Annotated in this window: 54 protein-coding genes (2 of these 54 only partly in view); 26 read left to right on the plus strand and 28 right to left on the minus strand. The window is 41.5% G+C overall.

From position 1 onward, the window contains the following. Both rsuA and IRQ78_RS09070 read left to right on the plus strand, forming a co-directional pair. Positions 1 to 101, plus strand: partial view of a 16S rRNA pseudouridine(516) synthase RsuA gene (rsuA, locus tag IRQ78_RS09065; RefSeq protein ID WP_187489807.1) — the end only. 598 nt of this gene lie to the left of the window's left edge; only the last 101 of its 699 coding nucleotides appear in the window; the start codon falls outside the window, past its left edge; its stop codon occupies positions 99 to 101. A gap of 154 nt (positions 102 to 255) precedes the next feature. Beyond that, complete coding sequence (locus IRQ78_RS09070) at positions 256 to 1,830, plus strand: methyl-accepting chemotaxis protein (RefSeq protein WP_138601746.1); 1,575 nt, start codon at positions 256 to 258, stop codon at positions 1,828 to 1,830. A 61-nt stretch (positions 1,831 to 1,891) separates the two neighbouring features. Here IRQ78_RS09070 and IRQ78_RS09075 read toward each other — a convergent pair whose 3' ends face one another. Beyond that, positions 1,892 to 2,674 (minus strand): YggN family protein, encoded by a 783-nt coding sequence (locus tag IRQ78_RS09075; protein WP_194441840.1) that lies wholly within the window; start codon positions 2,672 to 2,674, stop codon positions 1,892 to 1,894. Positions 2,675 to 2,779: 105 nt separating this feature from the next. After that, positions 2,780 to 5,209 (minus strand): zinc-dependent metalloprotease, encoded by a 2,430-nt coding sequence (locus tag IRQ78_RS09080; protein WP_194441841.1) that lies wholly within the window; start codon positions 5,207 to 5,209, stop codon positions 2,780 to 2,782. 160 nt (positions 5,210 to 5,369) lie between these two features. Here IRQ78_RS09080 and IRQ78_RS09085 point away from each other — a divergent pair, with 160 nt between their 5' ends. Further along, complete coding sequence (locus IRQ78_RS09085) at positions 5,370 to 6,338, plus strand: class 1 fructose-bisphosphatase (RefSeq protein WP_138619101.1); 969 nt, start codon at positions 5,370 to 5,372, stop codon at positions 6,336 to 6,338. Between the two features lie 146 nt (positions 6,339 to 6,484). Here the strand turns inward: IRQ78_RS09085 and IRQ78_RS09090 are convergent, their stop codons facing one another. The 5 genes from IRQ78_RS09090 to rplU all read right to left on the minus strand — a co-directional run bounded on the left by IRQ78_RS09090 (position 6,485) and on the right by rplU (position 9,403). Next, a complete protein-coding gene (locus IRQ78_RS09090; RefSeq protein ID WP_054551017.1) occupies positions 6,485 to 6,862 on the minus strand; it encodes a DUF3718 domain-containing protein in 378 nt (125 codons plus the stop codon). A gap of 79 nt (positions 6,863 to 6,941) precedes the next feature. Beyond that, entirely contained in the window at positions 6,942 to 7,421 is a 480-nt protein-coding gene (folA, locus tag IRQ78_RS09095) for a type 3 dihydrofolate reductase (protein ID WP_082389164.1), read from the minus strand. Between the two features lie 79 nt (positions 7,422 to 7,500). Then, positions 7,501 to 8,655, minus strand: coding sequence for an Obg family GTPase CgtA (cgtA, locus tag IRQ78_RS09100; protein WP_054551016.1), 1,155 nt, complete (start codon positions 8,653 to 8,655; stop codon positions 7,501 to 7,503). A 162-nt stretch (positions 8,656 to 8,817) separates the two neighbouring features. Then, a complete protein-coding gene (rpmA, locus tag IRQ78_RS09105) occupies positions 8,818 to 9,075 on the minus strand; it encodes a 50S ribosomal protein L27 (RefSeq protein ID WP_054551015.1) in 258 nt (85 codons plus the stop codon). 16 nt (positions 9,076 to 9,091) lie between these two features. Then, positions 9,092 to 9,403: a 50S ribosomal protein L21 gene (gene rplU / locus IRQ78_RS09110; protein WP_036965957.1), complete on the minus strand. Its 312-nt coding sequence runs from the start codon at positions 9,401 to 9,403 to the stop codon at positions 9,092 to 9,094. A 410-nt stretch (positions 9,404 to 9,813) separates the two neighbouring features. Here rplU and ispB point away from each other — a divergent pair, with 410 nt between their 5' ends. Continuing rightward, a complete protein-coding gene (gene ispB / locus IRQ78_RS09115) occupies positions 9,814 to 10,785 on the plus strand; it encodes an octaprenyl diphosphate synthase (protein WP_194441842.1) in 972 nt (323 codons plus the stop codon). Between the two features lie 90 nt (positions 10,786 to 10,875). Here ispB and mdh read toward each other — a convergent pair whose 3' ends face one another. Further along, positions 10,876 to 11,811 carry a malate dehydrogenase gene (mdh, locus tag IRQ78_RS09120; protein ID WP_054551013.1) on the minus strand — a complete coding sequence of 312 codons (936 nt, stop codon included), beginning with the start codon at positions 11,809 to 11,811 and terminating at the stop codon, positions 10,876 to 10,878. Between the two features lie 225 nt (positions 11,812 to 12,036). Here mdh and argR point away from each other — a divergent pair, with 225 nt between their 5' ends. Further along, on the plus strand, positions 12,037 to 12,504 hold the full coding sequence (gene argR, locus IRQ78_RS09125) for a transcriptional regulator ArgR (RefSeq protein WP_054551012.1): 468 nt from the start codon (positions 12,037 to 12,039) through the stop codon (positions 12,502 to 12,504). Here argR and IRQ78_RS09130 read toward each other — a convergent pair. The 5 genes from IRQ78_RS09130 to IRQ78_RS09150 form a co-directional block, all read right to left on the minus strand. After that, on the minus strand, positions 12,501 to 13,400 hold the full coding sequence (locus IRQ78_RS09130) for a Dyp-type peroxidase (protein ID WP_166340490.1): 900 nt from the start codon (positions 13,398 to 13,400) through the stop codon (positions 12,501 to 12,503). The two genes, argR and IRQ78_RS09130, sit on opposite strands and share 4 nt — an antisense overlap. 61 nt (positions 13,401 to 13,461) lie before the next feature. Beyond that, complete coding sequence (locus IRQ78_RS09135; protein ID WP_166340488.1) at positions 13,462 to 14,505, minus strand: ABC transporter ATP-binding protein; 1,044 nt, start codon at positions 14,503 to 14,505, stop codon at positions 13,462 to 13,464. Beyond that, a complete protein-coding gene (locus IRQ78_RS09140; RefSeq protein WP_054551009.1) occupies positions 14,502 to 16,136 on the minus strand; it encodes an ABC transporter permease in 1,635 nt (544 codons plus the stop codon). The genes IRQ78_RS09135 and IRQ78_RS09140 overlap by 4 nt, the downstream gene beginning before the upstream one ends. Positions 16,137 to 16,213: 77 nt before the next feature. Then, positions 16,214 to 17,218 (minus strand): Fe(3+) ABC transporter substrate-binding protein, encoded by a 1,005-nt coding sequence (locus IRQ78_RS09145; protein WP_138601729.1) that lies wholly within the window; start codon positions 17,216 to 17,218, stop codon positions 16,214 to 16,216. A gap of 956 nt (positions 17,219 to 18,174) precedes the next feature. Continuing rightward, positions 18,175 to 18,834, minus strand: a complete 660-nt coding sequence (locus tag IRQ78_RS09150; protein ID WP_054551007.1) for a tRNA-uridine aminocarboxypropyltransferase — start codon at positions 18,832 to 18,834, stop codon at positions 18,175 to 18,177. 479 nt (positions 18,835 to 19,313) lie between these two features. On the opposite strand from IRQ78_RS09150, the gene rluA reads away from it, so the two are divergent. Both rluA and IRQ78_RS09160 read left to right on the plus strand, forming a co-directional pair. Beyond that, positions 19,314 to 19,967, plus strand: a complete 654-nt coding sequence (gene rluA, locus IRQ78_RS09155) for a bifunctional tRNA pseudouridine(32) synthase/23S rRNA pseudouridine(746) synthase RluA (protein ID WP_082389154.1) — start codon at positions 19,314 to 19,316, stop codon at positions 19,965 to 19,967. Positions 19,968 to 20,047: 80 nt separating this feature from the next. Further along, the gene (locus IRQ78_RS09160; RefSeq protein ID WP_194441843.1) at positions 20,048 to 20,983 is read left to right on the plus strand and encodes a DUF3530 family protein; all 936 of its coding nucleotides are present in this window, start codon (positions 20,048 to 20,050) and stop codon (positions 20,981 to 20,983) included. Here IRQ78_RS09160 and djlA read toward each other — a convergent pair. Genes djlA through IRQ78_RS09175 form a run of 3 tightly spaced genes read right to left on the minus strand, consistent with a single transcriptional unit; the run spans position 20,966 to position 23,516 of the window. After that, on the minus strand, positions 20,966 to 21,838 hold the full coding sequence (gene djlA, locus IRQ78_RS09165; protein WP_194441844.1) for a co-chaperone DjlA: 873 nt from the start codon (positions 21,836 to 21,838) through the stop codon (positions 20,966 to 20,968). The genes IRQ78_RS09160 and djlA overlap by 18 nt on opposite strands. 23 nt (positions 21,839 to 21,861) lie before the next feature. Next, complete coding sequence (gene murU / locus IRQ78_RS09170; RefSeq protein ID WP_194441845.1) at positions 21,862 to 22,518, minus strand: N-acetylmuramate alpha-1-phosphate uridylyltransferase MurU; 657 nt, start codon at positions 22,516 to 22,518, stop codon at positions 21,862 to 21,864. Continuing rightward, entirely contained in the window at positions 22,515 to 23,516 is a 1,002-nt protein-coding gene (locus IRQ78_RS09175) for an aminoglycoside phosphotransferase family protein (RefSeq protein WP_138619082.1), read from the minus strand. Before IRQ78_RS09175 ends, murU begins: the two co-directional genes overlap by 4 nt. A gap of 103 nt (positions 23,517 to 23,619) precedes the next feature. Here IRQ78_RS09175 and lptD point away from each other — a divergent pair, with 103 nt between their 5' ends. From lptD to IRQ78_RS09210, 7 genes are all read left to right on the plus strand, one after another. After that, the gene (lptD, locus tag IRQ78_RS09180; RefSeq protein ID WP_194441846.1) at positions 23,620 to 25,866 is read left to right on the plus strand and encodes an LPS assembly protein LptD; all 2,247 of its coding nucleotides are present in this window, start codon (positions 23,620 to 23,622) and stop codon (positions 25,864 to 25,866) included. A 36-nt stretch (positions 25,867 to 25,902) separates the two neighbouring features. Beyond that, positions 25,903 to 27,195, plus strand: a complete 1,293-nt coding sequence (surA, locus tag IRQ78_RS09185; protein WP_138601738.1) for a peptidylprolyl isomerase SurA — start codon at positions 25,903 to 25,905, stop codon at positions 27,193 to 27,195. 5 nt (positions 27,196 to 27,200) lie between these two features. Then, on the plus strand, positions 27,201 to 28,193 hold the full coding sequence (gene pdxA, locus IRQ78_RS09190) for a 4-hydroxythreonine-4-phosphate dehydrogenase PdxA (RefSeq protein ID WP_054550998.1): 993 nt from the start codon (positions 27,201 to 27,203) through the stop codon (positions 28,191 to 28,193). Then, complete coding sequence (gene rsmA / locus IRQ78_RS09195; RefSeq protein WP_054550997.1) at positions 28,190 to 28,996, plus strand: 16S rRNA (adenine(1518)-N(6)/adenine(1519)-N(6))-dimethyltransferase RsmA; 807 nt, start codon at positions 28,190 to 28,192, stop codon at positions 28,994 to 28,996. The genes pdxA and rsmA overlap by 4 nt, the downstream gene beginning before the upstream one ends. Beyond that, the gene (gene apaG / locus IRQ78_RS09200; RefSeq protein WP_054550996.1) at positions 28,980 to 29,369 is read left to right on the plus strand and encodes a Co2+/Mg2+ efflux protein ApaG; all 390 of its coding nucleotides are present in this window, start codon (positions 28,980 to 28,982) and stop codon (positions 29,367 to 29,369) included. Before rsmA ends, apaG begins: the two co-directional genes overlap by 17 nt. 6 nt (positions 29,370 to 29,375) lie before the next feature. Beyond that, the gene (locus tag IRQ78_RS09205; protein WP_054550995.1) at positions 29,376 to 30,191 is read left to right on the plus strand and encodes a symmetrical bis(5'-nucleosyl)-tetraphosphatase; all 816 of its coding nucleotides are present in this window, start codon (positions 29,376 to 29,378) and stop codon (positions 30,189 to 30,191) included. A gap of 141 nt (positions 30,192 to 30,332) precedes the next feature. Then, complete coding sequence (locus IRQ78_RS09210) at positions 30,333 to 32,348, plus strand: methyl-accepting chemotaxis protein (protein ID WP_194441847.1); 2,016 nt, start codon at positions 30,333 to 30,335, stop codon at positions 32,346 to 32,348. A gap of 190 nt (positions 32,349 to 32,538) precedes the next feature. Here IRQ78_RS09210 and lpdA read toward each other — a convergent pair whose 3' ends face one another. The 6 genes from lpdA to ampD all read right to left on the minus strand — a co-directional run bounded on the left by lpdA (position 32,539) and on the right by ampD (position 41,355). Then, positions 32,539 to 33,963, minus strand: coding sequence for a dihydrolipoyl dehydrogenase (lpdA, locus tag IRQ78_RS09215; RefSeq protein WP_194441848.1), 1,425 nt, complete (start codon positions 33,961 to 33,963; stop codon positions 32,539 to 32,541). 188 nt (positions 33,964 to 34,151) lie between these two features. Beyond that, positions 34,152 to 36,050, minus strand: coding sequence for a pyruvate dehydrogenase complex dihydrolipoyllysine-residue acetyltransferase (gene aceF, locus IRQ78_RS09220; protein ID WP_194441849.1), 1,899 nt, complete (start codon positions 36,048 to 36,050; stop codon positions 34,152 to 34,154). A gap of 9 nt (positions 36,051 to 36,059) precedes the next feature. Beyond that, complete coding sequence (aceE, locus tag IRQ78_RS09225; protein ID WP_166340477.1) at positions 36,060 to 38,726, minus strand: pyruvate dehydrogenase (acetyl-transferring), homodimeric type; 2,667 nt, start codon at positions 38,724 to 38,726, stop codon at positions 36,060 to 36,062. Between the two features lie 85 nt (positions 38,727 to 38,811). Further along, a complete protein-coding gene (gene pdhR, locus IRQ78_RS09230; RefSeq protein ID WP_036965924.1) occupies positions 38,812 to 39,561 on the minus strand; it encodes a pyruvate dehydrogenase complex transcriptional repressor PdhR in 750 nt (249 codons plus the stop codon). Positions 39,562 to 39,939: 378 nt separating this feature from the next. Then, a complete protein-coding gene (gene ampE, locus IRQ78_RS09235) occupies positions 39,940 to 40,791 on the minus strand; it encodes a beta-lactamase regulator AmpE (protein WP_194441850.1) in 852 nt (283 codons plus the stop codon). A 21-nt stretch (positions 40,792 to 40,812) separates the two neighbouring features. Next, positions 40,813 to 41,355, minus strand: a complete 543-nt coding sequence (gene ampD, locus IRQ78_RS09240; RefSeq protein WP_194441851.1) for a 1,6-anhydro-N-acetylmuramyl-L-alanine amidase AmpD — start codon at positions 41,353 to 41,355, stop codon at positions 40,813 to 40,815. A 187-nt stretch (positions 41,356 to 41,542) separates the two neighbouring features. Here ampD and nadC point away from each other — a divergent pair, with 187 nt between their 5' ends. The 7 genes from nadC (at position 41,543) to yacG (ending at position 48,418) form a co-directional block, all read left to right on the plus strand. Continuing rightward, positions 41,543 to 42,391 (plus strand): carboxylating nicotinate-nucleotide diphosphorylase, encoded by an 849-nt coding sequence (nadC, locus tag IRQ78_RS09245; protein WP_194441852.1) that lies wholly within the window; start codon positions 41,543 to 41,545, stop codon positions 42,389 to 42,391. A gap of 492 nt (positions 42,392 to 42,883) precedes the next feature. Continuing rightward, positions 42,884 to 43,330 (plus strand): pilin, encoded by a 447-nt coding sequence (locus tag IRQ78_RS09250; RefSeq protein WP_194441853.1) that lies wholly within the window; start codon positions 42,884 to 42,886, stop codon positions 43,328 to 43,330. A gap of 58 nt (positions 43,331 to 43,388) precedes the next feature. Next, positions 43,389 to 44,618, plus strand: coding sequence for a type II secretion system F family protein (locus tag IRQ78_RS09255; protein WP_194441854.1), 1,230 nt, complete (start codon positions 43,389 to 43,391; stop codon positions 44,616 to 44,618). Between the two features lie 122 nt (positions 44,619 to 44,740). Next, positions 44,741 to 45,637, plus strand: coding sequence for a prepilin peptidase (locus IRQ78_RS09260; RefSeq protein WP_194441855.1), 897 nt, complete (start codon positions 44,741 to 44,743; stop codon positions 45,635 to 45,637). Between the two features lie 2 nt (positions 45,638 to 45,639). After that, complete coding sequence (gene coaE / locus IRQ78_RS09265) at positions 45,640 to 46,236, plus strand: dephospho-CoA kinase (protein ID WP_138619058.1); 597 nt, start codon at positions 45,640 to 45,642, stop codon at positions 46,234 to 46,236. A 198-nt stretch (positions 46,237 to 46,434) separates the two neighbouring features. Continuing rightward, positions 46,435 to 48,111 carry a type IV-A pilus assembly ATPase PilB gene (pilB, locus tag IRQ78_RS09270; protein WP_138619056.1) on the plus strand — a complete coding sequence of 559 codons (1,677 nt, stop codon included), beginning with the start codon at positions 46,435 to 46,437 and terminating at the stop codon, positions 48,109 to 48,111. A 73-nt stretch (positions 48,112 to 48,184) separates the two neighbouring features. Then, positions 48,185 to 48,418, plus strand: coding sequence for a DNA gyrase inhibitor YacG (gene yacG / locus IRQ78_RS09275; protein ID WP_054550981.1), 234 nt, complete (start codon positions 48,185 to 48,187; stop codon positions 48,416 to 48,418). A 60-nt stretch (positions 48,419 to 48,478) separates the two neighbouring features. Here the strand turns inward: yacG and IRQ78_RS09280 are convergent, their stop codons facing one another. Further along, on the minus strand, positions 48,479 to 49,006 hold the full coding sequence (locus tag IRQ78_RS09280) for a Spy/CpxP family protein refolding chaperone (protein ID WP_166340462.1): 528 nt from the start codon (positions 49,004 to 49,006) through the stop codon (positions 48,479 to 48,481). 171 nt (positions 49,007 to 49,177) lie between these two features. Between IRQ78_RS09280 and IRQ78_RS09285 the strand changes: the two genes are divergently transcribed. From IRQ78_RS09285 to IRQ78_RS09295, 3 genes are read left to right on the plus strand one after another with little or no spacing between them, the layout of a single operon-like run. After that, positions 49,178 to 49,867: a response regulator gene (locus IRQ78_RS09285; protein WP_194441856.1), complete on the plus strand. Its 690-nt coding sequence runs from the start codon at positions 49,178 to 49,180 to the stop codon at positions 49,865 to 49,867. Between the two features lies 1 nt (position 49,868). Further along, positions 49,869 to 51,254, plus strand: a complete 1,386-nt coding sequence (locus tag IRQ78_RS09290; protein ID WP_194441857.1) for an ATP-binding protein — start codon at positions 49,869 to 49,871, stop codon at positions 51,252 to 51,254. Beyond that, entirely contained in the window at positions 51,255 to 52,196 is a 942-nt protein-coding gene (locus IRQ78_RS09295; RefSeq protein ID WP_054550978.1) for an alpha/beta fold hydrolase, read from the plus strand. It abuts the gene before it with no gap. On the opposite strand, the gene IRQ78_RS09300 is transcribed toward IRQ78_RS09295, so the two are convergent. Next, positions 52,175 to 53,083, minus strand: a complete 909-nt coding sequence (locus tag IRQ78_RS09300) for a cation diffusion facilitator family transporter (protein ID WP_138602166.1) — start codon at positions 53,081 to 53,083, stop codon at positions 52,175 to 52,177. The two genes, IRQ78_RS09295 and IRQ78_RS09300, sit on opposite strands and share 22 nt — an antisense overlap. A 101-nt stretch (positions 53,084 to 53,184) precedes the next feature. Here IRQ78_RS09300 and trmL point away from each other — a divergent pair, with 101 nt between their 5' ends. After that, the gene (trmL, locus tag IRQ78_RS09305) at positions 53,185 to 53,649 is read left to right on the plus strand and encodes a tRNA (uridine(34)/cytosine(34)/5-carboxymethylaminomethyluridine(34)-2'-O)-methyltransferase TrmL (RefSeq protein WP_054550977.1); all 465 of its coding nucleotides are present in this window, start codon (positions 53,185 to 53,187) and stop codon (positions 53,647 to 53,649) included. A 102-nt stretch (positions 53,650 to 53,751) separates the two neighbouring features. Next, on the plus strand, positions 53,752 to 55,638 hold the full coding sequence (locus IRQ78_RS09310; RefSeq protein ID WP_194441859.1) for a putative bifunctional diguanylate cyclase/phosphodiesterase: 1,887 nt from the start codon (positions 53,752 to 53,754) through the stop codon (positions 55,636 to 55,638). 74 nt (positions 55,639 to 55,712) lie between these two features. Here IRQ78_RS09310 and gpsA read toward each other — a convergent pair whose 3' ends face one another. The 4 genes in view from gpsA to IRQ78_RS09330 are tightly spaced (at most 41 nt apart) and all read right to left on the minus strand, a layout consistent with a single transcriptional unit that may run on beyond the window. Beyond that, complete coding sequence (gpsA, locus tag IRQ78_RS09315; protein ID WP_055022087.1) at positions 55,713 to 56,720, minus strand: NAD(P)H-dependent glycerol-3-phosphate dehydrogenase; 1,008 nt, start codon at positions 56,718 to 56,720, stop codon at positions 55,713 to 55,715. Between the two features lie 3 nt (positions 56,721 to 56,723). Continuing rightward, complete coding sequence (gene secB, locus IRQ78_RS09320) at positions 56,724 to 57,209, minus strand: protein-export chaperone SecB (RefSeq protein ID WP_054550974.1); 486 nt, start codon at positions 57,207 to 57,209, stop codon at positions 56,724 to 56,726. 41 nt (positions 57,210 to 57,250) lie between these two features. Further along, positions 57,251 to 57,508 (minus strand): glutaredoxin 3, encoded by a 258-nt coding sequence (gene grxC, locus IRQ78_RS09325; RefSeq protein WP_054550973.1) that lies wholly within the window; start codon positions 57,506 to 57,508, stop codon positions 57,251 to 57,253. 30 nt (positions 57,509 to 57,538) lie between these two features. After that, a protein-coding gene (locus IRQ78_RS09330; protein ID WP_054551326.1) for a rhodanese-like domain-containing protein crosses the window boundary here: on the minus strand, positions 57,539 to 57,671 show its 3' end. Its footprint extends 299 nt past the window's final position; the window shows 133 of its 432 coding nt (coding positions 300-432); its start codon lies off the right edge, out of view; the stop codon is at positions 57,539 to 57,541.

Raw genomic sequence — 57,671 nt, forward strand, 5'->3', positions numbered from 1 at the left:
TTGTTGAATTACATCGTGAAAAAATAGCAGACATCACCCTTGATGAAAACCTTGCAAGCGGTGAATATCGTGCCCTGACAGAAGCCGAACTGAAGCTCTAAATAGGTACTTGAGTAAAAATCATGATAACGCTGTCATTTTTCCTTAATAAAACCAGACAAACGTGGTAGAAGTTAACAGGGGAAATAATAAAGGAGGCTGACTGTGTTATCAGGATTAGCTTTAAAAACAAAAATCACCTTATTTGCTATCGCTATGTTTATTGCGTTATCGGCGATAGCATTACTTGGCTTACAATCTTTACGCCATGCCAGCGAAAGCGACAACATCGCGCGTATCAACCAGCTCATGAAGAGCACCACCAATATTGTTGAGCAATTTGAGTTGATGGTTAAAAGCAATCAACTCGAAGAAGCACAAGCAAAGAAACTCGCTATTCAGGTACTTCGAGAAAATAAATACCACGACTCAGAATATGTGTATGTCGTCGACAACAACTTAGATTTTGTCGCCACTCCGCACGACCCAGAACTACACGGCACCAGCTTTAACGATTTTAAAGATGCCAGCGGCAACAGTATCGGCCGTATGGTCGAAAATCTCGTGGGTAACACGACCAATAAAATCATCACCTATCACTGGGATTCAGTGCGAGATGGTGAAACCGTTGATTTAACCTCTGTAGTACAAAAAACACCGCTGTTTGGCTGGTATGTAGGTACAGGCATTAGCGCCAAAGAAGTTGATGAACGTTATTGGAATACTGCAAAGTGGCTGCTGGGCTTATCTATGCTTATTGCCATTGCGCTGACCTTTGCCATTGCTCGCTTTGGCTCATCACTCACCAATGCCTTAGGCGGCGAAATTGATGAAGTAATTGGTATTGTTAAGAATGTCTCTCGTGGCAACTTAAACTCACATATTCGCCAAGATACCCCACCTGAAAGCATTATTGCAGCCATGCATTATATGCAGCAAGGGTTACGCGGCGTTGTTGGTGGCATTAAAGGGGTTACAGATAGCTTAAAAAATCAAAGTGTCGATAACGAATATCGCTCTGTTGAGCTCGACAAACTCACTCGTAGCCTAAACGAAGAAACTCAAATGGTAGCTTCAGCTATTACCGAGTTAACAGCCTCAGCACAAACTGTTGTAGAACATGCTGAGCAAGCCGCTTACTCAGTGCAAGAAGCTGAGCAACAAGGTCAAAGTGCCAGCCACTTAACCAGCGAGGCTGCTGATACCATCGCGCTTTTAGAGCAGCAAATTGACAGCGCTGGTAATAATATTCAAGTGCTTGATGATGAAGTAAATAACATCGCAAATGTGCTGAGTGTTATTCAAGGTATTGCCGAACAAACTAACTTACTTGCGCTTAATGCGGCAATAGAAGCTGCCCGTGCAGGTGAGCAAGGACGAGGTTTTGCTGTGGTTGCTGATGAAGTTCGTGGGCTTGCCCAACGCACACAGACCAGCACTGAAGAAATCCGCAATATGATTGGCAAACTACAAGCTGCAACCCAAGATGCCAAGTCATCTGTTTCGCTCAGTATGAGTACCAGTGAACAAACCGTAGAAAAATCGACTAAAGCCAATGAAGAACTAAAACGCGTTGCCAGCTCACTCAGCGCAATCGCGCAAATGAGCCATCAGATAGCTATTGCTGCAAAAGAGCAGCTTGATGCTGGTGAAGACACCGCCAAGCGCATCGTAACTATCTCAGACACGGCTTCACAAACGGCTAATGTATCTAATCAGGCTCATACAGCAACCGATTTGATCAAAGGCCTTACTAGCGATTTAGAAACTGAAACCGCTAAGTTTAGCTAATTCAAACAAGTAAAAACGAAAAAGCCCAGCAACTGCTGGGCTTTTTCGTTTTAAGTTCGTATTAAGACTTTATTTGTACCAAATCAAAATCGGCCATCCCCGGCACCATTTGTTGTAATCGTGACTCAGTGACATCTAATGAGTTCAAACACTCACAGTATTCTGAGGCTTTCATCTCTAATTGCTCTGCTTTCTTTTGTAGTGATTTATCAATTTCTTTTGAGATGATGTCCATACGCTGCCCCATATCATTGATACGGTCTTCGATGTTACCTTCGCGCGATTTAAAGGCATCACCTAGCGAAACTAAAATAGCGCCAAGTGAACCGTGAACTGCAGAGTGAATTTTTTGGCTGATTTCTTTGGTAAAAAAGTCATCGATTTTCGACAGCGACTGCGGAGCAATAAAGAAAAAATCATCGCCACGCTTAAATTTATCCATTAGTGCACGCTCAACATATTGCAGTTGAGTTTTTAGCACTTCAGGCTCTTTGTCTGACATGCCCTCAACAACTTGCTCGATAGCACTTAAGCCAAGGTTTACACCATCGGTCGCCAGGTCAACAAGTTCAGGGACGGTTTGCCTGATACCGCGGCTGAACTGCTCTACAACTTGGCTTTCTTCTGGGCTTAAATCAACCCAATAACCACGTATAAACAATTGGTTATCGTTGTTGATTTGTACGCGAGTTTGACCTTTATCAACAATACGAATGACATCATCAGTGATGATCAAGCCATGGCTTAGCTCTACATCGCATTGTTTTTTTTCTAGGGTTGCGTAACTGGAAAAGCTAGAGAATGTAATGGCCGCTGCTAACAACGAGCGAAAAAAGAACGCCATATACACCTCAAAAAGACAAAAAAGGAAGGCCGCTAGATTAGCAAATATCCAATTTTATGCAAGTAAAACGCCTAGCTATGCTAGGCGTCTTAAAAGAAAGGTGAGTTAAATTGGCGAACCCGGTGGCATTGGCAACACTTTAAAGTTTGCAGGCCATTCACCGCTTTCTAAAAAGTGACTGATTTGCTCGCTTAAATATTGCTTAAATGCACTGTTGCCAACGGATACACTGCCTAGCATTGATTCTTGCTGGTAACTCTTTGCAAGTTTAGCTAAGTAGTAACGAAGCTGTGCTTGTACTTCGGGTGCCACCTCATTGCTTGCCACTAAATCGGCAAACTGTTTTGCAGTTAAAAGCTGTACACGTTGGCTAATTTTACCTGCCATCCCTGAAGCAATTTTTTGCTCAAAAACTTGCTGATAAGTTTGTGCTAATAACGCATCTAAACCATAAAATGCATCGCTTCGTGCTTGCTGCTGTGCTAAACGGTTAATGCGTTGGCTATTAAAAAGTAGGCTCAAGCTATGTGCTGCAGCAACTTCAGGCAGCGCCATCGCATCAAGCGTTAGTCCTGTGCGACCAACAATACTTTCGCGTGATTTAGATTCACCATACGCTTTTGGTGGAATAAGCGCTAATACCGACTCAGGCAAAACAAGGTTCTCAGCTTTTAATGTCGCAAGTACGGCATCCACTGCCGCTTGTTGTGTTTGCTTTGCCACAACCTGCGCCCCTTTTGGTTGTGAACCATCACGAACTTCGTATTCGTAATTTACACCGGCAATTAATTTAACCGCCGCTTCAACTTGATAGCGGTGGAACAAATAAAGTGGCACCAGCATTTCTTCTAGTTGTGATAAAGCTGTGCCCGTTTTGATGTTTTCGATACCAAAGCTCGTCAGCGCTTGTTTACGAACATCTAGTACCCGCATAAGCTCATCACTCGGTGAACTGCCGTTATCCCATAAATGCCCAGTTGGGTGAGCGCCCCCTTGAGCGCGGGCATCACTGTCTGAGATAAACTCCAACCCTTTGCTTTTGTTCTCGGCTAAAATAGCAGCCAATTGCTGTGCTTCATCTTGATTAGTGAAATCGCTATAACCATATTTAATAACTTGGGTATCCCACACGCCCATGCCAGCAGCATAGCCTCGGCTTACATCTAATTTACCTTGCTCATCAAAGCTCAGTAGTGGGTGTGGATAATCCATTACAGAGGCTCTGTCTGCCACTGACGCTGCAAAGTTATGCGAAATACCTAAAGTATGTCCAACTTCATGTGCGCTTAATTGACGAATACGATCAAGTGCCATGGCTTGTAAGCGCTTAGCCATTTCATTGCCTTCAAAATAGGGAGCTGCTAATGCTTCTGCAATTAAGATATCTTGACGAACACGCAGTGAACCCAGTGTCACATGGCCTTTGATAATTTCGCCAGTTCGAGGGTCAATCACTGAACTGCCATACGACCAACCACGGGTTGCACGGTGCACCCATTGAATTACGTTGTAGCGAATATCCATAGGGTCGGCATCATCAGGGAGCACTTTAACGATAAATGCGTTCTTATAACCTGCTGCATTAAAGGCATCATTCCACCATTTAGCACCATCAAGTAACGCTGTTTTAACTGGCTCTGGTACGCCCGGATCTAAGTAATAAACAATCGGTTCAACGGGCTCGCTGATTGGCAGGCTCGGATCTTTTTTTGCTAAACGATGACGCGGGATGTAACGCACATACATAGACTCACCCAGCGCTGCCGCATAATCTTTGTGTTCAATGCTCCAAAAACCTGCTTGAGGGTGGAACTTGCGCGGGGTGTAGTTATCATCAGGTAATTCAATTAATGAGTGATGCATATGTACTGTCAGCGCATAAGGGTCTGCGCTCACTTGGCGTACATACTTTCCTGGGTTATTACCATGAAAAGTAAGCACGGCTTCTAATTCTGTATTTTTTTCAAACGCTTTTGAACGTGCTAAATATACCGCACTGCGGTTGCTATCTAGATTAAAACTTCCCTGCCCGGTTGCCGATAAACGACGGCTTACACCATGAACATCGCTTAATAAATAAGGGGTGTAATCCACAAGTACCGCAGTATCTGACTGAGCTACAACACTAAAACCCGCTAAAATACTCGATGCGAACGCCTCTTTAATACTTTGTTGTTCCGCAAGGTTATTAGTATTAGCGCGGTAATAAGTATTGATGGCTCTTAGCATTACCTTATCGCCAAAACGCTCAAATTGAACTAAGTGAGTATCGCCTAACTGACCGCGATCTAAGCCAATATCATTTGAACCAACACCGTAAGGTAGGCTTTGTTGTAGTAAAAATTGTTGCTCGAATTTATCCACCTCAAGATACAATTTGCCGTTTTCTGTGTCGTAGTAAAATGAAAAATAGCCTGAAAAATGAGTCATTTTTTCAGTAAAATCATTTATAGACTTAATTGCTGCGTGTGCTTGAGTTATCATAGTAAGTAGCACAGCTAAGAGCAGATATCGTAGTAATGGTATTTTTTGCATAATCTTATCTTTGTTATTCGCGTTTTAAATACTGTATAGGTATTAAGCAGTATAAAGTACCGTTTATAAAAATCAGCTATTTAAGACGAAATTCAGCGCTTGCTAAGACATTCTCTCTCACACTAAAAATGTCTGGCTACAACGTTATCAGGAAAATAGAATGCGTAGACTCCCACCGGTATTGTTAGAAGATGGTTGCCCTCGTGAACTGATCTCATTGATCAGAACGGTACTTGCGGCATGTAAAGAAATTTCATTTCGTGTTGGTCAAGGCGCCCTATCTGGCGTATTAGGCTCAACCCTAGACGAAAACATTCAGGGTGAAACTCAGAAAAAACTCGATGTTCTAACTAATCAACTTTTAAAAGATATTTTATTAGAATCGGGCTACGTAAAAGCCATTGCCTCTGAAGAAGAAGACTTCACCGTTGCGGGTAATCCAGATGCCAACTACATTGTTGCATTCGACCCACTTGATGGCTCATCAAATACTGATATCAACTCACTCGTTGGTACGATTTTCTCAATTATGGCGGCGCCTGAAGGTTCAGATCCAGCTGATCCTAGTATTTTTATGCAACCGGGTAAAAACCAAGTTGCAGCGGGTTATGTATTATATGGCCCATCAACCGTGCTGGCGTTAACAACCGGCAAGGGCACACGCTTTTTCACCTTAGATAAAACGCACGGTACCTTCTTATTAACACAAGATTTTGCAAGCGTACCTGAAGAGACCAGCGAATTTGCTATCAATGCTTCAAACCAACGCCATTGGCAACCGGCGATGCAAAATTACATCAATGACTTAATTGCTGGTGACACAGGCCCACGTGGTCGTAACTTCAACATGCGCTGGATTGCTGCAATGGTGGGTGATGTGCACCGTGTATTATGTCGTGGTGGTATTTTTACTTACCCAACCGACACGAAAGATCCAAATAAACCTAACAAATTACGTTTATTATACGAAGCAAATCCAATGGCAATGTTAATCGAACAAGCTGGCGGCATAGCTTCTACAGGCACTGAGCGCATCATGGACATTCAACCTGACGCTATTCACCAACGTGTGGCGGTGATCTTAGGTTCGAAGAACGAAGTAGAAACCTGCTTAAGCTACCATAAATAACAAGCAGTAAATGCCTCAAACTGGAAGGCTTCAACTTTAGAAGCTTCCAGTTTTTAATAAACGAGAGATTCTCAACAAGTTACTTACCTTACAGGCACAAAAAAACCGCAACGAGTGCGGTTTCTTAAATTCTTTTGGCGCTTAAATTAAAGGCCTGCGCGGTCTTTAATAACAGCGATTAGTGGTGAACCACCGTGACCGTTCGACTCAGCCCAAGCAATATCAGCACCATCTTCTAAAGAGCTTTTTGATAAGTTCTTAACAATATACTCACCAGTATCTGCCGCGCCGCTTTCGATTGCATGACGAAGCATGTTATTGCCATTGCATTTCACAGCATCAAAAATGTTACGAATTTTCACACGTGAGCTTTTAAGCTTACTACGCAAACGGTTTTTATCATCAGCTGCGATATATTCACAGATAGAAACCGCTAATTGATCATCAGCTTTTGCTGGTGCTGTATACGCAACTGACGCTGATACAACAGCCGCTGCAAGTAACATATTTGGTAACTTCATCATATTTTGCCCTTATGTAATACTTTTTTCTTACCAAGATTGTGTAATATTGTACCAACTAATTAATTTTACCGCAATAATGTTACGAATTTTTGTACAGGGTTACAAAAGTATACGAGTGAGGGTTTTTGTTATCAGGCTGATGCTTTTCTTGCTCGGCAACTGTCCAATTAGCAACACTTTCGTAATCTGGGAACTGCGTATCACCTTCCACTTCAAGGTCGATAAAAGTTAAGTATAGACGATCTGCTTGAGACAGGAATTGTTCGTATATATTTCCGCCACCTATAATCATTACTTCTTCAACATCAGCAACCAATTCCAGCGCAGCCTCTGGTGAAGTAACCACCTCAATACCTTCAGCTGTGTAATCAGCATTACGCGTGATAATAATATTTTGACGACCCGGTAAAGGCCGACCTATTGATTCAAATGTTTTACGGCCCATGATCACAGGCTTTGCCATGGTTACTTTTTTAAAGTGTTGCAGATCGGCGGGTAAATGCCATGGCATTTGGTTGTCTTGGCCAATTACTCGGTTATTTGCCATCGCAGCAATCATTGAAATTTTCACACTAAACCTTAATACTTTTTTCTTATTAATAAAAAAGGAGCGCATGGCTCCTTTTCAGTTTTAAAATTTATCGTTGGTAGATAACTTCTACGTCGTAGTCATCATCATCCCAGTCGTCATCCCAATCATCATCATCTTGAGAGGTCGCTTTCTGATGATAAGTATCCCACTTAAATTCAACTTCTTCTTTCTCTTCTTCAGCGAATTTCTCTTTCGGCATACTATCAAGTAGCGCCATAATGTCATGACACAATGCTTGAGTATTTTGTTTATTCGCAGCAGAAATACGGTAAACATTAACCTCTTCACCTAGCTCTTCGGCAATTTCATTACACAGGGCTTCAGCTTCATCTTCTGGTAATAGGTCAATTTTGTTAAATACTAACCAACGCGGCTTTTCAGCAAGTTTAGGGCTGTATTGGTGTAGCTCATTAATAATCGCAAAGGCATTATCAACCGGGTTTGTACCATCTACAGGCATAACATCAATGATATGCAGTAATACACGACAACGCTCCAAATGCTTTAAGAAGCGAATACCAAGGCCTGCGCCATCTGAAGCGCCTTCGATTAGACCTGGGATATCAGCAATTACAAATGACTTATTCGCATCTGGGCGTACTACACCAAGATTAGGAATAAGCGTCGTAAACGGGTAATCTGCCACTTTTGGTTTAGCTGCAGAAACACTGCGGATAAACGTTGATTTACCAGCATTTGGTAAACCAAGTAAGCCAACATCTGCAAGTAGCATTAGCTCTAGACGTAAGCTGCGAACTTCACCAGGTGTACCTAGTGTTTTTTGACGTGGAGCGCGGTTTGTACTTGATTTAAAACGTGCATTCCCCAAGCCATGGAAACCACCTTTTGCAACAACAACCTTTTGACCATGCTTGGTCAAATCACCTAATGACTCTTCAGTATCAACATCAATGATACGTGTACCAACAGGCACTTTAAGCGTTAAATCAGCGCCTTTTTTACCAGTCATGTTACGGCTTTGACCATTTGTGCCGCGCTCTGCTTTATGAAAACGCTCAAATTGGTAATCAATTAACGTATTTAAGTTTTCATCGGCTTGTAGATAAACGCTGCCGCCATCGCCGCCGTCGCCGCCATCAGGACCGCCATCTGGTACATATTTTTCACGTCGGAAAGATACGACACCGCTGCCGCCATCACCCGCGTCACAACGAATTTCTACTTCATCTACAAACTTCATGATTACTCACTTTAAGATTGGCTTGTTAATAACTCTATTATATACCTAAGTGCCCTATTCAGCACCCAATGCCAAGGCGCTTAGGTATATATTTATACGCACTATTATGTGCCTTAAAACAAAAAACCCCGCAAAGGCGGGGTTTTTCAAATATCGAGATGATTACTCAGCTACGATATTTACGTATTTACGGTTTAAAGGACCTTTCTGTTCGAATTGAACTTTACCATCTGCTTTTGCGAAGATAGTGTGGTCTTTACCGATACCTACGTTTGCGCCAGCGTGGAAACGAGTACCACGTTGACGAACAATGATGCTACCCGCTAGAACTGATTCGCCACCAAAACGCTTAACACCTAGGCGTTTGCTTTCTGAATCGCGACCGTTACGAGTACTACCAGCTGCTTTTTTATGTGCCATTTCTCAGTACCTCTAATTAAGCGCTAATGCCAGTGATTTTAACTTCAGTGAACCATTGACGATGGCCCATTTGCTTACGAGAATGCTTACGACGTCTAAATTTAACAATCTTAACTTTCTCACCGCGACCGTGTGAAACAACCTCAGCTGTTACTTTACCACCGTTTACGAACGGTACACCGATCTCGATTTTCTCACCATCAGCAACTAAAAGTACTGAATCAAATTCAACTGCTGCACCAGTTTCAACGTCTAATTTCTCAAGACGAATTGTTTGACCTTCAGTCACACGGTGCTGTTTACCACCACTTTGGAAAACCGCGTACATAATTAACTCCGTCTGTGCGCCCTCAAATCGACGCAACTAAAATATTCTTCAATAGGGCGCGAAGTTTACGCTAATGTGCAAAAACTAGCAAGCCTCTTTTTCGATAAAATGAATAAAAAATAGCTGCATTGAGAGCAATTCAATATTTTTCCCTATTCTATCCTAAAAACACCACATGCCAAGCGGTTTTTACGATCTCATGACAATTAAATTACGCTAATAATACGCACCTTTAAAATTCAAAAAGCTGATCACTTATTAATCAAGCTTATAAATTTATCTTGGCAAAATTGATCTCAAATAAAAAACTTTACAGTGTTTTTTTACTGAATCATCACAAAATATCGAGCAAGCGCTTTTTTTGTTGTACAATCAGCCCCGTATACCCATAAATATTGGCTCGGAGATCAATGGATATAAAAGCTATCCAGACGTTAATCGAAAATGAAATGGATGACGTCAATCAACTTATACATGCCCAAATGCGCTCAGATGTCGCATTGGTTAACCAACTCGGTTTATACATAGTAAACAGTGGAGGTAAACGCGTTCGTCCTATGTTGGCCATTTTAGCGGCAAAAGCACTTGGTTATGAGGGCAAAGACCATATTACGCTTGCCACTATCATCGAATTTATTCATACCGCCACTTTATTGCATGACGACGTTGTCGACGAGTCACATTTGCGCCGTGGTACGCCTACAGCCAACGCAGAGTTTGGTAATGCAGCTAGCGTTTTGGTCGGTGACTTTATCTATACACGTTCATTTCAGCTTATGGTTGGCCTAGGTAAAATGCCAATCATGCAAATTTTAGCGGATGCAACCAATGTCATCGCTGAAGGTGAAGTATTACAGCTAATGAACTGTAATGACCCTGACACCACAGAACAAAGCTATATGCAGGTTATTTACAGCAAAACGGCAAAATTGTTCGAAGCTGCAACCGGCCTTGCTGCAATTATTACCGAGCAAGACAAACAAACCCTTGAAGCATTAAACTTATACGGAATGCATCTTGGCACTGCATTCCAATTAGTGGATGATGTACTTGATTACAACGCTGATGCCGAGCAACTTGGTAAAAACATTGGCGATGATTTAGCTGAAGGTAAACCTACCCTACCGCTTATCTACGCAATGCAAAAAGGCACACCAGAGCAAGTTAAGCTAGTACGTGAAGCAATTGAGCTTGGTAATGGTATGGACCATTTAGAAAGCATTCTAGCGGCATTAGCTGACACTAAAGCCCTTGAGTTTGCAATGCAAAGAGCTGAGCAAGAAGCTGACAAAGCAATTGCTTGTATTGCGTTCTTACCAGATACACCGTACAAACAAGCCTTAGAGAGTTTGGCCCGTATCGCCGTTGCCCGCGATCACTAAACACTATTTATTCGAGCCATTAAAAAAGCCTGCATTTGCAGGCTTTTTTGTTTTCGGCGATTTAAAAAATCGCCTATCATCTGTCGGGAATTAACCGTTGATGAAATCAACACCTTCTTGGATGTCTTTGTTAAGTGTAGCTAGCATGTCGTTTTTAGCTTGCTCTTCGAATGCACTTAACTCACCGTAAGAAAGGATTTCTTCAACGCCGTTTTTACCTAGACGAACTGGGTGTGCGAAGTATGCTGCGTCACCGTTTTCAACTGCAACGTATGCGTAATCAACTACTTCTTCACCTTGTAAGCCTTTAACTAAAGACATACAGAAGCGTGCTGCTGCAGCACCCATAGAAAGAGTCGCTGAACCGCCACCCGCTTTAGCGTTAACAACTTCAGTACCTGCGTTTTGGATACGTGGAGTTAATGCCGCAACTTCTTCGTCAGTGAAAGTAACACCTTCAACTTGAGATAGAAGAGGAAGGATTGTCGTACCTGAGTGACCGCCGATCACTGGAACTTTAACGTCAGTTGCGCTTAAACCTTTAAGTTCAGCAACAAATGCTTCTGAACGGATCACGTCAAGCGTTGTGATACCGAATACACGGCCTGCATCGTAAGTACCCGCTTTTTTGAATACTTCAGCAACGATTGGCACAGTGCCGTTTACTGGGTTAGTGATGATACCTACTAACGCTTTAGGACAGTTTTTAACGATGCCTTCAGCTAATGTTTTGATGATACCTGCGTTTACGTTGAAAAGGTCCGCACGGTCCATGCCTGGCTTACGTGGCATACCCGCTGGGATAAGAACGATATCACAACCAGCTAATGCTGCGTCTAAGCTGTCAGCACCAAAACCTTCAACTTTAACGTCTGTTGGGATGTGAGAAAGATCAACCGCTACACCAGGAACAACAGGGGCAACATCGTATAACGATAATTCAGAACCTGCAGGTAAACTTGTTTTTAATAATAAAGACAATGCTTGGCCGATACCGCCAGCTGCGCCTAAAACAGCAACTTTCATTGGAATTCTCCGTAATTTGAGGTAGGAAATATTTGTGGCCCTAAAGATAATGAAATTAGCGACTAAAAACAAATTTATCCTGCTTATTTCGCGTATAATTTCGACCATAGTTGTAAACTTGGCTGTAAAGACACTGCATTTTGGACGACTTTGTAAACTAATACTGCATAAATATGCAGAGTTGTGTAGAATTACCCTACATTTTATGAATAAAGAAACGGCAACATGCAACCACAAGACAAACAAGAAGCACTGATCAAAGCGTTTAAAGCGCTATTAAAAGAAGAAAACTTCGGTTCACAAGGTGAGATTGTCGAAGCATTAAAAGAGCAAGGCTTTGATAATATTAGTCAAAGTAAAGTATCTCGCATGTTAAGCAAATTTGGTGCGGTACGTACTCGTAATGCAAAACAAGAAATGGTTTATTGCTTACCGGCTGAAATGGGTGTGCCAACAGCGAAAAGCCCACTGCGTCAGCTTGTTATTGATATTATGCATAACGAAATGATGATCATTATTCGCACCAGTCCAGGCGCAGCACAATTAATTGCTCGTTTACTTGATTCACTCGGTAAAGCAGATGGCGTACTAGGCACTATTGCAGGCGACGACACTATTTTTATCGCCCCTGCGAAGATTTCTGAAATCGATGTGACGCTTGATCGCGTACGCACTTTATTCGATACCGTTTAAAGCTGCTTTAAGAAGTTTACTGACGGGGCGAAAAACGCAGATCCCATATCGGCTTGAGTAAAATCGAGCCAATGATCATAGCAATCGCCCTGCCCCAAGCGACTCTTTAATACCTGCTCAAACGCATCCCCTTGCGCCGCACACGAAACCATTAAAATTCCCTGCTTATGCACATCACCAAATGGCATGCTTTGGTTTAGCAAGAGAGGCTGGCCATGCTCATCTTTTAATTCACTACGAACCGCATGACTGGTTTCTACAGCAGGCACAATCAAGGTGTTATCTAGACGCGTGCGCCCCATGATTTGCTCTTGCTCTGATAACGATAAGTGCTGCCAGACACTCAAATCATGCACAAAGCGCTGAACATGAATATAGCTGCCTTGGTCTTCAAAGTGACCCGGTTTGTCGATAAGTGCTGTACTACGCTTTTGACGGCCATGAGGTGTATCGCCTGCATAAATAAAGCCGTTAAAATCACGTCCATCTAAAAACCGAAAATTACGGACCTGCTCCACCAGCTCAACATCCGGTGTTAATAATTTTAGGATTTGCAGGGCAAATAGATGGTTTACATCTTCACGGTCTGAGCGAATTTGTACAAACAAATCAAATGGCTGGGCACTCATCACATGCTCACTGTGAGTTACATTCGGAAAGCTTTGCAATTGACTAGGAATAAACTCGGGCAAGATATGCGGCCAATACTGAGCACCAAGGGCAACCACGCACGATAGCATGGCTTCTGAGAACTGATCAGCAAACTCATCTTGAATGACGCTAACGCGTTTTAGTTTTTTACGTAATGACTCATCGTGGCCATCGTAAACATTAAAAAACAGGTGCAAACCATGTAAGTTTGCTTCAGCACAAATCCCAGATTGCGCTTGCGCCATAGTGAATCCTTAGCTTCTCGTTATTTGCACAAAGCCAAGGATTCAAGATTGTTATTTATTACTAATCATGAAAAAAATTGACTGTGTGCGGCATTATTTTTATTTTTACAGGTTGCTCAACAGCTAACACGCGGTCTTGCTCTGCAGCAACTTCACACTCTTGCCCTGCAATATTAATTCGATATACATAACGCGTACCGATAAAGCGCCTGTGCAAAATAGTTAAACTGTTTGCGTCACTGTGCGCAGCTTCACACAACTGAATATGGTGCGGTCTTATATACACTTGACCTTGCTGACAATCTGCATTGTTCGGTGTCAATGAGTGAACCACACCAAACGCCGTTTCGTATTCAGTTGGCGTTAATACTTTTGCCGTTAAGTATATGCCCGTACCAAGAAACTCTGCAACCACCTTTGAGTTAGGTTGGCTAAATAACTGCTCAGGAGAGCCTTGTTGGGCTATTTTTCCACCATGCATAACGGCAAGCGTGTCAGCAAATGCGAAAGCTTCTTCCTTCGAATGGGTAACAAATACCGCAGAAACCTGCTGAGCTTTAATAATTCGGCGTATATCTGCAATAAGCTCAAAACGCACTTGTGTATCAATATTCGAAAATGGCTCATCAAGTAATAATAAACTTGGTTTGTAAGCAAGTGCACGGGCTATTGCCACACGTTGCTGCTGTCCACCAGAAAGCTGATGAGGGTATCGCTGTGCACAACCATCGAGTTTAACAAGGCTAAGCATTTCATCTACACGCTCTCGCTTTTGCGCTTTGCTCATATTGCTAAGACCAAACGCAATGTTGTCGCTTACCGTTAAATGAGGAAACAGCGCATAGTCTTGGAACATCATGCCAATATTACGTTTTTCCGGTGCAACAAACAGCCCACTATCGTTGACCACTTTTGAATCAATACTCATATAGCCTTGATCAGGCTGTAAAATCCCGGCAATTGCCTTTAAGGTGGTGGTTTTGCCGCAGCCACTTGCGCCAAGCAAACAGACGATTTCATCTTGTTCAACATTGAGGTTTAGTTCACTCAACACCTGAGTCGCATTGTACTGATAAGCTAAGTCTTTAATTATCAAATGACTCATGAGTGATTTTGCTCCATCGAACGATTAACGAAATACAAAGGGATTAACCCAACTAACACGATAAACAAGGCTGAAATTGACGCAAGCTCCAATTGCTCATCACTAACATATTGAAAAACATGAGTTGCTAGGGTTTCAAAATTAAAAGGTCTGAGTAATAGAGCTGCAGGTAACTCTTTCATGCACTCAATAAACACTAACAAACCAGCTGTTAAAATACCGCGTTTTAATAGCGGTAAATGTACTCGCCAAAGGGTTTGCATGGGCCCTTTGCCCATTGATTGGCTGGCCATATCTAACGATGGGCTAATACGTAAAAAACTGCTTTCAAGCGCGCCATGCGCAATCGCATAAAAACGTACAACATAAGCAAAAATCATCGCAAATAAAGTACCGCTTAAAAGTAACCCTGGTGATAAACCAAAAGGCTCAAGCCAATTATTTAATGCATCATCTAGCTGAGTTAATGGGAGCAATACAGCAATCGCTAATACAGTACCAGGTAAGGCATAGCCAGTACTTGCTAAACGCCCAGGGATCAAGGGGTAAGCTTGCTTCGCAATGCGTTGATAAAACAATACCAATAAGCTCAATAGGATAGTTGCAATGCTCACCACTACAGCCACTTTAAAGCTTTGCCAAGCGTAATTAAAGAATGCCCCATTCCATGCTTCATCTGCATAGACAATGGCATATTTAACTAATACCCCAACCGGCAGAATAAAAGCCAATACCAGCACAACGGTGCAAGCCAAGCTTGCAGCCCATGCCGCACCGCCTTTTAAGCGATACAAAGTTGCGCTGTTTACGCTTGACTGACGTTCATACACAGCTTGATTGCGACGACTAAAGCGCTCAACCATGATGGTTAAAAACAAAATCAGTAACATAATGCCTGAGATTTTCGCCGCTGCGGTTAATGAGTAATAGCCAAGCCATGTATCATAAACAGCGGTAGTGAGCGTACTTACAGCAAAGTAATTGACGGTAGCAAAATCAGCCATGGCCTCCATACTGATTAATGTAACCCCTGCCACAATCGCCCCACGACCAAGAGGCAAACTAACGCGTAAAAAACTTTGTAATGGTGATAGCCCCATTAGTTGACTAGCTTGCACTAGTTTAAAAGACTGCTCTCTGAGTGCCGTTTTAAAAATTAGGTATAAGTAAGGATAGAGTACCAAGGCAATCATAAAAATAGCCCCAGTCAATGTACGAATATCAAAAAACCAGTAATCGTCTGGTGATTGCCAACCAAACCAGTCTCTGAGTGCGATCTGTACAGGCCCTGCATAATCAAGTAAGTCGGTATACACGTAGGCGATAAGATAAGTTGGCATTGCTAAAGGCAGCATTAACGCCCATTCAAATTGCTTACGCCCAGGAAAGTCACAATATGCAGTTAACCAAGCTAACGGCAATGCAATTACACAGCTTAACAGCCCTACCCCTGCAATGAGTATGAGAGTATTACGGGTATAATCCCACAGCACGGTATCGAAAAGGTGCTGAAATACATCTGAATCTCCTTGTAGAGATTCAAATAATAAAAAGCCTAATGGCGTAACAAGCAACAGGCCAATCAGCCAGGCTATAAGCTGCCAACGCGACAGCGAAAACTTCACATGCATAAGTGGATTAATACCAGATAAAATAAAAGCTGTTAAAAAACAGCTTTTATAAAAATGTGTTACGAGAAATATCCTCGTTATAAATCAAACTTTACTTCATCAATCAGCTTCAGTGCCACAGGGCGATATTTGCTGATCTCATCAAGAGGTAGACTATCTTCTTTAAACTCACCCCATGATGCAACCATCTCTGATAATGCAACCCCTTGCTTTACAGGGTATTCCATATTAACGGAAGCATACATATTTTGCGCCTTATTGTCGGTCATATACTCAACCAGTTTCAAGGCATTTTCAGGGTTTTTAGCATAACGGGTCATAACAACGCCCGATACATTGATATGAGAACCACGGTTCGTTTGGTTAGGGAAGTTAATATAAACCGCTTCAGCCCATGATTTTTGCTGCTCATCTTGCATCATTTTGCCAAAATAATAGCTGTTGCCTAACGCCAGATCGCATAAACCTTCTTTTACGGCTTTGACTTGCGCTCTGTCATTACCTTGCGGTTTACGTGCTAAATTGGCTTTTACGCCCTCAAGCCATTGCTTAGTTTTTGCTTCGCCATGGTGAGCAACCATAGAAGCAACTAAACCTAAATTGTATGGATGTTTACCAGAGCGAGTGCAGATCTTACCTTTGTATTTTGGGTCCGCTAAATCTTCGTATGTTAACTCACCAAGCGCACCAACGCGCTCTTTTGCAGAGTAAACATTACGTACACGTTTAGTAAGTGCTATCCATTGACCGTCGGCATCGCGAAAAGTGCTTGGCACATTCGCATTAACTACATCACTATTAATTGATTGCGTTAAGCCTAAATCTTCTAATTGAATCAGCGCACTAAAATTTGAAGTTAATACTAAATCAGCCTTACTGTGTTTACCTTCGCGCTTAACACGCTCAATCAGCCCTTTTTTTGCAAATACCACATTAGTTTTAATGCCTGTTTGCTTAGTGAAATCATCCAAAATAGGCTGAATTAAGAATGGTTGACGAAACGAGTAAATATTTACTACATCTGCAGCAAATGTAGGCGCGCTTAATAATGCGCTAAGTAATACTAAGGCTGTTTTCTTCATTTTATAGCACCTAAATAGTAACAATTATCAAAATATTTTACCTAGAGTTAGGGCAAAGTGCACCCGTTTAAACTTATATTTCAATCAACATAGCTGCCATTTAGGAATTTGCATGTAAGACATATCTCACCCGCATGGCAGTTATTGAGTAAAAAGCACCAGCAAACACTGCATAAAAAAACCTAACCAACTGAAATTTAATGAAATATATTAAATGACAATAAAATAACCAGCAGATTAAGTAAGATTTTGACCTACTCAGCTTTGCCTATTTCTCTATAATTACTTACATCAACTAAGCAAGAAGCTTAATGAGTAGATGGATAAGGAAGCATTACTCATAATACCGCGGAATAAGGTTCATTAGGAGAATAAGGAATCAAGGACAGGCTCAGGAAGAGTAACGCAATGGAGTGACAACCTACGGACAGCATCAGGATGATGTGGAATGGCATAACAACAGGATGTTGTTATACAGGAAGTTCAAAAAGTGGAATAAAGGACAGGCCGTTAGGGCATCGCAACGGATTTGCAAAGAAAGGGATAGTGTCGGGATGGCACGTAAGGGAATGGTAAAGTGATTACCAGCAAGGATGTAAAGGACTAACAAGGAAACAAGGCGGGATTGCCTTATATTACACAGAACCAATAAGTAAAGTGTAATCGCATGGATTGGCAAAGTTTAGGGAGTTGATTAGATTCAATTGCAGGATGCAAAAAATTAAGAAGATTCCGCAAGCGCGACTAGAGATAGTACGCGCTTTTCTTTTGCCTAAAATTTAGTAAAGAGTTATACCAATTCGCTTAATTAAGTAGTCTATTTTGAGGCAATAAAACCTCGTCGATAACAAGGCAAAAATTTCGTTATTTAGTTGTTCTAAATCAGTAATTTTTAACGCAGGTAGCGACAGGTTTAATCCCTCAAAATGATTAAGTATTATTGCGGATTGGTACTATTACTCCGGTCGCCCCTTATTTCGCTTACCAAGCAGGTAAGCATCTCTAAACTTAATAAAATGTTGCTCAAGCTTTTGAGTTGCATCTTCTTCACCAGCAAGAGCAAGAACCATAATAGCCACCTCAGCAGTACCTAGTTGATGCTCATGCGGGGCAACACGCAATCGATAATCCGAAAGCTTTTCAGGTGTAATTGAAAGCACAGGAAAATTATCTAGATAAGGGCTTTTACGGATCATTTTCTTAGCTTCGCGCCAAGTACCATCTAAAAAGATAAACAATGGACGTTTACCTTCAACAGGGGTTACTTCGGTGATCACCCGCTCTTCGTCGTCTACATCGCTAGCAGGAAAAATAACCATTGGCTGATACTGGGGATCTGCCAATAAGCTTAATAAGGCTTCATCTGGATTTGTTCTATCCCATTTAAAGGCATGGTTATCTGGCACGATTTCAGCAATTAAACGGCCAGTATTTGACGGCTTAAAACTCTCATTATGGTACATAAGTAAACAAACCGCGGCATCACACTTTGCCTGTTCAACACCATCACAAATACAATAGTGTTCGGCTAATAAACATCGCTCACAACGCGTTAACTTTGCTCCTCGCGCTTTAAATTCACGACGAGACTCAGTCATTTGCTGAGCACGAAGCATTAACACGGAATTATTTGAGATAGTAGCCACTGTATTTACCAGATAATTAAACGGCGCGTATTGTAGCTAAAAATAAGGGGAATAGATATCTGCAAGCCCAAAGAGCAAGCTATTTCTAAAAAATGAAGAGAAGTAGTGTTATAAAAAATGCAACAAGGGTTAGCTTCCAAAAAACGGCTATTAAATCGCTATTTTTATTACGTAAATCATCTCTGTGGGACTTCTTTAAAAACACGACCTGTAAATCTGATAAGCCTTTACAGTGCGGGCACTCTGGCTCAAGATAATTTACTTCTAAGCCACATCGTGAACAAGGCTTACTGCGAATTAAACCAAGGCGAAACATTCACTTGTCCTTTTATTTAAACTCCATAGCTGAATTTACTGTATCTTAGCTGCTACTCGAAAACCAGCTCTGGCATTGTGTATGCGCTCATACTCCTTTAAAATAGCGCACTTGCATATCATCGAGGCTGGCTGTGTTACTCAATTATAATCCCCCAATGACACCTTATTTAAGTATTGTTTATCAAGACGATGACTTACTTATTGTGAATAAACCAAGTGGTTTACTTACTGTGCCGGGAAAAGACCCAAAACACGCCGACTGCCTTATTGCTCGCATTAATCGCGTTTTCCCAACGGCAAAAATTGTTCACCGCCTTGATATGGCGACCTCTGGCATTATTTGTTTAGCTATGCATAAAGAAGCGCATCGTAATTTAAGCATTCAGTTTCAAGATAGAAAAACCGCGAAACGCTACATTGCTCGTGTATTTGGTAAGCTTGAGCAAGAAACTGGTTCTGTAGATTTACCACTTATTTGTGATTGGCCGAACCGCCCAAAGCAAATGGTTGATCACGACAATGGCAAACCGTCATTAACCCATTTTAAAGTACTTGAGCATGAACAGAATGCAACTCGTGTCGAGCTGACCCCTATTACTGGGCGTTCTCACCAACTACGTGTGCACATGCTGTCATTAGGTCACCCTATTTTAGGCGATAAGTTGTATGCTCACCCCGAGGCATTCGCCATGTCTCCCCGCTTACAACTGCATGCCGAAATGCTTACCTTAGCTCACCCTGCAAGCGGTGAAACACTGATTTTTGAAGCCGCTCCTGAGTTTTAAGACAATTCGCTAAATATTTAATAAAGACTGCCGATAGTTAATTAATCACTGATTTAATTAAAGACTCAGGTAATATCGGCATGAATTTAAAACCCGCACATCGCTTAGCTTACGCAGCCTGTTTTGCGTTGATGGGCAATGTGAATGCTGCCGATTTTATTAAACCCACCCCTTGGTCAAGCTTGGTCACTAACGATATTCAACGCTTTTTACCAAGTGATGAAGTACGTACTCTGCTTGCCGGTGAAGATGAGTTCATTAGTTTATACCGTCAATCGATGGCAGCCAGTCAACGCGGAATTGTGCTCATTATTCCTGATTGGCAGCATCTACCCACTAATAATGCTGGTATTAACTTTTTGCGCAAGCAGTTAAACGAAATTGGCTATGCCACCCTTGCCATGACCATGCCTGACATTGATTGGCACCCTGCTGATATGGCAACGCCCGAGTCACCTGAAAGCTCTGAAGCTGAGTCAACAACACAAAGTAGTCAACAAGGCGATGAGCAATCAACTCCTGCTCCACCAGCCGAAACGCAACAAGCGCCGCATTTTGTTACGGGTGAACCTAATATTAGTGAAGCCGTGCTTGATGATTACAAATTAAAGCTAATTGCCAGATTCAATGCCTTGTATAACAGTGCAATGGATGAAGGCGGCAATATTATTGTGGTAGCACAAGGTGCCAGTGCGGGGCTATTGATTGAGCATTATGCTAGCTTTCCAAATAACGAACTAAACGCTTTTATTAGCCTAGGTAGTTATTTACCTAACAGTGTTCGTAACCAGCATCTCAATGCGACGCTTTCGACTATCAGCCCACCGTTACTGGATATTTTTTATAGTGAAGGTAACCCTGACACGCTGCAAAGTGTTAAAGACAGAAAACGTTGGGTAAGAAAACACGCAAAATATGACTACCGACAAAGAGAGTTATTTGGTGTGCCTTCAGAGCCTGAGCAGCACCAGCGGCTGCTCAAAGAAGTCGACGGATTTTTACGCCGCCTTTTTTAAATACTCATAAGCCGCTTGAATATCTTGGCTTTTCTTTACCGCAACTTCCATCATATGTTTTGGTAAACCTTGCGATACCAGCTTATCGGGATGGTGCTGAGCCATGAGCTTTCGATAAGCAACTTTAATATCTCTCGCAGAAGCATCATTGTTTAAGCCTAAAAGAGCAAACGCTTGGGCACGATTCATACCGTTATTAGGTGGCACACTGTGCCCTCTTTGTTCACTATGACTGCTGCGACTTTGCTGACTTTGTTGACGTTGTTGTTCATAAAAACGCTGTTGTTGCTGACGAAATGCAAATTCGGCTTGGTAGCGTTTTAATAAAATTGCAAACTGAGTACGTGAAATACCTAACTGCTTGCTCACCTCTTGCAGTAGCTGCTTTTCTTGCTCTGCAAGGTGGCCATCAGAAAAGGCCATTTGAATTTGTATTTCGAGGAACAGTTGCAATAAATCATGGCGTCGAGCAAAGCGCTCTTTAAAGTCATGAACGGTTTCTTTTAATGAAAAATCGCTTTCTTTACCACTACGAAAGGCATCTTGTGCTTCTCTGCGCTCATCGCCTGAGAGTCCCATTTCGTCCATAAACAAACTTGCAGCACGAATATGCGTTTCACTAACGCGACCATTCGATTTGGCGATATGCCCCATCACCGCAAAACAGCTAGAAAAGAAAAGTGCTTGGCGCTCGTTAATATCATCGCCTTTAAACAAACCAGAAAAACCACCTGCTTTATCAAAGTCTTGTTTTAAGCTGCGATCGAACATATGGCCTAGGTATAGGCCGAGTAAGGCTCCTATAAATTTGCCAAACATAAAGCCAAAACAAAAACCGAGTACTTTTCCCCACATAATTTGGCAAACCTCTGTTGTTTTTACAAAGCGAAACGCTGATTGATTTCGTCGAGTCTGGCTGGTGTGCCAATGTCATCCCACTGACCTAAATATAGTTCAGTCGAAACCTGGTACTCACTGAGCCTTTCTCGCAAAATAGGCCCAAGCGGACGAATACCAGTACTGAGACCTTTAAAGAAATCAGCATGATAACGACTTATACCGGAAAAAGTATACTTTTGACTATCAGGACTTAGATGACTCAGTGCAAAATCACCATCAGGATTATGCGCAGGATTTTCAACAAGGACAATATGCGCCTCTCCTGCTTGCAGGTGTAACTGCATCAACGAAGTCACATCGTAATCAGTAAACACATCACCATTGATGACAATAAATTGCTCGCCCAATAACGGCAATGCTTGAATGATCCCCCCAGCGGTTTCTAGCCCCCCAGCTTGTTCTTGGCTATAAGTGATCGTTACACCAAACTGCGAACCATTACCGAAATACTCGATTATTTTGTCACCCTGCCAGGCAAGGTTAATAACAATATCGGTAACCCCGGCTTGACGTAAGTTATTAATATGATGCTCTAATAGTGGCTTGCCGTTAATCTTTAGCATCGGCTTTGGTTGCGTTTCGGTTAGCGGCATCATGCGTTTACCACGCCCAGCCGCTAGGATCATTGCTTTCATTTGGACTCTTTCGTTAAACGCTGCTTAGTCTGTGGAATAATTATCTGCTCTATCCACTGACCAAGGGCTGTTAACTCTGGGTATTCTTTACTGACATTACTGATGTATGTAAGGGTTGGCAGTACATTATTCAAATAGCCAGACTTTCCGTCACGTAATTTTAAGCGGCAAAATATGCCCGCAGCTTTTAAATGACGCTGCACGCCGGTTAAGTCAAACCAACGTTTAAACATCGCAAACGAAGTGTCTTGCAATAGCTGCTGCTCGCTAAATTCGTCATAAGCGTAATGTAAAAGGTAGTCGAGCTCTTGTTCTGGTAGCTTGAAATAGCAATCTCTTAATAATGAAACAAGGTCATAACACACCGGCCCTTGTACGGCATCTTGATAATCGATGATTGCCCATTGCTGCCCTGTGCGCATAATATTACGACTATGGAAGTCTCGGTGAACCGTAACAATTGGTTGCTCAAGGGCATTATTAATTAATAACTCACAGGCTTGTTGCCACATTTTCTGCTCATCAGCAGAGAGTTGCTCACCAATAAAGTTATCGACTAACCAATCTCTAAAAATGCTTAGCTCAAACTGTAAAAACTCGCCATCAAATACTTTCATATATTGGGCAGGCGGGATTTGCGCCCACTGTGCACTTAACTTTATTAGATGTTTGTAGTGTAAAGTGCGGTCTTCGTCGCCCAGTAAATCAGCCAAATGAGTATTGCCTAAATCACTCAGCAAGAAGAAGCCTTGTTTTTCATCAGCCTGAAGAATTTTTGGTAATTTAAAGCCATGCTGAGAAAATACTTTGTTGAGTTCTATATAAGGTGTGTTATCTAGTTTGTCTGGATCTGAGTCCATGACAATATAGCTTTGTTCACCTGTATTTACGCGGAAATAACGGCGAAAACTCGCATCCCCAGTGATGGCGGCTAATTGATATTCATCCTCTTTAAAGTGAGGATTTAAAAACTGCTGTAAACTTTTATAACGATTCATTTAGTAAGATATCTATTTTTCACTAAGTCAATTACTGTATTTGCCATTGTTTTCCTTTATTATGTCTAGCTTATATCCAACCAAAGAGCATTAAGGTCATTAAATGAGCAAAACCTGGGGCATAATGATGCTAAGCGTACTTAGCGCACCATCGTTCGCCGAAACTGAACTGGCACACAATTTTTGTGGCACTTCAATGCAAACCAGAGCTTGGCAACCGCTCCCTGGCCTTGAACTTAATACGATCGATATCAAATCCGATGATATTGAACTATTGGGTACCCAAAGCGCAGAATTTACCGGTAATGTAGATATTAACACCCTAACGATGAATTTGTCCGCACAAAGTGCACTGATTGACAAACAACGTGGGTTACTTAATGCAACCGGTCCTATCGTTTATCGCGATAAAGTAAGCCAAATTAATAGCTCTGGACTCAATGCAGATTTAAACAATTCTGAATTGAGCTTGCTAGGCGCAGACTATAAGTTTACTGATCAACTTGGTCATGGCGGCGCAGAAAAACTAACAGTTAATGAGTCTGGCCTAAACCTGATGAACGCAAGCTTTACTACCTGTCCGGGTGAAACACCTGTGTGGGCCATCGAAGCTGACGAAATCGACTTATCAAGAGAAGAAGGTTGGGGCGAAACACATAATACTGTGCTTAGAGTGTTTGATACCCCAGTACTTTATGTTCCTTATTTTACTTTCCCATTAGATGACCGTCGTAAGTCAGGTTTACTAACACCTAACTTCTCGAGCTCAGGCCGCTATGGTATCGAAACCATTACTCCTTATTACTGGAATATTGCACCAAATTACGACGCGACTATAACACCGCGCTATATGTCTAAACGCGGTTTACAAATGATTGGGGAATTTCGTTACTTAACTGAGCAAAATAATGGCTTAGTTGCTGTTGAGTACCTAGACAAAGATGACGAAGAGCCAAATGTAGACTCTCGTTACCTGTTCCACTGGCAACAGCAAAGTTATTTAGGTGAAAACTGGCGTGCTAATATCGACATAACAAACGTCAGTGATGATAACTACTTAACCGATTTAAACTCTGGTTATGCGACTCGCACCGATACTCAGTTGTACCGCACCGGTTCTCTAACCCACTTAGGTGACACTTGGCGAACCAATATCAAGTTGCAAAGTTTTGAAGTACTTGGTGATCACCGTGAATCATATGCGGCGCTGCCACAAATTAGTTTTTCGCAAACTGATGCATATGATTTTTATGGCATTGATTTAACCCTTGATGGTGAGCTCAGTTATTTCACTAATGATGAAGCTGTAATTGATGAAGCAAGCCGTGTTCATATAGAGCCTAAAGCAAGTTTTGGTTATCAAGAATACGCATGGTCATTTTTATCTGAGTTCAGCGTATTACATACTGAATACAACCAACATGGTGACTTAGCTGGTACCGAGTTTGATGAAAATGTCACTCGAACCCTACCTAAAGTGCGTTTATACAGCCAATTAAATTTTGAGCGTGATACTGCATTTTTCTTTAAAGATGGTATTCAAACTCTTGAACCACAAATTCAGTACTTATATACGCCAAATAAAGACCAATCAAATATTGGTCTTTACGATACAGCAAAATTACAAGACGATTTCTTTGGCTTATTTAGAGATCGCCGTTTTTCAAGTATCGACCGAATAGCAACTGCAAACCAATTTACGTTAGGTGCAACAACACGCTTATTTAGTAGTGAAAATGAAGAAGTATTTAACTTCAGTGCCGGACAAATTTTTTATTTAAGTAATGATGCCAAGCCTACATCACAAGGTATCGACTCCGACACTAACTACAATGCCTTGTTTGCAGCGCAAACCATGTTACATTGGCACCGTCGTTGGTATTTATCAGGTGGTATCCAGTACGACACTGATGGTAAAGAAATTATTCAGTCAAATATCACCTTAGATTATAAAGGTGACGATAAACAGCTCGTGCAATTGAACCATCGCTATGCAAATGATGTCTCAGGCAATACAATCGAGCAAGTTGGTCTATTTACCAGCATTCCGCTATCAGAAGATTGGCAGTTTGTTGGCAGCTACCACCGTGATTTAGAGAGCGGTCGTAGTATTGAGGTTTTCAGCGGTCTTCAGTATGAATCATGCTGTTGGGCGTTTCAAATCACAGGCCGTCGTCAAATCGAAACTGATTTGAACCAGGCGATTGGTCAAGAGCAAGCAACCTTTGACACAAGTATTGGTTTCAATATTGTGTTAAAAGGGCTTGGAAGCAAAAGCCGTTATGATGCACAAAAATTATTACAACAAGGTATTTTTGGCTATCGTAGACCGTATTTTCTTAATAACTAGTACCGCAGTACTATTAGCAAGAGTATTAGAAAAAGTATGAATTTAAAAAAATTATTTGCATCAGCATTATTAACAGTTGGCCTATGCCAAAGCGTTTTCGCAAAACCAGTTGAAATTGACAAAGTGGTGGGCGTTGTTAACCAAGGTGTTATCTTACAAAGTGAAGTAGACACCATTGTTAATCGCGTAAAGACTCAGGCTGCAGAGCAAGGTCAAGAATTACCTTCTGATGATACACTGCGAATTCAAGCCATTGAGCGTTTAGTTAGCCAAGAACTAATGATGCAACTTGCTGAGCGTATGGGTCTTGAGATTTCAGACTCGCAATTAGACCAAACTTTAGAAAATATGGCGCGTGAGCAAGGTGGCAGTATTGCTGACTTACGTAGGACAATTGAAGCGGCTGGAGACAGCTACCCTGCATATCGCGAAGAAATCCGTAAAGAGATCACCACGCAACAAGTAACTCGCATGAACGTGGATCGCCGTATTTATATCAGTACGCAAGAAATTGATAACCTGTTAAAAATCATGGAAACACAAGGTAAAAATGCCGAAGAATATGACATTGGCCATATCTTGATTGATATTCCTAGTGATGCTACTGCGGATGAAATTGCGAGCGCTAAAACGCGAGCTGAGAAAGTTATTGAGTTTTTAAAAGAAGGCAAAGAGTTCAAGCGTATTGCTATTTCATCTTCAAGCGGCTCAAAGGCACTTGAGGGTGGTCAGCTTGGTTGGATGAGCATCAACGAAATGCCATCGCTATTCGCAGAAGCTGTAAAAGGTCATAAAAAAGATGACATTGTTGGTCCGCTTCGTTCAGGTGCTGGTTTCCACATCATCAAAGTGCAAGATGTTCGTGGTCGTCAAGTTGTTGAAACAACAGAAGTTCGTTCACGCCATATCTTAGTTAAACCATCAATTATTTTAAGCGAAGAAAAAGCGCGTGACATGCTTAAAGGCTTTGCAAAAGATCTTCGTGATGGTAAAGCTGACTTTGCAGAACTTGCTAAAGAGTACTCTGAAGATCCAGGTTCAGCACTAAAAGGTGGTGAGTACGACTGGACTGACCCAAGCACCTATGTACCAGAGTTTAAGAATACCTTGCTTTCTCTAGATAAAAATGAAATCAGTGAGCCATTCAGAACTCAGTTTGGTTGGCACATTGTACAGCTACTTGATAAGCGTGTAGCAGATAAAACAGAGCAAGCTAAACGTAATCGCGCTCACCAACTACTGTTTAATCGTAAATTTAAAGAAGAAAGTTTCAACTGGCAGCAAGAAATGCGTGAGCAAGCACACGTTGATATTTTCCCAACAGAATAATAATTATGACCATTAGAATTGCAATTACCCCAGGTGAGCCAGCTGGTATTGGCCCTGATTTACTTATCAAGTTAGCGCAGCACCAGTGGGATGCCCAACTGGTGGTGATTGCTGATGGCGCGTTATTAAAACAGCGCGCTAAGTTGCTTGGTTTAGATATCAATTTAATTGACTTCGATGATAGCCAAGCACCAAGCATTGCCCCTGCAGGCAGCGTTTACTTACACCAAGTAGATTTAGGCACAGACGTTGAAGTGGGCGTACTTAATGACGCTAACGGTCAATATGTGTTGGATACACTGCGCATTGCCAGTGAAAAAAATATGGATGGTACTTTTGCTGCTGTTGTTACAGGCCCAGTTCATAAAGGGATTATCAACAAAGCGGGGATTTCGTTCAGCGGTCACACAGAATATTTTGCACAGCAATCAAATACTGCCGATGTAGTGATGTTGTTAGCAACTGAAGGCTTGCGCGTGGCACTTGTTACGACCCATATACCACTTGCTTATGTATCGCGCGCAATCACCGTTGAGCGTTTAAGCAAAGTAGCCACAATATTAAATCATGACTTACAAACAAAGTTTGGCATTGAAAAACCACGCATTCTCGTATGTGGCTTAAACCCACATGCCGGCGAAGATGGTCATTTAGGCACTGAAGAAATTGACACTATAACGCCAACTCTTGAGCTATTAAATAACCAAGGTATGAACTTAATTGGCCCATTGCCTGCTGATACCCTATTCCAAGATAAATATCTTTCGCAAGCAGATGCAGTGCTTGCAATGTATCACGATCAGGGATTACCTGTGCTAAAATACAAAGGTTTCGGCAATTCGGTCAACATCACTCTTGGCCTGCCATTTATTCGCACCTCAGTAGATCACGGCACGGCTCTCGATTTAGCCGGCACAGGTACTGCTGATGTAGGTAGTTTTGAATTAGCGATCCGCGAAGCAATTAAGCTCGCCCATGAAAAAGCGCAGAATCAATGACAGATAAAGTACATTTAGGACACCGCGCGCGTAAGCGTTTTGGTCAAAACTTTTTAAACGATGACATGATCATCGACAAAATCGTCACGGCCATTGATCCTAAACCTGAAGATAATTTAGTAGAAATCGGCCCGGGTCTTGGTGCTATCACTGAGCCAGTCGCTGATTTAAGTGGCCACCTAACGGTTGTTGAGTTAGATAAAGACTTAGCAGAACGTTTAACGAGCCACCCATTCTTAGGGCCAAAGTTAACAGTGCATCAAGGCGATGCAATGAAGTTCGACTTTAGCTCTTTGATCAAGTCAGACGAAAAATTAAAGATTTTTGGTAACTTACCTTACAATGTTTCGACCCCGCTGTTATTCCATTTATTTGAATTTGCAGACAATGTTGAGCATATGCACTTTATGCTGCAAAAAGAAGTAGTTAAACGTATGGTCGCAGGCCCAGGCAGCAAAGCTTTTGGCCGCTTGAGTGTAATGACACAATATTACTGTCACGCAATGCCAGTGATTGATGTGCCACCAGAGTGCTTTAAGCCAGCCCCTAAGGTCGATTCAGCAGTAATTCGTTTGATCCCTAAAAAGCCTGAACAGCGTTCAGCTAAAAGTACAAAACTTCTTAACACAGTATGCTTAGAAGCCTTTAATCAGCGCCGTAAGACTCTGCGTAATAGTTTATCTAACTTACTTACAGCTGAAGAACTAACAAGCATCGGCATTGATATCACGCTGCGTGCTGAAAGCCTGTCTTTACAACAATTTATTGATATAGCTAATTGGATTTATGACAACAAGCAGTAATCTAGGTTCTCCAATTAAGGTGTCGGTTGAGACCTTCTACGTAGAAGGTCAATCAGAGCCTGAACAAGATAAATACGTTTTTGCTTATTCTATCACCATTAAAAACCACAGTTTATGCAGTGCTAAGCTTTTGAGCCGTTATTGGTTAATTACTGATGCTAACGGCAAAGAAGTGGAAGTACAAGGTGAAGGTGTTGTTGGTGAAACCCCAACCATTGCCCCAGGTGAAAGCTACAAATACACCAGTGGCGCTGTGCTTGATACCCCAGTTGGGACAATGCAAGGTCATTACACCATGCGTAACGAATTTGGGACTGAATTCGAAGCACCAATCGAGGTGTTTCGTTTAGCTCGCCCAAACATATTGCACTAAATAACGATGGCTGATTATGCAATTGGTGATTTACAGGGGTGTTATAGTGAATTTGATGCGTTATTGAAACGGGTCAACTTCAACCCAAGCCAAGATCACCTTTACTTAGTCGGCGATATAGTCGCTCGAGGTCCTGACTCACTCGCCTGTCTCGAGCGTCTTCATACTATGCAAGGCAGTGTAACTATTACCCTTGGTAATCATGATTTACACCTTATCGCTTGTCATTATCTAAATAAACCTGCAAACCCCAAAGATAAGCTGGCCGATGTTTTTAATAGTCCAAAACGCGCTGAATATATTCATTTTTTACAGCAACAGCCATTAGCTATTTGGCTTGAACGCTATAACATGCTGATAAGTCATGCTGGCCTAAATCCTAGCTGGTCAATAAAAAAAGCATTGAAACGTGCTAGTTTTGCCCAACAATGCTATCAAGGAGCTGATGCAACTCATTACTTCGCCAATATGTACGATCCCCATCCGTTACAGTGGCAATCGAATTTAAGTAGTGAAGCTAAATTTCGCTATATTGTTAATTATTTCACTCGGATGCGGTTCGTAAACCTTACAGGTGAACTCGATTTTGCAAACAAAACCAGTATTAGTGAAGACAGCTCAATAATACCTTGGTTCGATCACCCTGATATTTCTAAGTTAAAACAGCATATTGCATTTGGCCACTGGGCTGCTTTAGAAGGTAAAGTCAAACAAGAAAACATCCACGCACTTGATACAGGCTGTGTTTGGGGTGGCGCAATGACCCTAATGGAACTCAACACAAAAGACTATTTCGTCGAAAAATCCCACTCTTTTATCTAAATAAACTGAAAAATAGCTGAACATCTGTTAGATTTATAACAATTAAAATAAATTTAATTTAAAGCTAATTAAATTTAAATACTTAACTAATTGGCAACCTTGCCGATAAGTGTTGATTAGTACTATTTTCTGGAATTGCATATGAACTTGACCGTTAGACAGCGCATTTGGGGTGGCTTTATTGTTATTACGTTACTCCTGCTTTTTATTGGTGGTAACTCGTTGGTAAAAATTACCAACATAGATCAATCAACACAGCGAGTTAACCAGCTTTCGCTGCCAGCTCTCGATAAGAGTTATGAGTTACAGGTTGAATTTATTTTAATGAGTAAGTCAGCTCAGGCAAGTTTTTATACTAGTGCGCAAGATGAACTGGCGACATTAAGAAAAAATTTCAACCAACAAAAAAAACGATATGATAATTCCTACCAAGAGCTTCAACAAATTGTTAGCAACGATCCAAAGCTAAAACAAAGCAGCCAACAAGTTGAGCAAACTTATAAGCGCTTTGTTAAGTCTGTCGACAACCTGTTTGCAGATAAACAAACTCAACTTGAGCTAAATAAAACACTACGCACCCAGCTTGAAAACATCGAAATCAGTGCTGAAGATGCAAATTCAGTGGTGCTTGATATTATTGATATAGATGGACTTGAAGAAAACCATTCACGTGCTTATCAAGCCGCCAATAACATGGAAAACAACTTCCAATCAGTCGTCACTAACAGCACTGATATGCTAACGGTGAAAACTCTCAACACATTAGACATCGTAAAAAATGAACAGGTTTATTACTTAGAAGAAGTTGAGCGTAGTTTAGGGCTCATTCGCCCAGCAATTATTGATAATAACGCCGGTTTGTATAATGATTTAAACGGCTACTTTGAAACGCTTTCAGATAATGTTCGTGGTAATAACAGTTTATCTGCAAATAAAAAACGTTTAATTGATGCAATTGCTAAAACAGAAGCTGAATTAGCAAACGCAGAAAACTCTACTAGTGAAGCATTAAAGCAATTAAAAGAACTAGTTGACCAAGCTACAGTGCTGGCTTTTGACTTGCAGCAAGATGTCAGCGGTAATGTCTCAACAGCAACTATTTGGACTTGGGTTGCCATGGTGATTGCTACTTTAATTGCTATCATCGTTGCTGCTGTGACTGTTAATCGTATAACCAAGCCCCTTTCTGAAGTAAACCGTATCCTTGATATCGTGGCAAGCGGTGACATGACACAGCGTCTTGACGACTCAGCTAAAGACGAGTTCGGTGAACTATCACGTAGCTGTAATACGCTAATTGAAAGTTTGCGTACGCTTATCCAAGGTATAATCTCTCGCTCTACACAGCTAGCTGCTGCTTCTGAAGAGACATCGGCAATCACTGAAGAATCTAGCCAAGCTATACGTAATCAACAAGCACAGGTTGAACAAGCGGCAACGGCAACAACTGAGATGAGCAGTACATCACAAGCGGTAAGTAGCAGTGCTCAACAAGCTCTTAGTGAAATAAAGAACGCTGACAAAGAAGCAGATCGTGTCAAAGGCATTTCATCACAAAATAAAGCAACCATTGAGCAACTAGCTCGTGAAGTCGATGATGCATCGCAAGTTATCAACCAACTTCATAAAGACAGCGCTTCAATCGGTGGCATTTTAGATGTTATTCGTGGCATTGCTGAGCAAACCAACCTACTTGCGCTTAATGCAGCCATTGAAGCAGCCCGTGCCGGTGAACAAGGCCGAGGCTTTGCCGTAGTTGCTGATGAAGTACGCTCTCTAGCAAGCAAGACTCAAGAGTCGACCCAAGAGATCCAAGCAATGATTGAATCGCTTCAGGTTGGCGCTGAGGCTGCTGTATCGGCTATGTCGAAAGGTAAGCAACAAGCTGAGTCGTGCGTTGAGCAATCAGACCTTGCAAACACGGCCCTTGATTCAATCACTGCTGCCGTTGCACAGGCTCATAACGTAAGTGAAGAGATTTCAACAGCCGCTCACGAACAACATCAAGTATCTCAAGAGATCAGTGAACGTTTAGAGTCGATTGTAGCAATCGCAGAGCAAACAGCTGAAGGTGCAAACCAAACTAATATCTCAAGCTCTGAAGTAGCAAAACTGGCTGAAGAACTGCGTTTATCGGTAGATGCGTTTAAAGTATAGTAAGCTACAAGCTAATGAAGAATAGAAGCCGTGTTTGTGAAAGCAAACGCGGTTTTTTTATAGTAATTCTTAACGAGGTTAACAGCTGGCTTTTGATTCAGTCTTATTGTGAATAACTAAAATGTGCTGATGGTTAAAAAACAAAAAACCCAGCCGGAGCTGGGTTTTTAAAACGATTAGTCAAAAGAACTTACTTCTTTTTAACTGCTTTTTTGTTTGGAAGGTCAGTGATTGAACCTTCGAAGATTTCAGCAGCTAGACCGATTGATTCGTTTAATGTTGGGTGAGCGTGAATAGTTAACGCTAGGTCTTCACCGTCTGCGCCCATTTCAACTGCTAAGCCGATTTCACCTAGCATTTCACCTGCGTTGATACCAACCATAGCACCACCGATAACACGACCTGAGTCTTTATCGAAGATTAGCTTAGTTTGACCTTCAGTACGTGCTGAAGCGATCGCACGACCAGAAGCAGCCCAAGGGAATACAGCAGTTTCGATGCTTAATCCTTGCTCTTTAGCTTCTTTCTCAGTTACACCAACCCATGCGATTTCTGGATCTGTGTATGCGATTGAAGGAATGCACTTAGGATCGAAGAAGTGTTTCTGACCAGAGATAACTTCTGCAGCAACGTGAGCTTCGTGAACCGCTTTGTGTGCAAGCATTGGTTGACCAACGATATCACCGATAGCGAAGATGTGATCAACGTTTGTTTTAAGTTGCTTATCAACATTGATGAAACCACGCTCATCAACGTTAACGCCTGCTTTATCAGCGTCAAGTAATTTACCGTTAGGTGTACGACCTACAGCTACAAGCACTTTGTCGTAACGTACTGCGTCAGCTGGTGCGTTTTTGCCTTCGAATGAAACGTATAGACCGTCTTCTTTCGCTTCAACGCCAACAACTTTAGTAGAAAGCATTACGTTGAACTTGTTCTTAACGTATTTTTGGTAGATCTTGATAACGTCTTTATCAGCTGCTGGTACTAATTGATCAGCAAACTCAACTACGTCGATTTCAGAACCTAGTGCACGGTATACAGTACCCATTTCAAGACCGATGATACCACCACCTAAAACTAGTAGTTTCTCAGGAACGTCTTTAAGCTCTAGCGCACCAGTTGAGTCAATTACACGGTCATCTTCAGGGATGAAAGGTAAGTTAACAGGTTGAGAACCCGCTGCAATAATAGCATTGTCAAAAGTGATTGTTGTTGTACCGTCTTCACCTTCAACAGCAAGTGTGTTGCTACCAGTGAATTTACCGTAGCCGCTAACTACTTTCACTTTACGCATTTTAGCCATGCCGTCTAGGCCGCCAGTTAGTTGACCGATAACAGACTCTTTCCAAGAACGGATTTTGTCTAGGTCGATTTCAGGCTTGCCAAAAGTAACGCCGTGAGATGACATTTCAGCTGCGTCATCGATCACTTTAGCTACGTGTAAAAGTGCTTTTGAAGGAATACAACCCACATTTAGACATACACCGCCTAATGTGTTGCGAGATTCTACCAGTGTAACTTCTAAGCCCAAGTCAGCAGCACGGAAAGCCGCAGAATAACCACCAGGACCACCGCCTAGTACAACAACTTGAGTTTTTAATTCGTTGCTCATGCTATTACCTTAAATGTTTGAACGGGACACTGCCCCTAAGTTTAACTGCCATGTTTCTGCAAGGCAGAAAGGGAGAGCAGATATCTATACCAAGATTGTTCTATGGCAAAGATTGTATCATTGCCAATGGTAAAAATCCCAGCAAAAAACAACTTGCTGGGATTTGATTCTTATAATTTACGAGACGATTACATCACTAGTTGACGAATATCGCTCATGTAGCTTGCTAGCGTCACAGTAAAGCGTGCTGCTAGGGCACCGTCAATAACCCTATGGTCGTATGACATTGATAATGGAACCATTAATTTAGGTTCAAACTCTTTGCCATTCCACTTAGGTTTCATTTCTGACTTAGATACACCCAAGATAGCAACTTCTGGCGCATTCACAATTGGCGTGAACGCTGTACCACCGATACCACCAAGGCTTGAGATTGTGAAACAACCGCCTTGCATATCAGATGAAGTTAGCTTGCCGTCACGTGCTTTCTTAGAAATATCCATTAACTCACGAGAAAGTTCAATGATGCCTTTCTTATCAACATCTTTGAACACTGGAACAACTAGACCATTTGGCGTATCAACTGCAACACCGATATTGATGTATTTCTTCAAGATTAAGCTTTCGCCGTCTTCAGACAGTGAAGAGTTAAACGTTGGGAATTCAGCCAATGCTTTCGCCGCTGCTTTCATTACAAATACAAGTGGTGTGATTTTAACACCCAGCTTTTTCTTTTCAGCAAGTGCGTTTTGCTCTTTACGGAATGCTTCAAGGCTTGTGATATCAGCTTCGTCAAACTGTGTAACATGTGGGATTTGCACCCAGTTACGGTGTAAGTTAGCACCTGATAGCTTCTGGATACGAGAAAGTTTCTTCTCTTCAATTTCACCAAACTTAGCAAAATCAACCTTAGGCCAAGGGATAAGACCTAACTCACCGCCACCGGCATTACCTTTACCTGCAGATAGCTGACCTGACTCAACTTTCTTCACAAGGTCTTTCACGTAGTTTTGTACGTCTTCTTTCACAACACGATTCTTACGACCCGTGCCTTTTACGTTTGCTAGGTTAATACCAAACTCACGCGCTAAACGACGAACAACAGGCGATGCATGTGCATACGCTTTGTTATCTGCAAAACCTTCGTTGCTTGCAGGTGCTGCTGCAGGCTTTTCAGCCGCAGGCGCTTTTGCTGCAGGAGCAGGCGCTGCTTCAGCTTTTGCAGGAGCAGGTGCCGCTGCAGTTGGTGCACTACCCGCTACTTCAAATACAAAGATAAGTGAGCCAGTTGATACTTTATCCCCAGCTGCTACTTTGATTTCTTTAACAGTACCGGCAAATGGTGCTGGTACTTCCATTGATGCTTTATCGCCTTCAACGTTTAAGATTGATTGATCTTCTTCAACCTTATCGCCAACAGCAACCATCACTTCGGTTACTTCAACTTCGTCACCACCGATATCAGGCACGTTTACTTCTTTAGTGCTTGATGCCGCTGCTGCCGGCGCTGCTTCAGCTGGTGCTGATTCTGCAGCTGGCGCTTCTGAACCGCTTGAAGCTGTTTCAAAAACGAAGATTAGAGAGCCCGTTTTCACTTTATCGCCAGTCGCGATTTTGATCTCTTTAACCGTACCCGCCATTGGAGCAGGTACTTCCATTGATGCTTTATCGCCTTCAACGCTTAATAAAGATTGCTCTTCTTCAACCGTGTCACCTACCGCAACCATGATTTCAGTTACTTCAACTTCATCATCGCCGATATCTGGCACAGTTACTTCCTGTGTAGCAGAAGCTGCAGGCGCAGCTGCTGGAGCTGGCGCTTCTTCTTTAGCCTCTGCAGGAGCCGCAGCTTGTTCTTCACCTTCGAAGATCATGATAAGTGAACCCGTCGTTACCGTATCACCTTCAGCTACTTTAATTTCTTTAACCGTACCTGCTTGTGCAGCAGGTACTTCCATTGATGCTTTGTCGCCTTCAACCGTTAATAACGATTGGTCAACCTCAACCTTATCACCAACGCTAACAAGGATTTCGGTTACTTCAACTTCATCGCCACCGATATCTGGTACATTAATTTCAATACTCATTGGAACCTCTTATGCGTATAGCGGGTTAACTTTGTTTGTGTCGATGTCGAATTTCTTGATTGCTTCAACAACTACTGACTTCTCAACTTCACCACGTTTAGCAAGCTCAGATAGTGTTGCAACCACAACATAACCAGCATTCACTTCGAAGTGACGACGTAAGTTTTCACGGCTATCAGAACGACCGTAACCATCAGTACCTAACACTTTGTAGTTGCTGCTTGGTACGAATGAACGAACTTGTTCTGCGTAGTTCTTCATGTAGTCTGTTGCAGCAACAGTCACGGCATCTGTTAATGTGTTAGTGATATAAGCAGTCTTTTGCTCTGCTTCAGGGTTAAGCATGTTGAAACGCTCAGCGTCTTGACCGTCACGCGTTAACTCGTTGAATGATGTTACAGAGAATACATCTGAACCAATACCATACTCTTCGCTCAGGATTTGTGCCGCTTTGCGCACTTCAATCATGATAGTACCTGAACCTAGTAACTGTACTTTCGCTTTATCGCCAGCCACAGTTTCAAGCTTGTAGATACCTCTACGAATACCTTCTTCAGCGCCTTCTGGCATTGCTGGTTGATGGTAGTTTTCGTTCATTAGCGTTAGGTAATAGAACACATTTTCTTGGTCTTCACCGTACATGCGACGGATACCGTCTTGCATGATTACCGCTACTTCGTATGCGAATGTCGGATCATAAGAAATACAGTTAGGAACCGTGTTAGCAAGAATGTGGCTGTGACCATCTTCGTGCTGTAAACCTTCACCGTTTAGTGTAGTACGACCTGCCGTAGCACCTAGTAAGAAACCACGAGCTTGTTGGTCACCGGCCATCCACGCCATATCACCTACACGTTGGAAACCAAACATTGAGTAGTAGATGTAGAATGGGATCATTGGTAAATCGTTAGTGCTGTATGATGTTGCAGCAGCAACCCATGATGACATTGCACCTAACTCGTTGATACCTTCTTGTAATACCTGACCTGATGTTGCTTCTTTGTAGTAAGAAACGATGTCACGGTCTTGCGGCGTGTAGTTTTGGCCATGCGGGTTGTAAATACCGATTTGACGGAATAAACCTTCCATACCAAATGTACGCGCTTCATCAGCGATGATAGGAACGATGTTTTTACCAATGCCCTTGTCTTTTAGTAATACGTTAAGTGCACGTACAAAGCCCATTGTTGTAGAGATGTCACGCTTTTGCTCTTCAAGTAGTGGCTTGAACGCGTCAACTTCTGGCAATGTTAAGCTTTCAGAAAACTTAGGAATACGCTTAGGTGTGTAACCTTGAAGCGCTTCACGGCGAGCGTGAAGATACTTGTACTCTTCAGAACCCTCTTCAAGAGTAAGGTATGGTAATTCTTTAATTTCTTCATCAGAAACTAAATCTTGTAGACCTAAACGTGAACGTAGGTGCTCAACGTGGGTCATGTCCATTTTCTTAACTTGGTGCGCGATGTTTTTACCTTCAGCCGCTTCACCCATGCCGTAACCTTTTACAGTTTTAGCTAGGATCACAGTCGGACGATCTTTGGTTTCTTCCGCTTTTTTGAATGCAGCGTAAAGTTTTGAAGGCTCATGGCCACCACGCTTAAGTGCGAAGATTTCTTCATCAGTCATATCAGCAACAAGTGCTGCTGTTTCTGGGTAACGACCGAAGAAGTGCTCACGAACATATGCACCGTCTTTTGCTTTATATGTTTGGTAATCACCGTCAATCGTTTCGTTCATTAACTGCAGTAATTTACCTGATGTATCTTTAGCAAGTAGGATATCCCAACCACTACCCCATACAACTTTAATCACGTTCCAGCCTGCACCTTTGAATAGGCCTTCAAGCTCTTGAATGATCTTACCGTTACCCATTACTGGGCCATCTAAACGCTGTAAGTTACAGTTTATTAGGTAACATAAGTTATCTAGCTTCTCACGCGCAGCGAATGAGATTGCACCACGTGATTCTGGCTCATCCATTTCACCATCGCCTAAGAAAGCGTATACACGTTGGTTTTTAGTGTCTTTTAAGCCACGACCGTCTAGGTATTTTAAGAAACGAGCTTGGTAGATTGAAGCAATTGGACCAAGACCCATAGATACCGTAGGGAACTGCCAGAATTCAGGCATTAATTTAGGGTGTGGGTATGAAGGAAGACCTTTACCATCAACTTCTTGACGGAAGTTATCAAGCTGCTCAGCAGTTAAACGACCTTCAACAAATGCACGTGCATAGATACCTGGAGAAATGTGACCTTGGTAATAAACTAAATCACCGCCATCAACATCGTTTGGTGCTTTGAAGAAGTGGTTAAAACATACTTCATAGAATGCAGCTGAAGACTGGTAAGACGCCATATGGCCGCCTAAGTCTAGATCTTTTTTCGACGCGCGTAATACGATCATGATCGCATTCCAACGAATGATTGAACGAATACGACGTTCAATGTTTACGTCACCTGGGTAAGCAGGTTCTTGATCTACCGGAATGGTATTAACGTAGTTAGTGGTTGTGCCAGTAGGCATATCAACACCGTCTAAACGGGCTTGCTCTAACACTTGCTCAAGTAAGAATTGAGCACGTTCAACACCTTCTTCACGCACAACAGACTCAAGGGCTTGTAACCACTCTTGTGTTTCTAGCGCGTCTACGTCAATTTTATTGACTTCAGACATATGGAGGTTTCCTTATGTTTAAAATACTAATTATTTTAATAAATCTTAAAATTAAGTAGTTAACTAAACTTAGCTAATCACTTGCTTAATGTTGTTTGGTGCGTCTTAAACTACGTTCAATCCGCGAATGCTCTTTGCCAGCCTCAAGTAAGGCTTCTTCGATAAAGGCTAAGTGAGCATTACTAGCAAGACGTGCTTGCTCTGGGTTTCCTTCAATAACCGCATCCATCAACAGTCGTCTATGTTCTGCGAGCTGCTGACTGATCTGTGGTTTTTTTAACAGTACAGTTAAATTCTGTAATACATTTTGCTCTAGCAAGGCCTGCATACCACGTACTAAATGTAGCAGTACAACGTTATGAGACGCTTCTGCCACACTAAAATGGAATGCATTAATTGCTTTTGCTTTTTGCACAATGTCGTCATTAACGAGCGCAATGTTGTCAAAGCTTTGTTTTACTTTTTTGAAGTCATTCGTTGTGCCACGCATAGCTGCATAATATGCTGCGATTCCTTCAAGGGCATGACGAAATTCGAGTAAATCAAATTGTGACTCTGGATGCTTACTAATCAAATCAAAAAGCGGATCAGTGAGCCCCTCTTCAAGCTGATTTTTTACGAACGTTCCGCCCCCTTGGCGACGCGTTACTAACCCCTTGGCTTCTAGCTTTTGAATCGCCTCACGCAGTGAGGGTCGCGATACTTCAAATTGTTTCGCTAATTCACGTTCAGGAGGCAGCTTTTCGCCTGGCGCTAACGACCCCTCAAGAATCATATTCTCAAGTTGTTGTAAAATTACATCAGATAATTTTGCTGCTTTAATCTTTAAAGACATTTATTAACGTCCGCATTGTTATGCGCTAACCCCATAAATATCGGGTATTTAGCCTTGTGCTTTGACCAAAAAGGTAAATTGGTCATACCAAATTTGTCGCATACGTTATCAAAAACCCGTATTTCTGTCAATTTCACTACGTTCAGCGCCTAGTTACACCCTAACGTAATTCGTCTAAAGATTAAACAGTATGGATTAAAGTGGCTTTTTCTGAAGGAAAAAACAATAAAAAATAAATGGTCAGACCAGATTGAGCGACAAAAGCTTTTAGAGGTCAGGTTTTAGATGTTAGTTGAATTGAGTAGCTTTGTAACAGCGGGCTCATCCCACGACAAAAACCACAAAGACCAAAAATTTAAACGCGATATAAAATCGCGCCTACGCCAAACCACCAAATAAAGTAAGTGCTGCGATGATCACTAAAAAGAACAATACATTTCGTTTTACAAGCTTCATCATGCAAGTAGCTTCATAAGTACAACCAAAATGTTGTTGCTCTATTTGCTCAGCGGCAAGTGCGGTTTGCGTAACAACTTTGCGGTTACTCACTGAAAAGTCGAGCACATATTTGAGCCAACAACTGGTACCTTTATTAAAGTTACCAATCACTAAATAACCAAAGCTTGCAACTCGTGCAGGTAACCAATCAAGCCAGAACAATAAGCTATGGATCAGTTTAAAACGCTTAGCGTACGCCACTTTATGGTCGCCTCTGACTTTATCAGCAAAAGTTCGAACTAGCGCATAAAGAACTGCGCCAGGTACACCTAAAACCACAAACCAAAAAATAACTGCACAGTAAAAGCGAAAATTTAGCCAAGCTAGAGTTTGGCCAAAAGTCTCACCTTGAGGATCATTTTCTGTTTTCTTTTGACCCATTTGTAATGCATATAAGGTAGCCGCTTCTTGGTCGTTGCGGGTTAACGCATTTAAGTAAGACTTATATAAAGCACGTTGTTTAGCACAGCCAAAACAAATCAGCAGCACAGCAACATTCACTGCCAGCTGCCAAATAATAAAATCAGAGAGTTGATAGACTAAACCTGCGGCAACGACAGGCAACATTAACCAAATCAAAAAGCCAATTGGCGAATTAAATAAGCCTTTTTCTGAGAGTTGTTTTTGCGAGTGTTTAAGATATCTATTGGCATAAAAACCGATTTGCCAATAATCTGCTCGAGCTCCTAAACGCTCAATCACCAAAGCAATAATTATTGAAATTAAGATCATGCCTTTACCTATATCCTTTAACTAAAACACTAAATCAAAATAGTATTGCCAATCAAAACTCGCACCTGGGTCAGTTTTTCGGCCCGGTGCAATATCACAATGGCCAACAATGCGCGAACGGTTTATCTCAGGGTACTTTGCCATCAACGCCTTAGTCACTAAGTGTAATGCATTATATTGGGCTTGGGTATACGCTTTGGTGTCTGTACCTTCAAGCTCAATGCCCACGCTAAAATCATTACAGCGCTCTCTACCTTCAAACGTTGAGATACCGGCGTGCCAAGCTCGTTTCTCAAAAGGCACGTACTGAATAACTTCACCGGTACGACGAATAAAGCAATGTGCTGACACTCTTAAGCCTTTTAAATCAGCAAAGCTTTCATGCGCCGTACAATCAATTGTTCCCATAAATAAATCATCAACATAAGGCGTTGCGAACTGCCCTGCTGGCAATGAGATATTATGAATAACAAGCAATGACACCTCGCCTTCTGGGCGTTCATCGTAATGTGTACAGAGCCTTTGTAACACATTGTTTAATTGACCCAATTCATTTATATGCATATTAAAAACTAACGATGACAATAAAGTTAAATAGTGTAAAGGGTTAAAATCTCAGGGTCTAGTTGCTTTGATTCAATCACTTAAAGTAACAGTGGGGATACTTTACTGTAGCCAATCTTTGTCTTCTATTGAGGGGTTAAACATAGTAAAATTTCGCCAATTTATTAATAAACAATGAGCTTTCGACATGTCAGTCCCACACACATTAATTAGCCAACTGGTAAAACTTGCCCTTGATGAAGATTTAAATTACCAAAGCGCAAATGACGGTGATATTACCGCGCAACTAATTCCAGAAAACGAGCTAGCCAATGCTAAGGTAATTACCCGTGAAGACTGCGTATTTTGTGGTAAAGACATTATTTTAGAAGTTTTTAACCAAGTCGATCCTGCAGTAAACGTTGAAGTACTTGTAAATGACGGCGACAAAGTAGCAGCCAATAGCACACTTTTTACAGCATCAGGCTCAGCTCGCGCAATTTTAACTGCAGAGCGCACAGCCCTTAACTTTGTACAAACACTCTCAGGTACAGCAACAACAACTGCTCATTACGTAAAAGAGCTTGAGGGCACGACTACGCAGTTACTCGACACACGTAAAACAATTCCTGGCTTACGTGCGCTACAAAAATACGCTGTAAAATGTGGTGGCGGTGCGAATCATCGTATCGGTTTGTTTGATGCGTTTTTAATTAAAGAAAACCACATCGCTGCCTGTGGCGGAATTGATAAAGCAGTAGCTCAAGCAAAAATCAATCACCCTACAAAACCAGTTGAGGTTGAGGTGGAGTCACTTGATGAGCTTGAGCAAGCAATCACAGCAGGTGCTGATATCATCATGCTTGATAACTTTACCGTAGAGCAAATTAAACAAGCAGTCGTGCTGACAGACAAGCGAGCAAAGCTCGAAGTATCTGGCAACATGACACTCGAAACCTTAAAAGTCTATTCGCAGGCTGGCGTTGACTTTATTTCAAGTGGTGCACTTACAAAAAATTTACAATCAATCGACCTTTCAATGCGTTTTAGTGCTTAAAAAATAGCTAGCCACGTATTTAATGCTTACCTAATCCGTTGACAACGAAATAAAAAAAGCATTAAATACGTACAAAGCTTGTAATAGTAACAAAAAACAAACATTTATACGGCAAAATATCACTCTTTAGTATGTCTTCACCCTAGGCTATTACACACATTTTAGTTTCACTCTTCAAAGTATTAGCAAGGATGCCATATCAAACAGTGCAATAATTGAATTAGCTTGACCTGTCTCAAACTAAAGTAGGAAAGTTCTGAAAAAACCTCTAGCTAACAGGAAAATAGCTTTCAAAATCATTGAATAATGCTAAAGTTAATTAATGTTTTCAGAACATGGGAAGTTCTAAGAGTTTTATGTTATCAATCAAGCTTTATTTAAAGACGTTTTAATTAAAACTGTAAGATTTATCCTGTAAATTAAGCCTTGGTTTACAACGCTGAAGTTACAGCTAAACTTACAAAATCATCATATCCTTTAGGAGAGGAACAAATGACAAAACAAAACCAACAGGGTTTCACCCTAATTGAATTAATGATTGTAGTTGCAATCATCGGTATCTTGGCAGCAATTGCGTTACCTGCTTATCAAGATTACACAGCAAGAGCTCAAGCTTCTGAAGCCGCATCACTTGCTGCAGGTGTTAAAACTTCAATCGCAGAGTTTTATCAATCTAATGGAGAATACCCTGACGATGCTACTGCACCGAAAAATTCGGATCTAGCAGTCACAGGTACTTATAGTTCAATTGCAGTTACAGCTGATACAGGTGTAATTGTAGCAACTATGAACTCTTCAGGCGTAGCTGCGAACCTAGCTGGTAAAAAGTTTACTTACACACCAAATTTAGCAAATAATGCCTTTAAATGGACCTGTACACACGATTTGGCTGCTGGTGATGAAGATATTGCACCAAAAGGATGCACAGCAAAAAAATAGATTTGCTTAATGCTTAACAAGGTAGCTGACTCAAGCTACCTTTCTAAAGAGTTTTTAAATGTCAAAACTAAATGATAACCAAGACTTAGACTCTTTCATCTGGACCGGAGTTAACTCTCGAGGTAAAAAGCTAGAAGGAGAATTGAGTGGTTCAAGTATACCACTAGTCAAAGCACAACTTAGAAAACAAGGTATAACACCTTATAAGGTAAAACGAAAACCTAAACCTCTTTTTGGCATAAAGACTGTACAAAAGATAACCCCTAAAGATATAGCCCTAATTACTCGCCAGATAGCCACAATGCTGATGGCAGGTGTGCCCTTAATACAATCTATCGAAATGATCGGCTCAGGCGCAAAGAATAAAAGCGTTGCTAAGTTAATGGAAAGCATAGGTGATGAGGTTAAAGCAGGCGTGCCACTTTCTCAAGCGCTCCGTAAACACCCTCGTTATTTTGATGATTTATATTGCGACCTTGTAGCATCAGGTGAACAGTCGGGTGCCCTTGATAAAATTTTTGACCGTGTTGCGCTTTATAAAGAAAAGGCCGAAGCATTAAAATCAAAAATTAAAAAGGCCATGTTTTACCCCATTGCGGTTTTAGTCGTTGCTGTCATTGTTACATCTATTTTGCTTATTTTCGTAGTTCCACAGTTTAAAGACATCTTTTCGAGTTTTGGCGCCGAGCTGCCCGGCTTTACCTTAATGGTAATAGGTATTTCAGAATTTATGCAAGAATACTGGTGGATGATGCTTATTGCTATTATTACCGCAGGCTACGCTTATAAAGAAGCGTTACTTAAAAGCAAAAAACTCAGAGATGCCAACGATAGAGCTATATTAAAGCTACCTGTTATTGGCATGATTTTAAATAAAGCTGCGGTTGCTCGTTATGCTCGTACACTTTCTACTACCTTTGCTGCTGGTGTGCCACTGGTTGATGCACTTGATTCAGCTGCGGGTGCCTCTGGTAATGCGGTTTATCGCTATGCAATTTTAGAAATTAAAGCAGAAGTGAGCTCAGGTAATTTAATGAACTGGGCAATGCGTAACTCTAAAATATTCCCCGATATGGTGATCCAAATGGTGGCCATTGGTGAAGAGTCTGGCTCACTTGATGGCATGCTTGCTAAAGTCGCAACTATTTATGAGCAAGAGGTTGATGATGCCGTTGACGGTTTATCAAGCTTACTTGAGCCACTCATAATGGCTGTATTAGGTGTGCTGGTTGGTGGTTTAATTGTTGCTATGTACTTGCCTATATTCCAGTTGGGTTCAGTTGTTTAAAGTAAGCGGTAAGCAAAACTCAAAACGCTAGTTGATAACTTGCTACATAAAATAAATAATAAAAACAGTTCAACACAGCGAAATAAATTCGGCCTCTAAATGGTCAGATGTTAGGTATTTTAATGGAAAACTTTTTTCTTGATATAACCACTGCGATGCAAAGTCAGCAGTGGTTTTATTTTTTAACTGTGGGCTTAGTAAGCCTATGTATTGGTAGCTTTTTAAATGTGGTGATTTATCGTTTGCCACTGATGATGAAAAGAGAATGGCAAACTGAATGCCGTATTGTATTGGCCGATGAGCTCAATTCAAAACAGCAAGCAGAACAAGCTCCCTTTAATTTAGTAAGACCTAATTCAACCTGCCCAAAATGCAAGGCTCCGATTAAAGCTTGGCAAAATATCCCTGTGCTAAGTTGGCTATTATTAAAAGGTCGCTGCGCAAATTGCCAATCACCAATATCTGTACGCTACCCTATTGTGGAAATGCTCACAGCAGTTTTAAGCATAATTGTCGCTGTAATTTTTGGCCCAACAACGCTTGCTCTGCTTTATATATTTATTACCTGGGTTTTAGTCGCTTTAACCTTTATCGATATAGATCACATGCTACTACCCGACCAACTAACCCTTCCTTTAGTATGGTTGGCACTGATTGCAGCCACTATGGATATTACCATTGCTCCAAGCGACGCTATTATTGGCGCAGCAATTGGCTACTTAAGCTTGTGGAGTGTCTACTGGCTATTCAAGTTAGCCACAGGTAAAGAGGGTATGGGATATGGCGACTTTAAACTATTAGCTGTGTTTGGTGCGCTATTAGGTTGGCAAGATATTTTAACCATAGTGCTGTTATCAAGTGTGGTCGGTGCCATCATCGGTATTGCGCAAATCATTATTCAAGGTAAAGATAAAACCACGCCAATTCCATTTGGGCCCTACCTTGCCATTGCCGGTTGGCTAACCTTGCTTTGGGGTGAGCAAATTCAAGCTTACTACTTTAATTATTTGGGCTACTGATTATGGCAAGCTGGATTTTAGGATTAACGGGTGGAATCGGATCAGGGAAAAGTGCAATAAGCGCCATGTTTGAAGAGCTTGGCATTCAAGTGGTTGATGCTGATATCGTGGCTAGAGAGGTCGTTGAGCCAGGTTCAACGGGACTTGAAAAAATTACTGAACACTTTGGTGATGAGATACTCACTACTGATGGCAGCCTTGATCGTGCAAAACTAAGAGCAATTATCTTTGCTGATGAATCACAAAAGCAATGGCTAAATAATTTATTGCATCCGCTTATTAGAGAGTCAATGCTCGCTCAATTACAGCAAGCCACCAGCCAATATGTAATATTAGTTGCGCCTCTACTTTTTGAAAATGGCCTAGATCAATTCTGTGATCATACTCTATTGATAGATGTTCCTGTTGAAGTGCAAATAACGAGAACCACAGCTCGAGACAATATCTCTGTTGAATTAGCTAAGCAAATCATCGCTTCACAAATGCCCAGAGCAGATAAGCAACAAAAAGCGACAGATACATTAGATAATAACCGCCTTCTTTCTGAGGTAAAAATTGATGTACAAAAGTTGCATGAGAAATACCTAACTTTAATTTAACGATATTATTGATTTAAATACTTATTTTTGTAAAAAAGCAGCCACAGAAAAATAATACCAAAGTACCAACTAACTAGCTAAACATTTGAGTTTATGGTTAATTTATTTTGCAATTTTTCCAAAATCAGACAAGACTGATGTAACCGTTTTACTTTTTCTGTTAGATTGTGGCAAATAAAGGATCAAACTAGGTGCGCAATGAATATTAACTCACCGCTACTTCGAAAATTTATCACTCTAGGTCGCATTGATGCAGAGACCGTAAAATCAAAGCAGCGCGAATACAGCTCTACTGCGGAGCTAATTTCTAAAACATGTGGTATGGCTGGCCATGAGCTAGCAGAGCAATGCACAGATCTTTTCAGAGTCCCTTATTTTGACATCAAAGATTTTGATGTATCACACATTTCTGAAGAACTTGTTAAAGACAAACTCATTCGTGAACACCACATTCTGCCTTTAGTAAAAAAAGGCCGTAAACTCTACATTGCCGCCTCTGATCCAACCGATTACGGAGCCTTTGAAAACTTTGAATTTAGTACTGGCCTTTCATGTGAAGTAGTTGTTGTTGATTACGTTCAGCTCGAAAATAAAATAGAACAATTACTTGATGCTGCAGGCGGTTTACACTTAAGTGAAGATGAGTTTAAAGAACTTGGCGATCTTGAAACCGAAGCTCCTAAAGACTTAACCAGCAAAGACGAAGATAAAGACGATGCGCCTATTATTGTCTACATCAATAAAATTTTGATGGATGCGATAAAAAAAGGTGCATCGGATCTACACTTTGAACCTTATGAACACCGTTACCGTGTACGTTTTCGTATCGATGGTATTTTGCATGAAATGGCAAGTCCACCCAATAGCTTAGCGAGCCGTTTGTCGGCGCGTATTAAGGTTATGTCTCGACTTGATATTGCAGAAAAGCGCAAACCTCAAGATGGTCGTATTAAGCTTAAAATCACTGAACGTAAAAGTATCGACTTCCGTGTAAGTACGCTACCTACCCTTTGGGGCGAGAAAATCGTAATGCGTATTCTCGACTCATCAAGCGCTATGCTAGGTATCGATGTACTTGGTTATGAACCAGAGCAGAAAAAACTCTACATGGATGCACTTGAACAGCCCCAGGGCATGATCTTAGTAACCGGTCCAACAGGTTCTGGTAAAACCGTATCACTTTATACTGGTTTGAATATTCTTAACCAGCCAGAGCGTAATATCAGTACTGCCGAGGATCCAGTAGAGATCAACCTTGAAGGGATTAACCAAGTACAAATTAATCCAAAGGCAGACATGACCTTTGCCAATGCATTAAAGGCTTTCTTACGACAAGATCCCGATGTCGTAATGGTTGGTGAGATCCGTGACCTTGAAACCGCTGAAATTGCAATAAAAGCGGCGCAAACAGGTCACTTGGTATTATCGACTCTGCATACCAACTCAGCACCAGAAACCCTTACTCGTCTTTTAAATATGGGTGTTCCTGCTTATAACGTCGCAAGTTCAATCAGTCTTATTATTGCGCAGCGTCTAGCAAGACGACTTTGTCCTAAGTGTAAAACACCAGAAACACTCCCTGATGAAGAATTGATTCGCCAAGGTTTTGATAAAGACAAACTCAATGAAGTTCAGCTATTCGCACCAAAAGGCTGTGACAGCTGTACTGAAGGGTATAAAGGTCGAGTTGGTATTTACGAGGTAATGCAAATTACCCCTGAAATAGCGCAAATTATTATGCGTGGTGGTAACTCACTCGAAATCGCTGAAGTATCTCTTCGCTCAGGCTTTAATGATCTACGTTTATCAGGCCTAAAAAAAGCCGCCGATGGTGTTACCTCTCTGGCTGAAATAAACCGAGTAACGAGTTTCTAAACAAATTCGTTACTGGATTCTCAACTAACTGTTCAGTAAGATCTGACGAAAGAGCTTAATTAAGAGTGATATCATGCCAACAGTTGTAGACTGCCCAACATGCAAAGCCAAAGTAGAATGGTCAGAACAAAGCCCACATCGTCCATTTTGTTCAAAACGCTGCCAGCTAATAGATTTAGGTGAGTGGTCGTTTGAGAACAATAAAATTTCTAGCCCAATTAGCAATGCTAATGATTTGAGCCAAGATATGATTGAAGATATCGAAGCGATGCTAGCTAAAAACGATGATTCATTCTTTAAAGAATAAAGCGTCAAATACAAAAAATGCGGCATTTGCCGCATTTTTTATATTAATAGTAATTTGGTATTAACCTTCAGAACGCTCACCTTTGCGCTCTCCGCGTGGACCATGGTGACCCTTTTTGTGACCTTTTTTACGCAGGTGCTTTTTAATCTCTTGATAGCTTTCGCGCTGTTCAGCATTTAAAACCTGCCAAATGGCATGATCAGATTTCATTTTTAGCATTGCAAACTGCTGGCCTTTTTCTTGACGCGCATTAATTAGTTCTAATGCGGCATTTTCATCAAATGTTTTAGCTGCTAATAACGCATCCATTTTCTCTTTGTGCGCAGTACGAGCGGCTTTCATTGCATCTTTATCACCACGCAGTGCTGCAAATTGTGTTTTCTGCTCGGCAAAAATCGCTTTAAGTTGCGTTTGCTGATCTTCTGTAAGCTGTAATTTATCAATACCACGCTCAGAAAGTAAAAAACGAGCTTGTGGATTCATCCCACGGTTAAAGTCACCTTTCGCCATTGCTGAAGTAGCACCGACACTCGCTGCTGCTAAACCACAAACAAGTACGAATTTAGAAAGCTTATTTGAAATAGTCATAATCATTACCTTTTGTTGGGTTGTGCTCTGTTGTCGTTTCCGACTGATGGGTTAACTATAACTAATTCAATGCAAAGGAACGCAAACCAGTGTAAAGGTTGTGTAAAGATTCACTTTTACACAATTTACTGAGTAAAATAACCTTAAAGAAATAAATAGCTAGGTGTCAGAATGAAACTATTAATGATCGACGACGATACAGGATTGTGCGAATTACTCAGCGAGTACTTATCAGCACAAGGTTTTACAGTAGAGTGTGTTCATGATGGCGCTGAAGGCCTAAAACAAGCTATAACGCATAACTATGAGCTAATATTGCTTGATGTGATGCTACCCTCTTTGGATGGCTTTGAGGTGCTAAAGCAGTTAAGACAACATAAGCTTACTCCGGTGATCATGCTAACCGCGAAAGGCGAAGACTTTGATCGTATCTTTGGTTTAGAGCTAGGCGCAGATGATTATATTCCTAAACCATTTAACCACAGAGAACTGCTAGCCCGCGTTAAAGCAATTACCCGTCGCATCGAGCATATCAACAGCTTATCGAACCAACAGGCCAGCTCCTTGAGTGTTAACAGCATCAATGTTAATTTCGCAACTCGTGAGGCTTCTGTTAAAGACAACGTACTTAGCCTAACCGGCACTGAGTATGAGATCCTTGCCATGCTAGTACAACATGCCGGTGAAGTGATCAGCAAAGAACAAATAAGTGAGCAAGTCCTTGGTAGACGCCTTGCCCCTTTTGACCGTTCAATCGATATGCATGTCAGCAACATCCGTAAAAAGATTGCAGAACACGTTAGTAATGAACGGATCAAAACCATGCGCGGCAGTGGTTATGTATTAATACAAGGCGAATAATATGCAAACTCCAAGCTGGCTAAAGCATCCCCGCCATTATTTGTTTTTAAAAATATTTGCTTGGTTTTGGGTTACTGTCATAGCGACTATCACAATACTGGTGTTTTTAAGCCAGTTAACGAGCAATGTCGGCAATGACGACCTGCGTGGACCCATGCTGAAAAATCTTGAGTACACTGCTAAAAGTATTGAACGCATTGTTGCTAAACACGGAAAATCAACTCAAGAGGTTTTATCTCATCCGCGCTTATCAAAGCATAAATTACTGTACTTAAATGGTGAGGTTCATGGTGTTGAAATGCTTAGCGAACCTGTATCCAAAGACATTGATTTAAGCTTGCTGAACTTTACCAAATATATGCGCCCGCAAATTATTTTTACCGACGAATACCAAGCCTACGGACCGGTAGCTTTGAATGTACCCGAAGGTAAATTTTATCTTTATGAAATCGATGAAAAACGCAAGAAACCGTTTTTTGTCAGCCTATGGCTAATGCCTGTTTGGCTCAAGCTGCTTATTGCTTTAATCGCCTCATTGATGCTCAGTTTCTTCTTTAGCCGTAACTTAATTGCACCTATTAATAGTTTAAAAGAAACCGCAAAAAAACTGGCTCATGGCGATTTAACTGCCCGCGCCGATGTATCTCCTACTCGTCAAGATGAGTTAGGTGTACTTGGTCGTGACTTTAATACCATGGCGGTACAACTTGAGCAGCTTATTAGCGCGCAAAAAAGATTACTAGCAGATATTTCCCATGAACTACGCTCACCATTAACGCGCTTAAAAATGGCCACAGGCCTTGCACAAATGCAAGCAGATGACGCTCAACACGCTTATTTAGAGCGTATTGAAAAAGAGGCAAATCAGCTCGATAAAATGATTGCCGATGTACTTCAAGTTTCACGCTTAGAAGCCAAAAGCCAAACCCTAGCGTTGAGTACGCAGTCTTTACAAGTGATTGTTGATCATGTTCTCAACGATGCTCAATTTGAAGCCAAGCAAAACAATAAAGAGCTTATTGTCAATGGTACACTAACTGCCGATTTAAAATGCGATGAAACCTTAATAGCCAGCGCACTTGAAAATGTACTACGCAATGCCATTAAATACGCAGAACTTTCAATCTCAATAGGTTTAGTTGAATCAGATGCTATCTACATCACTGTTTGTGATGACGGTAAAGGGGTTGATGAAGCAAACCTAGCAAGGCTATGTGAACCTTTCTTCCGTCAGGAGCATGCTCGCGATAGAAACACTGGGGGCACAGGCTTAGGTCTTGCAATTGCAAAGAATGCTATCTCAGCACATGATGGTACACTAACACTTGAAAACCAAGAACATGGCGGACTATGCGTAAACATCCGTCTCCCATTTAAGAGTGAGTAAATGTTTTACAGTAGCGAAGCAAGTCTTGTTAGTAACCTACCTAATATTAACCAGTTTTTTTCTGAGCAATTAAAGCAAGACTTTCTGAGCACCGCTCATGGCAAGCTTTATTACGGCTATGCTATTCCTCAGCAAGCAAAAACGGCCATCGTTATCAGTACTGGCCGTATAGAATCTCTAGTTAAGTACAAAGAGTTGCTTTGGGAGCTATATCAAAATGGTTTTGCGGTTTTTAGTGTTGATCACCAGGGGCAAGGCCGCTCTTATCGTCATCTAAAAAATACTCATAAAGGCTATGTAAACCGTTTTACTGATTACGCAAATGACTTTGCTGTATTTATAGAAAAAGTGGTGCAGCAACACTGGCAAGGAAAGCAGGTTTTGCTTGGCCACTCTATGGGCAGTGCCATTGCCTATGATTACCTATCACGCTATCAGCATCAATTTGCAGGGGCTTTTTTATCAGCGCCGATGTTTGATATCTATACCAAAGGCACGCCAAAACCTGTAGCAAAACTGGCTGCTAAAATTGCATCCTTACTTGGTCTTGGCCGCAGTTACGCATTTGGCCAAAGCGATTATTTACCCGTCGACTTTGCAGCTAATGAACTAACCAGTAGTGAAATTCGATATAAGCTGTTCAGAGAGCTGTATGCAGCAGAAGGTGATTTACAACTAGGTGGCGTCACCTATGGTTGGCTTAATGCGTCGTTTGATTTTATTGCCTCTTTAGTGGATAAAAAAGTCGATATTCCTTTGTTTATCGCCAGCGCAGAGCAAGACACCGTAGTCGATAACGCTGCGCAATTTGCACTTACTCATAGACAAAAGCAAGCACAAATAAAAAGCTACGCAGGTGCTCGCCACGAGTTATTGTGTGAACGCGACGAGATCAGACAAGCAGTACTCTGTGATTTTTATCAATTTTGTGCAGAACTTTGACGTGTTTTGTTAACTACTGAAAGTGGGTCAAGGTGCATCAAAATATCCATTTCGCAATCAAAATGCGTTTGAATTAACGCCTCAACTTCATCTGCGACTTGATGGGCTCTTAATAATGATAAAGAGTCTTCCAGCTCTAAATGCATCTGAATAAACTTAATTTTACCACCTTGGCGGGTACGAATATCATGGGCGCCAAATACGTCTTGATGACTATTCACAATGGCGAGTATCTCTGCTTTTTCTTCATCTGGCAGCTCTTTATCCATTAAATGATCAGCACTGTCACGAGCAATGTCCCAACTGTTATAAAGTAAATAAACAGCCACACCAATAGCAAATAATGGATCGGCATAAGCAACACCGTACTTAGCTAACACAATTGCCAGTAGTACGGCCAAATTTAAGATTAAATCGCCTTTATAATGAATCGAGTCTGCTTTAATGGCAATTGATTCGGTGTGGTTGATCACCTTAGTTTGCACAAACACCACCACGAGCGTACAAACAATAGCGAAAATACTGACCCAAATACCAAGGTCAGAATGCTTTAAAGTTACCGGATTAAATAAGCGCTCAATACCATGAAACGCCAAGAAGCAACCAGAACCTGCTATAAAAGCGGCTTGTGCAAGCCCTGCTAATGCTTCGGCTTTACCGTGACCAAAGCGATGATCGTCATCAGCAGGACGCAGTGCATAACCAAGCACTAAAAAACTCATCAGTGATGCGGTGATATCCATTAACGAATCAGTTAAAGAACCCAGCATTGATGCCGAGCCAGATGCAAGCCATGCCCAGCTTTTTGCAGCAATCATTAAACTCACCATAACAATGGTGACTAGACTCGCTGTTTTAACCCAAAACTCGTAACTACGATGCTGCACAACAACTTACCTTAAGTGAGTAACTGTATTGAGTATATCATCTTTTCTTTCTAGTTCGTGTATACTCAGCAGCAGATCAAACCCTTTAAAATGAGATTCACATGCTTGATATTGTGTTGTACCAACCAGAAATTCCACCAAACACGGGTAATATCATTCGCTTATGCGCAAACACAGGTTATGCGTTACACCTAATTGAACCCCTTGGTTTTGAGTGGGATGATAAACGTGTAAAGCGAGCTGGCCTTGATTATCATGAGTTTAGCCATGTACAGCGCCATGCCTCGTTTGAAGCATACCTTGAAAAATGCCAACCCAAAAAAGTCTATGCTTGCACAACAAAGGGCAGCCAATTTCATCATCAAGCACAATACCAACCCGGCGATTGTTTAGTGTTTGGCCCAGAAACGCGTGGCTTACCTGATGAACTCATTCAATCATTACCGAAAGAACAACGTGTACGCATTCCAATGCAAAAAGACAGCCGTAGCATGAACTTATCTAACTCAGTGGCTGTATTTGTTTATGAATCTTGGCGTCAATTAGGGTTTGTGAACGGTCAATAATGCACTGAAAATGTGATTTAAAATTATCCACTAATTATTTAGCACGACCTTTTTTAATATACTAATCTAAAAGGGCTGATTTAATACTTTAGATGGAAAGTAATGCGTATTTTCACCCTAGTGTGCTGTATCATTTTACTGTTACAGCACTTTGCCAGTGCTGCAACAGTTTTCACTTCCAACCCACCGATTGCTTTAACAAGTTATGTTATCACCGCAGCACTTACCTTGTTATTACTCATCGCAGTAGTGATAATTATTAGTATTGCTCTACAGCGTAAAAAACAGAGATTGGTTTTTGTTGATGCGTTACTTTCAAAATCGAAAGACGCTGTCTGGGTTACTGATGATGAGTTCAATATCATTGAGGTTAATAGAACATTTAGCGAAATCTCAGGTTTTAGCAAGGATGATGTCATCGGTAAACGATTTAAAGCACATACATCTAATGGCCGTGACCAACAATTAGAAGCAATTATAAAGCAAGAGCTTATAGATGATGGCTATTGGTCTGGTGAAATTTGGAATGTCCGTAAAAATGGCAAACCCTACGCCCTTGATTTATCCATTACTAAAATTACGACTTCACGCTTTTTCAAAAAATCAGTTCGCTATGTCGGAGTATTTTCAGATATAACAGCCCGCAAGAATAATGAGCGAACTATGCTCAAACTTACAACCAAAGATACTGTCACTGGTTTATCAAACCGCGCCATTTTTATAGAGTCGCTCGAAAAAGCAATTAAAGCCTGTAACGACACATACCCAAGCTTGCTAATCATATTTATCGACCTAGATAACTTCAAAAAAATAAACGACTCTTTGGGCCATACTGTTGGAGATGTTTTATTAAAAGAAGTTGCTTGCCGTCTTACTGGCGCACTCAACTCAGCTTTTACCATTGCAAGGCTCGGCGCAGATGAATTCGCGATTCTTGTGCCGCCCTATCTCTACTCAGGTAAAACGGTATTCTTCGCCAAAAAGACCGCAGACATCGTGCTGCAGCAATTCAAAACCCCTTTTATGTTGGATGGTTTTGAGACTTCGCTATCTGCCTGTTGCGGCCTTGCTATCTATCCAGACAACGCCTACAACTGTGAATACTTAATGCGCAGCGCAACCAGTGCTTTGAATCATGCTAAGAAAATGGGCCATAATACATATCAATTTTTTGACAAAGACCGCCACACACTCGACCCAACCGAGTTAACCAAAGAAAGCGCTTTATTTAGAGCTATCAACAACAATGAGTTTGAGCTTTATTTTCAGCCTAAGATTGATTCCCAGCATAATCAGTTATACGGCTTTGAAGCATTAGTTCGCTGGCCACAAGAAGATGGCAGTGTGATTAACCCCGATGAGTTCATTCCGCTGGCTGAACAAAATGGTGCCATTATTCCGCTTACCCAATTACTAATGGAACAACTACTTAATCAACTGGCACAGTGGCGAAAACAAAACATTTCGTTTGGTAATGTAGCTATTAATATTTCAGCCCTACACTTTCAACAAAGTAGTCTTATAGAAACACTCGTTGATAATTTGGCTAAATTTGACGTCCCAGCACATTGCTTAGAACTCGAGATCACAGAAAGCGCCATGATGGATAACCCTGAGTTTGCAGAGCAGCAAATGAAACGTATAAAATCACTAGGTGTACATATTGCACTAGATGATTTTGGAACAGGTCATTCATCACTCAGTTACTTAAAACGCTTTCCTATTGATACGCTAAAAGTTGACAAGTCATTCGTAAAAGACATCGATAAAAACGACCAAGATCGTAATATCACCGCCACCATAGTGCGACTAGCTAAATATTTAGATATTAATGTGGTTGCCGAAGGAGTAGAAACAGAAGAACAAGCCTACATGCTACATATTATGGGCTGTCATTTTCAACAAGGTTATTATTACTGTAAGCCATTAAAAGCTGAGCAAGTTAGCGAATTTATTAACGAAAAATTTAAAAAGCAACAATCAAGCTAATGATTAGAAATATACTTTAAATAAAAAACGCGATTAATAAATCGCGTTTTTTATTTAAAAGTGCACAATCTAAATTATTCAGATTTTTGCTCACGGCCAAGTAGTGCCATCGCAGCTTCTTTTACATCTTTATTTTCATAAAGCACTTGGTAAATTTGCTCCGTTATTGGCATTTCAATACCAGTGCGCTCAGCAAGTAAATACACTTCTTTGGTATTTCTATAGCCTTCAACAACCTGACCAATAGATTCAATCGCAGCTTCTACGCCTTCACCCTTGCCAAGAGCAAGGCCAAAGCGACGGTTACGAGATTGGTTATCTGTACAGGTTAAGATCAAGTCACCAAGGCCAGCCATACCCATAAAGGTATCTGAACGGGCACCTAATGCACAACCTAAACGGCATAGCTCAGCTAAACCGCGAGTGATTAAAGCAGTACGTGCGTTGGCACCGAAGCCAAAACCGTCAGACATACCTGCGCCAATCGCAATGACATTTTTAACTGCGCCACCAAGCTGTATTCCAATAAAGTCATCATTGTTATACACCCTAAATGAGCGGCCACAGTGTAAAAGGTCAGCTAATTGCTTAGCAAAGTCTTTAGAAGTCGACGATACCGAAATAGCAGTTGGTAATCCCATTGCCATTTCTTTTGCAAACGTAGGTCCTGAAAGCACAGCCAGAGGAACATCATCTCCTAGCTCTTGTACCGCTACTTCTTGCAACAAACGCCCTGTATTTGGCTCTAAACCTTTGGTAGCCCATGCAACCTCAGCACCTTCTGACAACCAAGGTTTGATTTTTTGCAGCGTGCCAGCAAAAGCATGACTCGGCACAACAACCAAAATGATCTTGCTTGCTTTAACTGCCGTTTCTAAATCAGCTTCTAGTTGGAGGGTTTCAGGAAAGCTAACATCTGGAACATAACGTTGATTCTTTCGCTCAGCTGCAAGCGTAGCAACGTCATCGCTATTGCGGCCCCACAAAGTAACTGGGTGGCCATTTCTGGCAAAGCAAATAGCAAGGGCGGTGCCATAAGACCCCGCCCCTAATACTGTAACAGCTGATTGTGCTGTACTCATAGCTTATGCGTCTGCAGTTGCCTGTTGATCTTGAGCTGCACGTTGTTGCATGTATTGAGCAAATAGTGCGTCGAAGTTAACTGGCGCTAAGTTTAATTGTGGGAAAGTACCACGGTTAACTAGGTTTGATACTGCTTCACGAGCGTAAGGGAAAAGTACGTTCGGGCAGAAAGCACCTAACATGTGTGCAAGTTGAACTTCTTCAACTTCACCAATTGTGAAAATACCCGCTTGTTGGATTTCACATAGGAATGCAGTTTCTTCACCGATTGAAGCCGTTACTGTTAAAGCAAGAACAACTTCAAACACACCTTCTTCTAATTTGTTAGAACGAGTATCTAAGTCAAGCTTAACTTCAGGAGTCCACTCTTTTTGGAAAATAGCAGGTGAGTTAGGCGTCTCAAATGAAACATCTTTAGTATAGATGCGTTGGATTGAGAATTGAGCGCCGGCTTGTTCTGCTGCTGCGTTTTGATTTTCTTCGTTCATTGTAATTCCTAACTTGTATTCGTTTTTATATTTAAAATTTATTAAGCGTTAAGCTTTGCGTCTAAAAGGCCTTGCGCTTCAATTGCCATCATGTCGTCACAACCGCCGATATGTTCATCATTAATGAAAATTTGCGGAACTGTGTAACCACCATTTGCTTTGTCGATCATTTCATCACGACGCTCAGGGTGAACACCAATATCGATATTCGTGTAGTCTACACCTTTACTGTCTAATAACGCCAAAGCACGTTGGCAGAATGGGCAGTATGCTTTTGTGTAAAGAACAACATTACTCATAATAATTCCTCTATCGGGCAGTGAGCCTTATTAACGACCGGTCGTTGTTGGTAAGCTAGCTGATTGCCAAGCGCCCATACCGCCCGCTAATACATAAACACGCTCAAAACCTGCTTTATGCATTGCAGTTGCGATACCTGAGGCTGTCATGCCCGTGGTACAT

The sequence above is a fragment of the Pseudoalteromonas simplex genome, assembly GCF_015278155.1.
In the GTDB taxonomy this organism is placed as follows: domain Bacteria; phylum Pseudomonadota; class Gammaproteobacteria; order Enterobacterales; family Alteromonadaceae; genus Pseudoalteromonas; species Pseudoalteromonas simplex.

Coding starts and splice junctions, on each gene's coding strand:
- IRQ78_RS09070 (WP_138601746.1), top strand. CDS start 256: ATGTTTATTGCGTTATCGGCGATAGCATTACTTGGCTTACAATCTTTA.
- IRQ78_RS09075 (WP_194441840.1), bottom strand. CDS start 2,674: ATGGCGTTCTTTTTTCGCTCGTTGTTAGCAGCGGCCATTACATTCTCT.
- IRQ78_RS09080 (WP_194441841.1), bottom strand. CDS start 5,209: ATGCAAAAAATACCATTACTACGATATCTGCTCTTAGCTGTGCTACTT.
- IRQ78_RS09085 (WP_138619101.1), top strand. CDS start 5,370: ATGCGTAGACTCCCACCGGTATTGTTAGAAGATGGTTGCCCTCGTGAA.
- IRQ78_RS09090 (WP_054551017.1), bottom strand. CDS start 6,862: ATGATGAAGTTACCAAATATGTTACTTGCAGCGGCTGTTGTATCAGCG.
- folA (WP_082389164.1), bottom strand. CDS start 7,421: ATGATTGCTGCGATGGCAAATAACCGAGTAATTGGCCAAGACAACCAA.
- cgtA (WP_054551016.1), bottom strand. CDS start 8,655: ATGAAGTTTGTAGATGAAGTAGAAATTCGTTGTGACGCGGGTGATGGC.
- rpmA (WP_054551015.1), bottom strand. CDS start 9,075: ATGGCACATAAAAAAGCAGCTGGTAGTACTCGTAACGGTCGCGATTCA.
- rplU (WP_036965957.1), bottom strand. CDS start 9,403: ATGTACGCGGTTTTCCAAAGTGGTGGTAAACAGCACCGTGTGACTGAA.
- ispB (WP_194441842.1), top strand. CDS start 9,814: ATGGATATAAAAGCTATCCAGACGTTAATCGAAAATGAAATGGATGAC.
- mdh (WP_054551013.1), bottom strand. CDS start 11,811: ATGAAAGTTGCTGTTTTAGGCGCAGCTGGCGGTATCGGCCAAGCATTG.
- argR (WP_054551012.1), top strand. CDS start 12,037: ATGCAACCACAAGACAAACAAGAAGCACTGATCAAAGCGTTTAAAGCG.
- IRQ78_RS09130 (WP_166340490.1), bottom strand. CDS start 13,400: ATGGCGCAAGCGCAATCTGGGATTTGTGCTGAAGCAAACTTACATGGT.
- IRQ78_RS09135 (WP_166340488.1), bottom strand. CDS start 14,505: ATGAGTCATTTGATAATTAAAGACTTAGCTTATCAGTACAATGCGACT.
- IRQ78_RS09140 (WP_054551009.1), bottom strand. CDS start 16,136: ATGCATGTGAAGTTTTCGCTGTCGCGTTGGCAGCTTATAGCCTGGCTG.
- IRQ78_RS09145 (WP_138601729.1), bottom strand. CDS start 17,218: ATGAAGAAAACAGCCTTAGTATTACTTAGCGCATTATTAAGCGCGCCT.
- IRQ78_RS09150 (WP_054551007.1), bottom strand. CDS start 18,834: ATGCTTCGTGCTCAGCAAATGACTGAGTCTCGTCGTGAATTTAAAGCG.
- IRQ78_RS09160 (WP_194441843.1), top strand. CDS start 20,048: ATGAATTTAAAACCCGCACATCGCTTAGCTTACGCAGCCTGTTTTGCG.
- djlA (WP_194441844.1), bottom strand. CDS start 21,838: ATGTGGGGAAAAGTACTCGGTTTTTGTTTTGGCTTTATGTTTGGCAAA.
- murU (WP_194441845.1), bottom strand. CDS start 22,518: ATGAAAGCAATGATCCTAGCGGCTGGGCGTGGTAAACGCATGATGCCG.
- IRQ78_RS09175 (WP_138619082.1), bottom strand. CDS start 23,516: ATGAATCGTTATAAAAGTTTACAGCAGTTTTTAAATCCTCACTTTAAA.
- lptD (WP_194441846.1), top strand. CDS start 23,620: ATGAGCAAAACCTGGGGCATAATGATGCTAAGCGTACTTAGCGCACCA.
- surA (WP_138601738.1), top strand. CDS start 25,903: ATGAATTTAAAAAAATTATTTGCATCAGCATTATTAACAGTTGGCCTA.
- pdxA (WP_054550998.1), top strand. CDS start 27,201: ATGACCATTAGAATTGCAATTACCCCAGGTGAGCCAGCTGGTATTGGC.
- rsmA (WP_054550997.1), top strand. CDS start 28,190: ATGACAGATAAAGTACATTTAGGACACCGCGCGCGTAAGCGTTTTGGT.
- apaG (WP_054550996.1), top strand. CDS start 28,980: ATGACAACAAGCAGTAATCTAGGTTCTCCAATTAAGGTGTCGGTTGAG.
- IRQ78_RS09205 (WP_054550995.1), top strand. CDS start 29,376: ATGGCTGATTATGCAATTGGTGATTTACAGGGGTGTTATAGTGAATTT.
- IRQ78_RS09210 (WP_194441847.1), top strand. CDS start 30,333: ATGAACTTGACCGTTAGACAGCGCATTTGGGGTGGCTTTATTGTTATT.
- lpdA (WP_194441848.1), bottom strand. CDS start 33,963: ATGAGCAACGAATTAAAAACTCAAGTTGTTGTACTAGGCGGTGGTCCT.
- aceF (WP_194441849.1), bottom strand. CDS start 36,050: ATGAGTATTGAAATTAATGTACCAGATATCGGTGGCGATGAAGTTGAA.
- aceE (WP_166340477.1), bottom strand. CDS start 38,726: ATGTCTGAAGTCAATAAAATTGACGTAGACGCGCTAGAAACACAAGAG.
- pdhR (WP_036965924.1), bottom strand. CDS start 39,561: ATGTCTTTAAAGATTAAAGCAGCAAAATTATCTGATGTAATTTTACAA.
- ampE (WP_194441850.1), bottom strand. CDS start 40,791: ATGATCTTAATTTCAATAATTATTGCTTTGGTGATTGAGCGTTTAGGA.
- ampD (WP_194441851.1), bottom strand. CDS start 41,355: ATGCATATAAATGAATTGGGTCAATTAAACAATGTGTTACAAAGGCTC.
- nadC (WP_194441852.1), top strand. CDS start 41,543: ATGTCAGTCCCACACACATTAATTAGCCAACTGGTAAAACTTGCCCTT.
- IRQ78_RS09250 (WP_194441853.1), top strand. CDS start 42,884: ATGACAAAACAAAACCAACAGGGTTTCACCCTAATTGAATTAATGATT.
- IRQ78_RS09255 (WP_194441854.1), top strand. CDS start 43,389: ATGTCAAAACTAAATGATAACCAAGACTTAGACTCTTTCATCTGGACC.
- IRQ78_RS09260 (WP_194441855.1), top strand. CDS start 44,741: ATGGAAAACTTTTTTCTTGATATAACCACTGCGATGCAAAGTCAGCAG.
- coaE (WP_138619058.1), top strand. CDS start 45,640: ATGGCAAGCTGGATTTTAGGATTAACGGGTGGAATCGGATCAGGGAAA.
- pilB (WP_138619056.1), top strand. CDS start 46,435: ATGAATATTAACTCACCGCTACTTCGAAAATTTATCACTCTAGGTCGC.
- yacG (WP_054550981.1), top strand. CDS start 48,185: ATGCCAACAGTTGTAGACTGCCCAACATGCAAAGCCAAAGTAGAATGG.
- IRQ78_RS09280 (WP_166340462.1), bottom strand. CDS start 49,006: ATGACTATTTCAAATAAGCTTTCTAAATTCGTACTTGTTTGTGGTTTA.
- IRQ78_RS09285 (WP_194441856.1), top strand. CDS start 49,178: ATGAAACTATTAATGATCGACGACGATACAGGATTGTGCGAATTACTC.
- IRQ78_RS09290 (WP_194441857.1), top strand. CDS start 49,869: ATGCAAACTCCAAGCTGGCTAAAGCATCCCCGCCATTATTTGTTTTTA.
- IRQ78_RS09295 (WP_054550978.1), top strand. CDS start 51,255: ATGTTTTACAGTAGCGAAGCAAGTCTTGTTAGTAACCTACCTAATATT.
- trmL (WP_054550977.1), top strand. CDS start 53,185: ATGCTTGATATTGTGTTGTACCAACCAGAAATTCCACCAAACACGGGT.
- IRQ78_RS09310 (WP_194441859.1), top strand. CDS start 53,752: ATGCGTATTTTCACCCTAGTGTGCTGTATCATTTTACTGTTACAGCAC.
- gpsA (WP_055022087.1), bottom strand. CDS start 56,720: ATGAGTACAGCACAATCAGCTGTTACAGTATTAGGGGCGGGGTCTTAT.
- secB (WP_054550974.1), bottom strand. CDS start 57,209: ATGAACGAAGAAAATCAAAACGCAGCAGCAGAACAAGCCGGCGCTCAA.
- grxC (WP_054550973.1), bottom strand. CDS start 57,508: ATGAGTAATGTTGTTCTTTACACAAAAGCATACTGCCCATTCTGCCAA.